The 57,671-nt window shown below is 46.6% G+C and carries 56 protein-coding genes and 1 pseudogene (2 of these 57 cut by a window edge); 11 read left to right on the forward strand and 46 right to left on the reverse strand.

Going from position 1 to position 57,671, the window contains the following annotated elements; genetic code table 11:
* The 13 genes from cyoA to JNUCC31_RS10085 form a co-directional block, all read right to left on the reverse strand.
* Positions 1-440: the 5' portion of a ubiquinol oxidase subunit II gene (cyoA, locus tag JNUCC31_RS10025; RefSeq protein WP_192270858.1), read on the reverse strand. 526 nt of this gene lie to the left of the window's left edge; 440 of the gene's 966 nt are visible here — the first part of the coding sequence; its start codon is at positions 438-440; the stop codon falls past the left edge of the window.
* Between the two features lie 316 nt (positions 441-756).
* Positions 757-1,020, reverse strand: coding sequence for a hypothetical protein (locus JNUCC31_RS10030; RefSeq protein WP_024631414.1), 264 nt, complete (start codon positions 1,018-1,020; stop codon positions 757-759).
* Between the two features lie 322 nt (positions 1,021-1,342).
* Positions 1,343-2,689 carry a GH1 family beta-glucosidase gene (locus JNUCC31_RS10035; protein WP_192270861.1) on the reverse strand — a complete coding sequence of 449 codons (1,347 nt, stop codon included), beginning with the start codon at positions 2,687-2,689 and terminating at the stop codon, positions 1,343-1,345.
* Positions 2,690-2,705: 16 nt separating this feature from the next.
* Positions 2,706-5,087, reverse strand: a complete 2,382-nt coding sequence (locus JNUCC31_RS10040) for a glycoside hydrolase family 95 protein (protein WP_192270863.1) — start codon at positions 5,085-5,087, stop codon at positions 2,706-2,708.
* A gap of 261 nt (positions 5,088-5,348) precedes the next feature.
* On the reverse strand, positions 5,349-7,046 hold the full coding sequence (locus tag JNUCC31_RS10045) for an ABC transporter substrate-binding protein (RefSeq protein WP_416234391.1): 1,698 nt from the start codon (positions 7,044-7,046) through the stop codon (positions 5,349-5,351).
* A gap of 316 nt (positions 7,047-7,362) precedes the next feature.
* Positions 7,363-9,063: an ABC transporter substrate-binding protein gene (locus tag JNUCC31_RS10050; protein WP_192270865.1), complete on the reverse strand. Its 1,701-nt coding sequence runs from the start codon at positions 9,061-9,063 to the stop codon at positions 7,363-7,365.
* A gap of 367 nt (positions 9,064-9,430) precedes the next feature.
* On the reverse strand, positions 9,431-11,119 hold the full coding sequence (locus JNUCC31_RS10055; protein ID WP_192270867.1) for an ABC transporter substrate-binding protein: 1,689 nt from the start codon (positions 11,117-11,119) through the stop codon (positions 9,431-9,433).
* Positions 11,120-11,303: 184 nt separating this feature from the next.
* Positions 11,304-12,206, reverse strand: coding sequence for a carbohydrate ABC transporter permease (locus JNUCC31_RS10060; protein ID WP_192270869.1), 903 nt, complete (start codon positions 12,204-12,206; stop codon positions 11,304-11,306).
* Positions 12,207-12,221: 15 nt separating this feature from the next.
* A complete protein-coding gene (locus tag JNUCC31_RS10065) occupies positions 12,222-13,205 on the reverse strand; it encodes an ABC transporter permease (RefSeq protein WP_192270871.1) in 984 nt (327 codons plus the stop codon).
* Positions 13,206-13,483: 278 nt separating this feature from the next.
* Positions 13,484-16,399 (reverse strand): glycoside hydrolase family 2 protein, encoded by a 2,916-nt coding sequence (locus JNUCC31_RS10070; protein WP_192270872.1) that lies wholly within the window; start codon positions 16,397-16,399, stop codon positions 13,484-13,486.
* Between the two features lie 224 nt (positions 16,400-16,623).
* Positions 16,624-18,234, reverse strand: coding sequence for a response regulator transcription factor (locus tag JNUCC31_RS10075; protein ID WP_192270873.1), 1,611 nt, complete (start codon positions 18,232-18,234; stop codon positions 16,624-16,626).
* Positions 18,227-20,017, reverse strand: coding sequence for a sensor histidine kinase (locus JNUCC31_RS10080; protein WP_192270874.1), 1,791 nt, complete (start codon positions 20,015-20,017; stop codon positions 18,227-18,229). The genes JNUCC31_RS10075 and JNUCC31_RS10080 overlap by 8 nt, the downstream gene beginning before the upstream one ends.
* Before the next feature lie 204 nt (positions 20,018-20,221).
* Positions 20,222-21,346, reverse strand: a complete 1,125-nt coding sequence (locus JNUCC31_RS10085) for an MFS transporter (protein ID WP_192270876.1) — start codon at positions 21,344-21,346, stop codon at positions 20,222-20,224.
* 33 nt (positions 21,347-21,379) lie between these two features.
* Between JNUCC31_RS10085 and JNUCC31_RS10090 the strand changes: the two genes are divergently transcribed.
* Positions 21,380-21,556, forward strand: coding sequence for a hypothetical protein (locus JNUCC31_RS10090; RefSeq protein WP_192270877.1), 177 nt, complete (start codon positions 21,380-21,382; stop codon positions 21,554-21,556).
* A gap of 112 nt (positions 21,557-21,668) precedes the next feature.
* Here JNUCC31_RS10090 and JNUCC31_RS10095 read toward each other — a convergent pair whose 3' ends face one another.
* From JNUCC31_RS10095 to JNUCC31_RS10115, 5 genes are all read right to left on the reverse strand, one after another.
* Complete coding sequence (locus tag JNUCC31_RS10095) at positions 21,669-22,091, reverse strand: OsmC family protein (RefSeq protein ID WP_053780142.1); 423 nt, start codon at positions 22,089-22,091, stop codon at positions 21,669-21,671.
* A 151-nt stretch (positions 22,092-22,242) separates the two neighbouring features.
* The gene (locus tag JNUCC31_RS10100) at positions 22,243-22,989 is read right to left on the reverse strand and encodes an amino acid ABC transporter ATP-binding protein (RefSeq protein ID WP_192270880.1); all 747 of its coding nucleotides are present in this window, start codon (positions 22,987-22,989) and stop codon (positions 22,243-22,245) included.
* A 16-nt stretch (positions 22,990-23,005) separates the two neighbouring features.
* Positions 23,006-23,650, reverse strand: a complete 645-nt coding sequence (locus tag JNUCC31_RS10105; protein ID WP_192270882.1) for an amino acid ABC transporter permease — start codon at positions 23,648-23,650, stop codon at positions 23,006-23,008.
* A gap of 31 nt (positions 23,651-23,681) precedes the next feature.
* Complete coding sequence (locus JNUCC31_RS10110) at positions 23,682-24,515, reverse strand: substrate-binding periplasmic protein (RefSeq protein WP_192272915.1); 834 nt, start codon at positions 24,513-24,515, stop codon at positions 23,682-23,684.
* A gap of 185 nt (positions 24,516-24,700) precedes the next feature.
* Entirely contained in the window at positions 24,701-25,333 is a 633-nt protein-coding gene (locus tag JNUCC31_RS10115; protein WP_192270883.1) for a TetR/AcrR family transcriptional regulator, read from the reverse strand.
* A 240-nt stretch (positions 25,334-25,573) separates the two neighbouring features.
* Here JNUCC31_RS10115 and JNUCC31_RS10120 point away from each other — a divergent pair, with 240 nt between their 5' ends.
* On the forward strand, positions 25,574-26,362 hold the full coding sequence (locus JNUCC31_RS10120) for an undecaprenyl-diphosphate phosphatase (RefSeq protein WP_267132519.1): 789 nt from the start codon (positions 25,574-25,576) through the stop codon (positions 26,360-26,362).
* 159 nt (positions 26,363-26,521) lie between these two features.
* Here JNUCC31_RS10120 and JNUCC31_RS33245 read toward each other — a convergent pair whose 3' ends face one another.
* The 6 genes from JNUCC31_RS33245 to JNUCC31_RS10145 all read right to left on the reverse strand — a co-directional run bounded on the left by JNUCC31_RS33245 (position 26,522) and on the right by JNUCC31_RS10145 (position 30,167).
* Positions 26,522-26,716, reverse strand: coding sequence for a hypothetical protein (locus tag JNUCC31_RS33245; protein WP_228469606.1), 195 nt, complete (start codon positions 26,714-26,716; stop codon positions 26,522-26,524).
* Positions 26,717-26,889: 173 nt separating this feature from the next.
* Positions 26,890-27,216, reverse strand: a complete 327-nt coding sequence (locus JNUCC31_RS10125; protein ID WP_192270887.1) for a thioredoxin family protein — start codon at positions 27,214-27,216, stop codon at positions 26,890-26,892.
* An 85-nt stretch (positions 27,217-27,301) separates the two neighbouring features.
* The gene (locus tag JNUCC31_RS10130; RefSeq protein ID WP_192270889.1) at positions 27,302-28,210 is read right to left on the reverse strand and encodes an aldo/keto reductase; all 909 of its coding nucleotides are present in this window, start codon (positions 28,208-28,210) and stop codon (positions 27,302-27,304) included.
* A gap of 145 nt (positions 28,211-28,355) precedes the next feature.
* Positions 28,356-28,535 carry a hypothetical protein gene (locus JNUCC31_RS10135; RefSeq protein ID WP_192270890.1) on the reverse strand — a complete coding sequence of 60 codons (180 nt, stop codon included), beginning with the start codon at positions 28,533-28,535 and terminating at the stop codon, positions 28,356-28,358.
* Positions 28,536-28,769: 234 nt separating this feature from the next.
* Positions 28,770-29,513, reverse strand: coding sequence for a 2,3-diphosphoglycerate-dependent phosphoglycerate mutase (gpmA, locus tag JNUCC31_RS10140; RefSeq protein ID WP_192270891.1), 744 nt, complete (start codon positions 29,511-29,513; stop codon positions 28,770-28,772).
* 69 nt (positions 29,514-29,582) lie between these two features.
* Positions 29,583-30,167 (reverse strand): DUF420 domain-containing protein, encoded by a 585-nt coding sequence (locus JNUCC31_RS10145; RefSeq protein WP_192270892.1) that lies wholly within the window; start codon positions 30,165-30,167, stop codon positions 29,583-29,585.
* Between the two features lie 376 nt (positions 30,168-30,543).
* Here JNUCC31_RS10145 and JNUCC31_RS10150 point away from each other — a divergent pair, with 376 nt between their 5' ends.
* A complete protein-coding gene (locus JNUCC31_RS10150; RefSeq protein WP_192270893.1) occupies positions 30,544-31,734 on the forward strand; it encodes a cation:proton antiporter in 1,191 nt (396 codons plus the stop codon).
* 218 nt (positions 31,735-31,952) lie between these two features.
* Positions 31,953-32,601 (forward strand): annotated as a pseudogene (locus tag JNUCC31_RS10155) (transcriptional regulator).
* A 335-nt stretch (positions 32,602-32,936) separates the two neighbouring features.
* Here JNUCC31_RS10155 and JNUCC31_RS10160 read toward each other — a convergent pair.
* The 10 genes from JNUCC31_RS10160 to JNUCC31_RS10205 all read right to left on the reverse strand — a co-directional run bounded on the left by JNUCC31_RS10160 (position 32,937) and on the right by JNUCC31_RS10205 (position 41,970).
* Positions 32,937-33,422, reverse strand: coding sequence for a DedA family protein (locus JNUCC31_RS10160; RefSeq protein ID WP_053780148.1), 486 nt, complete (start codon positions 33,420-33,422; stop codon positions 32,937-32,939).
* 13 nt (positions 33,423-33,435) lie between these two features.
* Positions 33,436-33,981, reverse strand: coding sequence for a CDP-diacylglycerol--serine O-phosphatidyltransferase (gene pssA / locus JNUCC31_RS10165; protein WP_192270894.1), 546 nt, complete (start codon positions 33,979-33,981; stop codon positions 33,436-33,438).
* A gap of 20 nt (positions 33,982-34,001) precedes the next feature.
* Positions 34,002-35,759: a sensor histidine kinase gene (locus tag JNUCC31_RS10170; protein WP_192270895.1), complete on the reverse strand. Its 1,758-nt coding sequence runs from the start codon at positions 35,757-35,759 to the stop codon at positions 34,002-34,004.
* Complete coding sequence (locus JNUCC31_RS10175; protein WP_192270896.1) at positions 35,756-36,436, reverse strand: response regulator transcription factor; 681 nt, start codon at positions 36,434-36,436, stop codon at positions 35,756-35,758. Before JNUCC31_RS10175 ends, JNUCC31_RS10170 begins: the two co-directional genes overlap by 4 nt.
* Before the next feature lie 245 nt (positions 36,437-36,681).
* Entirely contained in the window at positions 36,682-37,494 is an 813-nt protein-coding gene (gene thiD, locus JNUCC31_RS10180) for a bifunctional hydroxymethylpyrimidine kinase/phosphomethylpyrimidine kinase (RefSeq protein ID WP_192270897.1), read from the reverse strand.
* A gap of 105 nt (positions 37,495-37,599) precedes the next feature.
* Positions 37,600-38,298 carry an ABC transporter permease gene (locus JNUCC31_RS10185; protein ID WP_192270898.1) on the reverse strand — a complete coding sequence of 233 codons (699 nt, stop codon included), beginning with the start codon at positions 38,296-38,298 and terminating at the stop codon, positions 37,600-37,602.
* Entirely contained in the window at positions 38,291-39,214 is a 924-nt protein-coding gene (locus JNUCC31_RS10190; protein WP_192270899.1) for an ABC transporter ATP-binding protein, read from the reverse strand. The genes JNUCC31_RS10185 and JNUCC31_RS10190 overlap by 8 nt, the downstream gene beginning before the upstream one ends.
* Positions 39,215-39,343: 129 nt before the next feature.
* On the reverse strand, positions 39,344-40,276 hold the full coding sequence (locus JNUCC31_RS10195; protein ID WP_192270905.1) for a sensor histidine kinase: 933 nt from the start codon (positions 40,274-40,276) through the stop codon (positions 39,344-39,346).
* Positions 40,273-40,992 (reverse strand): response regulator transcription factor, encoded by a 720-nt coding sequence (locus JNUCC31_RS10200; protein WP_323374371.1) that lies wholly within the window; start codon positions 40,990-40,992, stop codon positions 40,273-40,275. Before JNUCC31_RS10200 ends, JNUCC31_RS10195 begins: the two co-directional genes overlap by 4 nt.
* Before the next feature lie 135 nt (positions 40,993-41,127).
* Positions 41,128-41,970, reverse strand: coding sequence for a DegV family protein (locus JNUCC31_RS10205; protein WP_192270907.1), 843 nt, complete (start codon positions 41,968-41,970; stop codon positions 41,128-41,130).
* A gap of 304 nt (positions 41,971-42,274) precedes the next feature.
* On the opposite strand from JNUCC31_RS10205, the gene JNUCC31_RS10210 reads away from it, so the two are divergent.
* The 3 genes from JNUCC31_RS10210 to JNUCC31_RS10220 are packed head-to-tail and all read left to right on the forward strand — an operon-like array spanning position 42,275 to position 44,839.
* A complete protein-coding gene (locus JNUCC31_RS10210; protein ID WP_192270912.1) occupies positions 42,275-43,051 on the forward strand; it encodes an ABC transporter permease in 777 nt (258 codons plus the stop codon).
* Positions 43,048-43,848: an ABC transporter permease gene (locus tag JNUCC31_RS10215; RefSeq protein WP_192270914.1), complete on the forward strand. Its 801-nt coding sequence runs from the start codon at positions 43,048-43,050 to the stop codon at positions 43,846-43,848. The genes JNUCC31_RS10210 and JNUCC31_RS10215 overlap by 4 nt, the downstream gene beginning before the upstream one ends.
* 22 nt (positions 43,849-43,870) lie before the next feature.
* Complete coding sequence (locus tag JNUCC31_RS10220; protein ID WP_192272918.1) at positions 43,871-44,839, forward strand: ABC transporter ATP-binding protein; 969 nt, start codon at positions 43,871-43,873, stop codon at positions 44,837-44,839.
* 231 nt (positions 44,840-45,070) lie between these two features.
* Here JNUCC31_RS10220 and JNUCC31_RS10225 read toward each other — a convergent pair whose 3' ends face one another.
* The 10 genes from JNUCC31_RS10225 to JNUCC31_RS10270 all read right to left on the reverse strand — a co-directional run bounded on the left by JNUCC31_RS10225 (position 45,071) and on the right by JNUCC31_RS10270 (position 54,460).
* Positions 45,071-45,478: a MerR family transcriptional regulator gene (locus tag JNUCC31_RS10225; RefSeq protein ID WP_192270917.1), complete on the reverse strand. Its 408-nt coding sequence runs from the start codon at positions 45,476-45,478 to the stop codon at positions 45,071-45,073.
* Positions 45,479-45,503: 25 nt separating this feature from the next.
* Entirely contained in the window at positions 45,504-47,012 is a 1,509-nt protein-coding gene (locus JNUCC31_RS10230; RefSeq protein ID WP_192270919.1) for an alpha/beta hydrolase family protein, read from the reverse strand.
* A gap of 77 nt (positions 47,013-47,089) precedes the next feature.
* Positions 47,090-48,616, reverse strand: a complete 1,527-nt coding sequence (locus JNUCC31_RS10235) for a glycoside hydrolase family 32 protein (protein ID WP_192270921.1) — start codon at positions 48,614-48,616, stop codon at positions 47,090-47,092.
* Between the two features lie 37 nt (positions 48,617-48,653).
* On the reverse strand, positions 48,654-49,481 hold the full coding sequence (locus JNUCC31_RS10240; protein WP_192272920.1) for a carbohydrate ABC transporter permease: 828 nt from the start codon (positions 49,479-49,481) through the stop codon (positions 48,654-48,656).
* Positions 49,481-50,365, reverse strand: a complete 885-nt coding sequence (locus tag JNUCC31_RS10245) for a carbohydrate ABC transporter permease (RefSeq protein ID WP_192270923.1) — start codon at positions 50,363-50,365, stop codon at positions 49,481-49,483. Before JNUCC31_RS10245 ends, JNUCC31_RS10240 begins: the two co-directional genes overlap by 1 nt.
* A gap of 189 nt (positions 50,366-50,554) precedes the next feature.
* Positions 50,555-51,877 (reverse strand): ABC transporter substrate-binding protein, encoded by a 1,323-nt coding sequence (locus JNUCC31_RS10250; protein WP_192270925.1) that lies wholly within the window; start codon positions 51,875-51,877, stop codon positions 50,555-50,557.
* A gap of 116 nt (positions 51,878-51,993) precedes the next feature.
* Positions 51,994-52,974: a LacI family DNA-binding transcriptional regulator gene (locus JNUCC31_RS10255; protein WP_192270927.1), complete on the reverse strand. Its 981-nt coding sequence runs from the start codon at positions 52,972-52,974 to the stop codon at positions 51,994-51,996.
* A gap of 96 nt (positions 52,975-53,070) precedes the next feature.
* The gene (locus tag JNUCC31_RS10260; protein WP_192270929.1) at positions 53,071-53,514 is read right to left on the reverse strand and encodes a FixH family protein; all 444 of its coding nucleotides are present in this window, start codon (positions 53,512-53,514) and stop codon (positions 53,071-53,073) included.
* A gap of 17 nt (positions 53,515-53,531) precedes the next feature.
* Positions 53,532-53,984: a disulfide oxidoreductase gene (locus JNUCC31_RS10265; protein ID WP_192270931.1), complete on the reverse strand. Its 453-nt coding sequence runs from the start codon at positions 53,982-53,984 to the stop codon at positions 53,532-53,534.
* Positions 53,985-54,109: 125 nt separating this feature from the next.
* Positions 54,110-54,460: a winged helix-turn-helix transcriptional regulator gene (locus JNUCC31_RS10270; protein ID WP_192270933.1), complete on the reverse strand. Its 351-nt coding sequence runs from the start codon at positions 54,458-54,460 to the stop codon at positions 54,110-54,112.
* Between the two features lie 125 nt (positions 54,461-54,585).
* Between JNUCC31_RS10270 and JNUCC31_RS10275 the strand changes: the two genes are divergently transcribed.
* The gene (locus JNUCC31_RS10275) at positions 54,586-54,882 is read left to right on the forward strand and encodes a nitroreductase family protein (protein WP_192270935.1); all 297 of its coding nucleotides are present in this window, start codon (positions 54,586-54,588) and stop codon (positions 54,880-54,882) included.
* Here the strand turns inward: JNUCC31_RS10275 and JNUCC31_RS10280 are convergent.
* Positions 54,818-55,069, reverse strand: a complete 252-nt coding sequence (locus tag JNUCC31_RS10280; RefSeq protein WP_228469608.1) for a copper amine oxidase N-terminal domain-containing protein — start codon at positions 55,067-55,069, stop codon at positions 54,818-54,820. The two genes, JNUCC31_RS10275 and JNUCC31_RS10280, sit on opposite strands and share 65 nt — an antisense overlap.
* Positions 55,070-55,197: 128 nt before the next feature.
* On the opposite strand from JNUCC31_RS10280, the gene JNUCC31_RS10285 reads away from it, so the two are divergent.
* From JNUCC31_RS10285 to JNUCC31_RS10295, 3 genes are all read left to right on the forward strand, one after another.
* Positions 55,198-55,404, forward strand: a complete 207-nt coding sequence (locus tag JNUCC31_RS10285; RefSeq protein ID WP_024631462.1) for a hypothetical protein — start codon at positions 55,198-55,200, stop codon at positions 55,402-55,404.
* Between the two features lie 379 nt (positions 55,405-55,783).
* On the forward strand, positions 55,784-56,887 hold the full coding sequence (locus tag JNUCC31_RS10290) for a stalk domain-containing protein (protein ID WP_192270937.1): 1,104 nt from the start codon (positions 55,784-55,786) through the stop codon (positions 56,885-56,887).
* A gap of 224 nt (positions 56,888-57,111) precedes the next feature.
* Entirely contained in the window at positions 57,112-57,387 is a 276-nt protein-coding gene (locus tag JNUCC31_RS10295; RefSeq protein WP_192270939.1) for a WXG100 family type VII secretion target, read from the forward strand.
* A 93-nt stretch (positions 57,388-57,480) separates the two neighbouring features.
* Here the strand turns inward: JNUCC31_RS10295 and JNUCC31_RS10300 are convergent, their stop codons facing one another.
* Positions 57,481-57,671: the 3' portion of a DUF4176 domain-containing protein gene (locus tag JNUCC31_RS10300; RefSeq protein ID WP_192270941.1), read on the reverse strand. 79 nt of this gene lie beyond the right edge of the window; the window shows 191 of its 270 coding nt (coding positions 80-270); the start codon falls outside the window, past its right edge; its stop codon occupies positions 57,481-57,483.

Consider the following 57,671-nt stretch of genomic DNA (forward strand, 5'->3'; position numbering starts at 1 on the left):
CATTTCCAGTCCAGTGAAGATACTTGAATGGTCACCGGTGCTTTCTCAGAAGCCAGTGGTTTCGAAGGTTCCAGATCATAGGTGTAGCGAATGGTTACAATCGCAAGCAAACCAATAATAATAATCGGAACAGTCCACCAAATAGCCTCCGCTTTGGTGCTGTGAGCCCAGTTAGGCTCATATGCAGCTTTATTGTCCGGTTTGTCGCGGTAACGCCATACAATTACAGCAGACAAAATCAATACAGGCACAATAACAACTGCACAAAGAATTGTCGAAATGACAATCAAATCTCTCTGCGAAGAGCCAATGGGCCCCTTCGGATCCAGAACAACGTACTGTCCGCCTGCCAGCATTGGCCAGACAATCAATGCAATTGTAACCAACGTCAGGACAACCGGAATGATTATCCGAATTAGCGACCTAGGTTTCTTGTTCATCTTGATCCCCTCTCCTTAAATTCGCTCATACTGAAAAAACAGTATACTACTCTCTTCCTTCTAAAGATATCAGAAATGAGCAAGTTTTTTGTTCTTGTTAACAAATTTGTCGATTTTGCATCTCAAATGTGTGAATTTTTTCTCACAAATCGCTCGCACACTTGATATTTCCTCATTGTAATCTTTACACTTCAAGTCACAAAATAAAACCCTTTGCAGTCCCGTTGAACAGTATCAACGAATCCGCAAAGGGCTTTATTGACTGGATTCCGGGAGCTCATCCAGTCTTATTATAGACGAATTATCGCAAGATTATTTAATCGGCGCCTTCGTCTTCCCGGCGTGTATGAACAAGTCCAATCGATTTGGCAATGACATAAATAAATACACTGCCGACCAAAAATCCAATACCCACCATTAAGCCGAGGTTGCGATCATTAAAATCATTCAGATTGATCAGGCACATGACTACTCCCGTAATCAGGGCAATCCAGGCCAGAACTGTCATCGTTAACACTGCGCGCCGCATATTTTTGTCTTTGCGCTCCAATTGGCTTACCATTGCTGTCTTCGATGCCATAGTAAACACTTCCTTTTCCCTTTTTGTAAGTGCTTTCCTTATACCAATATACCACATCAGTATGATTTTTAGTCAACAAATGTTCAAATTTATTTCGCAATTTGGACACTTTATTTGTATTTTAACTGTTGACAAGAACCTGATTGTTTCTTCCTTACTTCTTATAACCCAAAAATGGCTTCTTCATAACAAGAATCAGTCGATCCTTATGAAACCCTTCATGAACATGTGTGTCGCACCTTAAATAAATAAAACAAAAAAAGACGGCGTATCGGATTTCCCGAAACAACCGTCTCCTTCAACACAACATGGAGAATATAGCCTAATTACGTGTTTCCAGCCAATTATTTCTGATGACACTCTGATACCAGTAGAAGCTTTCCTTTGGTGTTCTTACGAGCGAACGATAGTCCACATGTACCAGACCAAAGCGCATACGGTATCCTTCCGCCCACTCAAAGTTGTCCATCAGCGACCAAGCCATGTACCCTTTCAAGTTAATCCCATCATTGATAATTCGATGGATCTGGGCCAAATGCTGCTCATAATATGCAATCCGGCGATCATCATTGATTTTGCCGTTTTCCAAATCATCGTTAATGCACGCGCCGTTCTCTGTAATATAGACATCCACATTTCCATACTTTTGCAAGTAATGCATGAACTCATACAAGCCGCGTGACTCGACTGGCCAGCCGATATCCGTCTTGGTCAGCCCCATGTCCACTTCTTCTGATTGCAAAACCCCAGCTTCCGGGTTGAAACGATTGATGCCCATCGTGTAATAGTTAATGCCCAGCAGGTCAATAGGTTGCGAAATGATCTCCATATCGCCTTCCTGAATGGGCACGGTAGCCCCCGCTTCCGCAAACCAGTCCACCAGAAATTGCGGATATGAACCTTTATAGATCGGATCAAGGAACCAATCCGTATTGAGTGCAATAGAACGGTCGCAGGCAGCCTGATCCTCTGGAAATTTGCTGTAAGGCTCAGCCCAGCATACGTTTGGCGCTATTCCGATCTGTCCTGTTGTTCCCAGGCGACGGAAGGATTGTACTGCTTTTCCGTGCGCAACAAGCAGCCCATGTGCGACATTGATTGATGTTTGCAAATCTTTGTTTCCTGGGGCATGAATACCAAGCAGGTTGGACAAGAATGCAATACACCATGGTTCATTGAAAGTCAGCCAGAAATTAATTTTGCCGGAGAATTCCTTGAAGATTACCTCTGCATATTTCACAAAGGCATCCACTGTTCTGCGATTCCCCCAGCCTCCGATGTCTTCAAGTGTCTGTGGCAGATCCCAGTGATACAATGTACAAAATGGTTCAATCCCTGCTTCGAGCAGCTTATCGACGAATCGATGATAAAAATCCAATCCCTCGCGATTGATCTCTCCGTCTCCATCCGGGATAATACGCGGCCATGCAACGGAGAACCGGTAGGTATTGATCCCAAGCTTTTTCATCAGCTTGATGTCTTCCTCATAGCGGTGGTAGCTATCACAAGCCACATCACCATTGTCTCCATTAAATACTTTACCAGGCGTACGGGCAAACGTATCCCAGATGGATACCCCGCGTCCCCCTTCTTTTGCTGCGCCTTCTATTTGATAAGAAGCTGTTGCTGTTCCCCAGCGGAAATCTTGTGGAAATTGAAAAATGGTCATGGGTTTCTCCTCCGTCTCATGATGACACGCGGATTGTCTGTCCTGCGGTCATCGTTAAAATCACTACATAATCATCCTGAGGTGTTAGCTGTGCTGTGGCCTGCTCGTTTCCTTCCACTCGCAATGGATATGCACTGCGAATGATCACGGGGCCACTCAGATCAGCCTTAATCTCTGCACTTGCCAGTCTGCCTTCCGTCCATTGGATGGCCACTGTGTATGCCCCTCGCGCACGCAGCCCCTCCACACTACCGTGAGCCCATTGTTCAGGCAGCGTCGGCAGCAGATGTATCTCTCCCAAATGGCTTTGTAACAGCATCTCGGCAATGCCCGCAGTACCTCCAAAGTTGCCATCGATCTGAAATGGTGGATGGTCATCGAACAGATTGGGATGGGTGGATCGGGCCAGCAGCGTGCGTACAAACTGATGTGCCAGGTTGCTATCCAGCAATCTCGCATACAGATTGATTAGCCAGGCACAGCTCCATCCCGTATGCCCGCCGCCTTGTGAGATCCGACGTTCGAGTGACACACGTGCAGCTTCCGTCAATTCAGGCGTATGTAACCGGTTGATCTGTTCTCCCGGATAAAGACCATACAGATGGGAGACGTGGCGATGCCCGGGTTCGGACTCGGCAAAATCCTTAAACCATTCCTGCAATTGCCCCTCACTTCCGATTCGGAATGGATACAGCTTGCTCCTTGCTTCACTCCACTCATTCGCCAATTCCTGATCCACATTCAGCAGTTTGGTTGCATCAATGCATCGATCGAACAATTCACGAATCAATGTCATATCCATCGTTGAAGCCATGGAAATGCTGCGAGCCTCACCTTCTTCGGTAAGGAACTTGTTCTCTGGAGAGGTCGATGGAGCTGTAACCAGATATCCGTCCGGCCCCTCCACCAGCCAGTCCAGACAGAAGAGTGCTGCTTCCTTCATGATTGGATACGCACGTTCAGCGAGGAATTGCCGATCATGGGTAAACAGATAGTGCTCCCATAGATGTGAAGTCAGCCACACACCTCCCATCGGCCAAAACGCCCAGCTTGCGTCTCCGCCTGTAGGCGTGGATGTTCTCCAGATATCCACATTATGATGAGCTGTCCAACCGCGCGCTCCGTACAAAATGCGTGCCGTTCTTCTCCCCGTATGGCTTAAATCCTCCAACAAGCCAAACAGCGGTTCATGGCATTCACTCAGATTGCATACTTCTGCCGGCCAGTAATTCATCTCGGTATTAATGTTGATCGTGTAATCACTGTGCCATGGCGGCTCCACCTGATGGTTCCAGATTCCCTGCAGATTGGCAGGTTGGCTTCCCGGCCGTGAACTGCCCATTAACAGATATCTGCCATATTGAAAATAAAGGGCCTCCAAGCCGGGATCATTCGCTCCCGTCTGATAAGCGATTAGCCGTTCGTCGGTAGGCAATTCTGCATTGGCCGATGAGCCGAGATCAATGGTAACGCGTGAGAATAAGGCAGCATGGTCTTTCACATGTCGTTCACGAAGTACTTCCGGGCCATGAGTTATGGCTTTTGTGATCACATCGCTGCATTCTTCTTCCAACAACGCACCCTCTTTCACGGGCATCACATCATAACTTTCAAAGGAAGTCACTGCTGCCAAATAAAAAGTAACCTGATCCGCTCCCTGAACCTGGAGTTTCCCATCTATAACCGATATCTTGGCCTGCTTGCCTTTGGTAGTCGCTGCCAATCGCACAGCATAAGACGTTCCCCGATCTTCTTCATAGATGACAGACTCCGGATGATCTCTGAAATAATTCGATTCAACATGACTCGGACAGCGACTGAACAGTGTAAGTGCATCGCCCGATGTCTGAACGCGATAAGGATGTGGACTGTCCAACGTAACGCTGACGTCTACAGCACCCTCCCGATCAGCAGTAATCGTACAGACCATCAGATCATCCGGTGCGCTGGCATAAACTTCACGCACATAACGAGTCCCTTCATATGAATATTTCGTTGTTGTAATTCCCGTGTTGAGATTAAGCTCCCGCTCGAATTCATCATATGAGATCTTATCCAGTCCAGCGTGCTGCAACTTTAAGTGGCCCATTGGCTGATAAGCTTCCACATCACGGCCCAGCATTTCGCGGTTCAGTAATTCTTCCGCTTCGCTGTATTGCCCAGCCATAATTAATTCTCGAGTCTGCTTCAGGTGACGCTGGCTGCTGTACTGAATGGTGTCACGTGGAAAGCCGGACCACAATGTATCCTCATTAAGCTGGATTTGTTCATCCGCTGCTCCGCCGTACACCATGCCGCCAAGGCGACCATTCCCAATCGGCAGCGCTTCTTCCCATCGGGTTGCCGGTTGGCGATACCACAGGCGATTTTCTTTTGTTGTTTTATTGAATGGGGACATGGATAAACTCCTATTCGTAGATTTATAATTAAAAAAAATAAAACGTTTTCGGTTACTAAAAAAATAAGATATATTGCGATTTTTATAGGACTTATGCTCTTTCCCATTCATACTTAATGCATGTTCAACTGAAAGTGCTTACAGTAAGAAAATTATATTGGATTTCGAAATATGCGTCAATGTTAAACATCACATGGTCAACAAAAAAGACCCTGTCTCAGGGCCTTTTTCTGTAAATCCGCCTATTTACTTAAACTTGCGTTATTTTACGTCTTTACCTGTCCACAGGGACACACGATCCTTAACCCAAACCGTGTACTGTTTCTCCATTTCCACCGCACCCGCATTGTCCAGCTCCGTCAGGAAAGCATCATATACTTTATCGAAGTCTTCCGGTTTGGACAAAACTGCTTCAGGGATACGTTTACGTACAATATCCTGTGTTTTTCGGAACGTTACCTCATAATCGGTACCTGAAGGTACTGGCATGTTGTATGCTGCGCCCCAGTCTTTCAACTGCAAATCATCTTCAGATGGATAGAATTCTTTCCATGTTGTAATGCCATATGCTTTCAACGTCTCTTTCTCTGCAGCAGTATAGCCAGCTTGGATCTGCTCAGGGAAGTTCGTTGTGTAGTAGTTATCTGTGGAATCTTTCACGCCATCACCGTATCTCGCACTGAACACGTTGTACATTCCAATTCCTGTTTCCTTGGTGAAGTTAGAATTGTCATTGGTTTTGCGATCTTGAATATCTTGAGGGATCACCCGTTGACCATTCTCTACGTTGTAGTGTTGGCCTTCAATGCCCCAGTTTCTTAATACCTGGCCTTCGTCTGAAGCGAGCCAGTCCATGAATTTGATAATGCGAACCGGATCTTTGGCAGAAGTTGTGATTCCGATTCCATATCCGTCAAATCCGGTTGGCTGGAACGTATGGTCCACGATATCCTTGTTCAGGGATACAGAGAAGTGAGCATATGTGCTGTCATCTTTGCCAGCTGATTTGAGTGCATTTTCTGCTTCTTGATAATTCCATTCCTGGTCAATCAGACCGAGCACACGGCCACTTGCGATTTTGGACTTATATTGGTCATCCTTTTGGACAAATGTATCCTTGTCCAGCAGTCCTTCATTGTACATTTTGTTCAACCAACGGAAGTATTCCTTCTCCTCTGGACGTTTGTAGTGAAGCATCGCTTCATACGTTTCAGGATTGATATAATATTCTCCATCATCCGGAGCTCCCGTAGCTTGGAAGGCCGGGTTTGTTACCGTAATCATAATTTTCCAATCATCGGCATTCAGCGTCAATGGAATGGTCGGCTGACCGTCAATCGTCGGGTGCTTTTTCACATACTCTTTCAATACATTCTCGTAATCCTCAAGCGTTTTCACTTCAGGGTAACCGAGCTCTTTCAATACCTTTTGCTGAATTTCGAATCCACCTGTTGCGTCAAACGCTACATTATCTACACCCATATTGGTTGGGATGGTATAAATGGCCTGATCTTCCGAACTGTATTTCAGTCGGTTCATCTGGTCCCCATATATTTTTTTCAGGTTTGGAGCATGCTCCTCAATCAGATCCGTCAGGTCAAGCATCGCGCCTGCATCTACAAGTTTTGACAAGTTACCTTTAGGGAAAACGATATCAGGAAAATCACCGCTGGCAGCCATAAGCGCAATCTTTTGGTCGCCACCATTGTTAACATCGTACTCAGCCTCAATTGTAACGCCTGTTTTCTTGGTAATCTCTTTACCGACTGCATCCTGCATCTTGTTCCAGGTTGGACTTGCATCCGCACCAAAGAATGTGATGGTAACCGGTTCGGTTCCACTGGATTCCGAGGTTTCTTTACTTCCTGAATTTCCGCAGCCAGCTGTAACCAGCATTGCACTTGCGAGCATTAACATTGCAAACGTCTTAGGTGTATTGCCTTTCATTTTGCCTCTCATTGTCTAGTCCCCCTATTATTTATGAAGGTTTTATCTGTATAACAGGCTTTAAGCCTGAGGATACCGCTGCAAGACGCATTTCTGTATGCGCTTACCGAAAATAAATTTGTACACTTTTTAATCAAAACCTAACTCACAACAACTTTCTTCCAACATCCGTAAAACGTTTTCGGAAACTTGTTTAAAACGCTTACTGAAAGTGCTTACATCATAGATTATATGCCATTCGACTTCTTTCGTCAACAACAAAAAAGGCCCCTTTTGAAGGACCTTTCTTGCAATGAAAATGATCATATATTATGCGTTATTTTCACTATTATTTCACGTCTTTACCTGTCCACAGAGCTACACGTTCTTTAATCCAAATGGTATATTGTTTCTCCATGTCTACCGCACCTGCTTTGTCCAGTTCAGCCAAGAGATTATCATAAACTTTGTCGAAGTCGGCAGGTTTGGCCAGAATGGCTTCAGGAATCCGTTTACGGACAATATCCTGTGTTTTCTGGAAGGTTACGTTGTAATCCGTATCCGAAGGTACTGGCATGTTATAAGCGGCGCCCCAATCTTTCAGCTTCAAATCCTCTTCAGAAGGATAGAAATCTTTCCATGTTGTAATACCATATGCTTTCAACGTTTCCTTCTCAGCAGCAGTATACCCTGCCTGGATCTGTTCTGGGAAGTTCGTTGTATAGTAGTTACCCGTAGGATCTTTTACCCCATCCCCATATCTTGCGCTGAAAATGTTGTACATCCCGATACCTGTTTCTTTGGTGAACGCCGAGTTGTCATTGACTTTGCGGTCCTGCACATCTGCAGGAATGACACGTTTGCCATTTTCAACGTTGTAGTGTTTACCTTCGATTCCCCAGTTTCTCAACACCTGGCCTTCATCTGAAGCAAGCCAATCCATAAATTTGATAATGCGTACAGGGTCTTTCGCCGTTGTGGAAATACCGATGCCATATCCGTCAAATCCGGTTGGCTGGAACGTGTGGTCCACGATGTCTTTGTTCAGGGATACAGAGAAGTGAGCGTACGTATTCTCCCCATTGTTCACAGATTTCAAAGCGTTCTCAGCTTCGCCATAGTTCCATTCCTGGTCAATCAGACCCAGTACGCGACCACTCGCAATTTTGGATTTGTATTGATCATCCTTCTGTACAAAGGCATCTTTATCGAGAATTCCTTCATTGTACATTTTGTTCAACCAGCGGAAGTATTCCTTCTCCTCTGGACGTTTGTAGTGAAGCATCGCTTCATAGGTTTCAGGGTTAATGTAATATTCCCCGTCATCCGGTCCACCCGTTGCCTGGAAAGCTGGATTCGTTACCGTAATCATAATCTTCCAGTCATCGGCATTCAGCGTCAACGGGATCGTTGGCTGACCATCAATGGTTGGATGCTTCTTATAATATTCTTTCAGAACTTTCTCGTAATCCTCCAACGTCTTCACTTCGGGGTATCCGAGCTCCTTCAATACCTTCTGCTGGATTTCGAATCCGCCTGTTGCATCAAACGCCACATTATCTACACCCATGTTGGTCGGGATCGTGTAAATGGATTGATCTTCCAGACTATATTTCAGGCGATTCATCTGGTTCCCATAGATTTTCTTCAAATTGGGTGCATGTTTCTCAATCAGATCGGTCAGGTCAAGCATTGCGCCTGCATCCACAAGCTTAGACAAGTTACCTTTAGGATAGATGATATCAGGGTAATCACCGCTGGCAGCCATCAAAGGTATCTTCTGGTCGCCACCATTATTCACATCATACTCGGCCTCAATTGTAACACCTGTTTGTTTGGTAATCTCCTGGCCGACTGCGTCCTTCATGTTGTTCCAGTTTGGACTTGCGTCAGCACCAAAGAACGTAAAGGTAATTGGACTGGTGGTATCCCCTGTGTCCGTTGGTGTCTCTGAAGCCGTAGTTCCTCCGCCACCGCTGCACCCCGCTGTAATAGCAAGAGCGCTGGCTAACAGAAGCATGGCGAATGTTTTTGGTGTTTTGCCCTTCATGTGTAATCCCCCTTATGGATAAAATGAAGCTATCTATTGTAGAACAGGCTGACCTGCACATACCGTAGTCGAATGATTCCGATTGTAAAATGTTTGATTTTATAACATAAAAAGCGTTTTCTAAATGATGTGAAAATCACTCACTCTATTCCGCATTTCGAGTAATCAATCCTTGCTTCTTTTTGACTGAAGAGATTCGTTCACATGATTGATACACCAGTAATGAAAGTGCTTTCATAATTGAATAATAATACCTCTCCAATCCCTTGTCAATAGTGATTTTGCAAAATATAAAACGTTTTAGGTATAAAAAAGAACCCAGATGCCTGGGTTCTTCCTCTCAAAAAATTCAACTTGCTAAAACGAATTACTTGCTCGCTTCACCACTCCACAATTTCACACGGTTTTGTACCAGTTCAGTGTATTGCTGTTCCATTTTCTCCGCACCGGCTTTATTCAGTTCGGCAATCATCCCATCATAGATGGAATCGAATTGATCAGGGGAACTGAGTATCGCTTCTGGAACCCGTTTACGGATAATATCTTGTGTTTTTTGGAAAATAACATTGTAGTCCGAGTCACCAGGCGTCGGCATATTGTACGCTGCTCCCCATAGTTTAACCGGAAATTCATCTTCACTAGGGAACAGATCTTTCCATGTTGTTGCGCCGTATGCTTTGAGTGTTTCTTTCTCCACATCGGAATAGGCCGCTACAATCTGTTCAGGGAAGTTCGTTGTATAATAGTTACCCGTTGAATCCTTCACACCATCTCCGTAGTGACCAGCCATATTGGTGTAGAGACCAATACCTGTTTCCTTTTGGAATACGGCCGCATTGTTTATTTTTTGATCCAGCACATCAGCAGGGATCACACGTTTGCCATCCTTCACTTCGTACTGTTTGCCTTCAATCCCCCAGTTCATCAGCACTTGGCCTTCTTCAGAAGCCAGGTAATCAAAGAATTTGATTGTACGAACCGGGTCCGGGTTCGTTGTTGTAATGCCTACACCCCAGCCGGATACAAAGCCAGGATCCTGATAGGAATGATCTTTGATGTCTTTGGACAATGTTACAGGGAAGTGAGAATAGGTCGCTTCATCCTTGCCGGCAGATTTCAAAGCATTCTCTGCATCAGAGTATCCCCAATCCTGGTCAATGACACCAAGTACACGTCCGCTTGCGATTTTGGATTTGTATTGATCTGTTTTTTGTACGAAGCTGTCCTGATCAAGCAATCCTTCGCTGTACATATGGTTCAACCAACGGAAATACTCTTTTTCCTCTGGACGTTTGTAGTGAAGCATGGCTTCATACGTCTCTGGATTGATGTAGTATTCACCGTCATCCGGAGCGCCTGTTGCCTGGAAGGCCGGATTCGTTACGGTAATCATGATTCTCCAGTCATCTGCGTCCAGGGATAACGGAATCGTTGGCTGACCATCAATCGTTGGATGTTTCTCCTTATATGCCTTCAACACATTTTCATAATCCTGGAGCGTACGAACCTCAGGGTATCCCAGCTCTTTCAATACACGATGCTGAATACCAAATCCGCCGCCTGCATCAAAGTACTTCTGATCTACCGCATAGTACGTCGGCAGTACATAAATGGCCTGATCTTCATTGCTGTATTTCAACCGGTCCATGTAATTACCATACAGCTTCTTCAGATTGGGAGCATATTGATCGATCAGGTCTGTCAGATCCAACATGGCTCCGGCATCCACGAGCTTGCTCAGCTCTCCTTTGGGTGACACGATATCGGGATAATCTCCACTCGCTGCCATTAAAGATACTTTATCCTGACCGCCGCTGACGGCAAATTCACCATTGAGGGTTACACCTGTTTTCTCCGTTAGTACTTGGCCTACCTCATCTTTCATGCCGTTCCAGTTCGGACTGGGATCCACGCTAAAAAAGCTGAATGTGATCGGAGACGTATCACCGCTTGTGTCCTTAAACGACGTTTCGCCGCTATTTCCTCCACCGCAGCCTGCAAGTAAGGACATCGCAAGCACTGGAGCCAGTGCAATCTTCATTTTGAACCTTGCCATAATGGTAATCCTCCCTGATTCATATGTCTGTCTTATCCGGGACTTTTTGTCCCTGTCTATAGCTTCATGGATACCGCTCCGCAGCCCTATACGGTGAAGCGCAGACCAATTGGCTGCGCTTCGGGCATCCTGATGCTTTTTTTAAATGTACGGTCGCTCTATGTGGCAACCTGTACAAACTTGTTTATGCCTTTACTGCACCCAATGTCATACCACCCACAAAATATTTTTGCAGGAATGGATACACAATCAGGATTGGAACCGTAACAACGATCGTGATCGCCATTTTGATGGATTCCGGTGAAATCTGTGTCATCTGCTGAGCCATATCATTGGCGTTACGTCCGGCACCCGAGCCTTGCTGCGTACTTTGCAGTACTTTCATCAGCTCGTACTGGAGTGTTGTCAGATGAGCCTTCGATCCATTATACAGATACGTATCAAACCAAGCATTCCACTGGCCAACTGCCAGGAACAACGCGATGGTTGCAAGTACCGGTTTACAGAGTGGCAAAATAATTTTGTAATAGATTTTAAAGTCGTTCGCACCATCCAGCTTCGCGGATTCCTGCAAGGCATACGGCAGGCCATCAATGAATGAACGGATGATGAATACGTTAAATGCACTGATCATACCTGGCAATACGTATACCCAGAATGTACCAATCAGATGCAGGTCACGCATCAGGATGTACACCGGAATCAGACCACCGGAGAAATACATCGTGAGTGCAAGTGTAGTGGATACAAATTTTCTCAGCTTGAAGTCCGGACGACTCAGTGTAAATGCGATCATCGAGGAACTGATCAAACCGAGCACAGTACCAACAATGGTACGCAGAATGGAAATCTGCAAACCTTGCAGCAATCCATCATATTGGAAGATGGTTTTGTAATTTTGCAATGTGAATTCGCGAGGCCACAAGTAAATTCCGCCACGGACGGTATCTGTCGAGTTATTGAGCGAGATAGCCAGTACGTTCAGGAATGGATACAGTGTTACAATCAGCACCAGGGTCATCGCGAGGATGTTGAATATATCGAACAGCTTATCGCCCCGAGTAGCATTGAATGCTTTGTTCGCCATAATGTCGTCCCCTCCCTACATGATGCTTTCTTTGGTGAATTTTTTGAACAATCCGTTCGCCGTAAACAGAAGGATAATACTGACAACGGAGTTGAATATGCCTATGGCCGTACCGTATGAGAATCGTCCCATATTCAAACCATAATTAAGCGCATATAGGTCCAGCACTTCCGAGTAGTCTAATACCAGACTGTTTTGCAGCAAGAACTGCTTCTCGAAACCGATACTGATCAGATGCCCGATCGACATGATGAAAAGTACGGAAATCGTGGTCCGTATGCCAGGCAGCGTAATGTGCCACATTTGTCTCCAACGGTTCGCTCCATCCACACGGGATGCTTCATAAAGCTCTTGGTCAATACCCGTAATGGCTGCGAGATAGATAATGGCATTCCAGCCCGTTTCTTTCCACATATCTGAAGCGGTTACAATGTACCAGAACAGGTTCCCCTTGGCCATGAATTGGATCGGCTGGTCGATAATGTTTAGGTTTACCAAAATGTCATTGATAATCCCTCCATCAGTGGAGAGCATCTTGGTAATAATCCCTGCCACAACGACCCAGGATACAAAGTGAGGCAGATAGGATACGGTTTGCACTGCACGCTTAAAGAACATGCCTCTCATCTCATTCAAGAGAATCGCAAAGAAAATAGGCACGATAAAACCGACAACCAGTCCCATCAAGCTCATTGCAAGCGTATTCCGAAGTACCAGATAGAAACGATCATCACTGAACAATTCTACAAAGTGTTTAAAACCAACCCACTGTTGATCGCCAAACGATCTGGCTGGTTTATAATTTTGGAAAGCCATCGTCCATCCCCATAGTGGCAGATAGTTAAATACAAAAACCCAAACTACGAATGGCAATGACATGAGATAAAGATACTTTTGCTGTTTCATGCTGTCCCAAATTCTGTTCCGCCGTTTCTGTGTTGGCGGCTTGGGGTCACTGCTTCTTTTCGCGGAAGCGGATTTTTTTGTTAGCGTTTCCATCTCCGTTCCCCCTCCTCTGTTTTATAAATTAATCATACCCGATAGAGCGTTTTCAAAATACCATCTGGATTTTAGAGAAAATCATATAAAAATTAGATATCTCCCCTTATAATCCGATATTATTTCTTCCGAATCAGTGATTTTGACGCCATCTCCTATTAATAATTGAAAATAAAAGGGAAATATATTCCAAAATGGGAATTTACGAAAACGTTTTATAGAAATCGGTTACTTTGTCAACAACAGCAAAAGAAAAAGGACCTCAGCGGTCCTTTGGTTCAGAGGGCAAAACGGATGGTGTTTAACTTCACAATGCCCAGCAGTTCGCCTACAGATATGGAATAATCGGGATGAAACTGATCTCCGAGCAGATATGAGATCATCTCTTGAAACAAGTAAGCTACCTCGGGTCGTTTCATTAATGATATATTCGTAAAGGGCAATGAGGATACGAGTAATTTTCCCTTTCCCACCTTTGCCTCAAAGGCATAGGTAAGACGCTTCCCTCGGTGAAAATGATCGATCACTTCAATGAGTGGCTGTACACCATCCAATGTATCCAGACATATGGCTGGTGTACCATTCACCAGATGGTACCAGTGCCAATCCGAAGCCCGATCATGCGGGAAGGAGCCGAGCAAAGGCATCGAATCCTGTAAATGCATGCCCATCGTAGCTCCCGGCTGAGTTGCAAACATGAGATAATTCCAGAATACAGGTAGATACTTGGTCTCCACCCGGTCATACAAATCGTTCGAGTTTGTATGAAGCCAGACATTGCCGCCATTGATCAGATAGTCGATTGCGTTCGGCGTAAGCGAATGTACAACGACCAGTTCTTGCTCTCGATTCTTCAATAATGCATTGCCATCCAGATGGTCAACCTGATCATGATTAGCTCCGAGGAGATAGGGTTGCAGCTCGTCAATGCTGTTCCAGATCCGATTGGAAGTGGTGTTCGTCTGATATAAAGGAAATGACCATCCATGCCACACATTGGTGGCAATGCACTCAGTATCCCCCGCTCTCAGCTCTGCTTCTATATAAAAGGAGGCTGCCCCTACTGGCGGAGCATGAGTCTTCAGTTTGCCTGCGTCGTGTATCTCGCCACAACTCAACTCCCCACAGCGCCATTCCCCTTCGTCCAGAATCACATCTTCGCTGACAAGCCGCCAATGAATACTCGCATCGCGTATCGCTGTCTGCCCATAGTGAGATATACGTGCTTCAATACATATGGACTCTCCAGCATAGAATGTGCGCTCGCTGCAACTCAACAGCACCACCACATTTGCATTGTATTGCCTGAATGCTGCAGGTTCAATAATGCCCTTGCTGTCCCAGAATACATCCAGAATACCTGTGGTTGCATGACCCTGCCCGGGAAAATCGCGAATATCCAGCAGCTGTACACCAGCAGCACCTCCAGTACGGCGTACACGTTCCATGGCTTCTTTTAATGAACGAACCAGATGTATTCCACTGGCCTGCTGGAAGTTCTCCAGATCTGCTGTCAGTCCCTTGCGTGACAACGATTCTTCAATCGGCTGCAACCAGCTCGGACGCAGAACCCCTGTATACTTATGTCGTTCCTGGGGACGAACATACATCGTAAACTGTGCGTGCTCATGTCCTACAACCGGACGATCCGCAAGTCGGGTTACAGCATGATAGTCCAGGGTCGTATCCGGTATAGCAGACAGCTCGGACTTGAGAGGCGGATGCCAGTTCAAGGATTGGATGTAATAGTCGGCTTCCCGCCCTTGAGCCGTAAGTTGACCAAAGCCTGTATTATCGGTATACAACCGTGTCGGGTCCAAACGCCTCGCCCGCTGTACCAATTCATTCAATTCAGGATGACCATTCGGACCAATGAGTTCATTGCCCATGGAGAACATGACAAAAGACGGATGTTTGTGCAGCGCCTGCAGTAGCCCTTCCAGTTCTTGTATCAGATAGGACAACACATTGGCAGGTGCGGACTGATCACGTTGCTCGAATAATCGCGACCAATGCGGCAGTTCTGCCTGTACCAGCATGCCCTCTTCGTCAGCAGCATCCCAGAAAGGTTCTGGCGCGCTCCATCCATGCAGACGTACATGGTTAAAACCATACGATTTGGCGATTCGAAACTGTTGAATATAATGCTCCTTATTCCAGACTGGGTACCCCGTGAGCGGAAAAATACAACAATCCACATAACCGCGCAAAAACACCGGTGTGTCGTTTAATTCAAACTGTTGTCCCTTAGCAGCAAAAGAACGCACACCAAATGTCTCTTCCATCCGGTCCAGCTCTTGCTCACCATTATGCAGACTCATCACTGCCCTGTACAATGCGGGGGATTCATCCGACCACAGTGCAATGTCCTTTCCTTTGCCTATCTCTAATTGCCAATCCTGTACTTTGCGGATTACTTCACTCATATCACCAGTGGCTTCAACAGATGCAGATACATTCTGATTGTCCAGTTTCACGTCACAGCTGGAGCGGGGAAGCCACCTTCCGGAAGGATGCTGAATATCCATATGCAATTGCAGTGTTTCACCTGACTGTTCTAAGGGAGCGCTTACAACACAATGAACGGATAATGTGCCTTTTAAACCCTCCGGCTGTAGTTGTACTCGTTCAATTCGGCGTGGAGGCAGACGGTCCAGAAATACTCCACCTGTAATACCGCCCCAAGTCGTAGCTGTGTGTAACGAATGAATATGACTGCCAGCCAAAGGATACTTCATCGTATTATCCACACGCAGGTCAATTCGATTCATATCCCCTTCCTTCATAAATGGGGTTATGTCCCATACCTGATGGGTCAAAAGACTATCCTGTTGTCCAGCATAACATCCATTGATCCAGAGGTCGGTCGTCCAGCGAACTCCCTTCAGTCTGAATACATATCGGCAGCCCGGATCACCAACCGGAATATGCACATCCAGGGTATACCACGCTGCACCCTCATACTCACGAACTTTCGTCCATGTATCGATCCTTTGATATTCAGGCTCGGCACCATATCCCTGTTCCTCCCATGAACCTGGGATCTGAATCTCTTTCCAGTTCATCTGTTCATCACACTGGGAAGGATGATATTGCTTAGGTAAGTACTCCAGAGCCTTCGAATCCAGGCGAAATTGCCATGTTCCATTCAAGTTAAACGTGTGACGGAGAGCATTTTTATCGGATATATTCACCTGCTGTCCCTCCTTATACGAATATAGGTACATTCAGTTTAAAATGTCAGGCAGGTGGACACCATTGCTTATAACAGGAAGTCGATGGACTATATCTGGATTTTAGGTTGTACGAATCTCTCAATTACGAAAACGTTTTATTTTTAGTGTTCAGGTTAGCTTCGTCCAATGGGGCAAATAAATCCCTGAATGATATAGAATTAGTCCCGATCAAATCATGATCATTACTCTTCCTTAACCTCTTTGGACTGTTCCTTGGATTGCTGCAACCTGGCATGCTCCTGGGCTTGTTTATAAGCCGATGGTGATTCACCTACGTACTTCTTGAATTTGCCGTGGAAGTAGTCCACGTTGGCATAACCCACTCTCGCGGCTACTTGGTGTACCTTTAATCCTTCGTCGAGCAGTTCCTTCGCCTTCTCCATCCGAACCTTGTCCAGAAACGCGTTGAAATACTCCCCGGTATGGTTTTTAAACAACTTGCCCAGATAACTGCTATTGTAGTTGAATACCTCAGCAAGTACCTCCAGTTTCAGATTCTCCCCAGGGTTTCGTCGAATGAATTCAATCATCTGTTTCAGTACCGTATCCTTGCTGCCGCCACCCATCCGTTGAATTAGCCTGTTCAGATGTTCAGCTGCCATGACTTTGAGATCCAGCAACGTTAATTGATGATATACCTCTGTAATAAGAACTGAATGTTCCTGCATAATGGATTGCATATGCTGATTGGATGCCGCCAGCTTGTTAATAGCCAGTGAAAATACTTGCGAGAACGCCGTCTTAATCGCCTGTTCTGTCTGATGATATGGAACGAAGCGTTCTTCCATCTCGGTAAGCACCCGCATTACGGAGTCATTGCTCCGGATATCTAGCGCATAATACAGCTTGTCCGCCAATTCTGCTTCATCCGGTTCATCACGTTCTTTGTCCCCCGTGTCAACCGATGATCCCATCACATCTAAGTCCTTCTCCCTTTCGTCCCACAACATAACGCGTTTTTCCGCGAACAGAAAACGTCCGCCCAATACACGGTTTGCCTGATTATAAGATTGGGCTACGTCTGCGATGGAGCTCACTGGTTTACCTGCTGCCGCATACATGTGAATAGTCCATTCTTCCAACAGTCCTTCAAGCTCTTCATAGAAATTCTGGGCAGATTGCACGGTTAGAATCGGTTCTTTGCATAGTAGACCCAGCCCGGAGTGAAACGAAAATACGATCCCCCGATCCTTCTGGTCAAAAGCTTCCGCCAGTTTGCGTTTCACTACACTTCCACGCTGTAAATCAGGTGCAGCATGCATCTCCATCAGCACAATTTGATACTCCGCCCAGTTCAACCCAAGTGCATTGGCTTCGACGGTTCCTGCACCTTCCAGACGATCAAACAGCAAAGCCTCAATCTGATGCTCACGATAGGCGGTATCCTCACCAGCATGGCGAGCCAAAGTCTCTCGTTCCCGTGTCAACATCGCAGCGATTCGTTCCAACTCACAGATGATTTCCTCTTCGTCCACCGGTTTGAGCAGATACCCATCCACTCCAAAACTGATGGCTTTCTTCGCATAATCAAAATCGGCATATCCACTGAGAATCAAAAAGTGCGAACCCGGATGATGATGTCGGACTTCTTCAATGACATCCAATCCGGTCATGCCGGGCATGCGAATATCAATAATTGTCAGATCCGGTTCCAGCTCCTCAAAGCGGGTGATAGCCTCACGCCCGCTGGCAGCTGTACCAACCACCTGGAAGCCATATTTTTCCCATTCAATAATGGTTGTCAGTCCTTCACGTATGCTCGGTTCATCATCTACCAAAAACACTTTATACACGCTGGTCCCCTCCTGCTGGCAAGGTAAAAGAAACCTCTGTTCCTTCCCCGTACACACTCGTAATCTGTAACCCGTATGGCTCACCGTAGGTCAACGTCAAGCGTTGATGTACATTACGCATGCCAATCCGGCCCTTCTCCTGTTCTTCCGGTCCACTGATGAACTGTCTCACTTCACTCAGACGTTCCGGCTCAATGCCTGCTCCATCGTCATCGACACGCACCTGGACCAGCTCTCCCTGAAAATGAATATTTATACTCACGTTGACCGTACCTTCTTTATTTTCCAAACCGTGCACGATGGCATTCTCCACCAAAGGCTGAATGATCAACGGAGGGATGTACATCTTTTCCACCTCCGGATCGATATGGATTTGGAAAGCAAGTCGGTCGCCGTAACGGAATTTCTGAATTTCCAGATAGGAACGTACCATCTCCAGTTCGGCCCTGAAGGTCGTTTTACCGCTGCCAATCTCAAGACTCTTGCGCATCAGCTTGCCCAAAAGCCTGACAATATTGGCAATCTCCGCTTCCCCTTTGATATGGGCCTTCATACGGATCGACTCCAGTGCGTTGAACAAAAAATGAGGATTGATCTGGCTTGCCATCATTTTCAGTTTAATCTCTTTCTGCGCGATTTCCAATTGATTGTTCTGTTCGGTCGCTTCCACCACTTGAGTCATCAGTTCGTTAATACTTTTCACCATGTAATTAAACTGCCTCGACAGCTGCCCGATCTCATCATTTCCGTCAATACGGGAGGTGACATTCAGGTCACCCAGCGCAAGCTTGTTCAGATGTTTACTGAGACGCAGCAATCGGTTCGATGTGAGAAATGAAATAATGTATACCAGCAGCAATGCAATGACCAGCACAAGTGTAATGAAAAGCATGCCGATCAAACTAATGGTATTGGCATCTTTGACAATATTTTTGGTAGCAAACACCGAAATGATCTTCAGGCTGTTCATGCTTGATCCAGGACCCAACTCATCAATGACAATGTTGGAAGGCTCCCCCTGAAAATCAGCTTCAATGGTCCCTTTTGCCTGATTTTGCAAATCCACGCCAAAATTCAATTCATTCAGCGTTTTACCCACCAGATCCGTATTTTTGGCCGCAACCACATAACCCTGCTCGTCCGTAATCAACGTCTCGAATGGCTCCTGACGTAACAGTCCATTCAGCTCTTCCTGATTGATCACAATCATCAGCACGCCCTCGGACCGATATTCGGCAAAAGGTACTTTGCGGACCAGACTGAGCTTATGCACAGGATTATCCCCCTTGTCCGGGATGTAAAACCAGCCAATGCTGGTTGTGGTGAGTGCCTTCTGGTACCAATAGCTCTCTTTGGTCTGTTCGTCCACCGGAATGAATTCAAGATTGTTGATCAGCGTCGGATTGGTCGAGTAAAATCGGATACCTGCGACCTCACGGTACAGACGCTTGTATTCCTGAAAATCTTTGTAGGCGAGGTAGGCTGAGGTCAGCTCCACAACGCTTTGATATCGTTTATTCACGATTTCCTTCAGCTCATTGTTGAACATCAGAATATTGGAAATATCCGTTGGCACACGGAGCAGTGTGGCGGTCTGGCTCTTGATTCTGTCCACGTTATTGATCGTCTGGCCAATCGCGTTATCGAGCGCCTGCTTGCGAAAGTATCCAGTCACGGCAAGTCCGATAATCAGTACAGGAATCATGACGACAAGTACATAGGATATGAGCAATTTATGCTTTATTTTGAGGTTGTTGGATGTTCGTATCAGCCTTTTAAACATATCTGCACCTTCCGTCTCTTATAAGCGCTTACATATAGGGAGCAGGATATTCTGTTCCTGTGCTTCCAATTTATCATACCACATAACAGCAAAAGCCCTGCAAGAGGGCTCCAAAAAAAGGCTGTATGCTGAATGGCAGAAGGACAGAACAAACATAAAACCTGTATAGCTATTTCTAATGTAAGAAGGGAAAAAACAGTTTGCTCAGCGGCTGCGTGCTGAACGGAACCCATGTCCTTTGGCACGCCATGCTACAATCAGAGCCACAAGTGATAGGAGCAGAATGGCCCAGCTAAAGGAAGTTGTCCCCCATTGATTTAAAAGCACACCTCCCGCCAATCCACCAATAGCTATAGCGAGGTTCCACACGGTCGTATTAATCGGCATAACGATGTCCACACCCTGCTCTCCGGCAGCTTGGGCAAGTGCAGTCTGCAACAGTGTAGCCGCGCCACCAAATGTCAGACCCCACAGTGCAACCGAACCAAAGACAACGACAGCATGCTCACTCCAAAGACCCAATACAAGTGAGATCAGTGCAAAGCCCGAAAGACTTATAAGAACCAGCATACGCAACCACCGATCAATAAGGATACCTGTAATCCAAATGCCCACCAATGCCATCAGGCCAAATATAAGTAACATGAGTCCAACCTTTGATTCCAGACCGACATCAGCGAGGAAAGGAGCAATATAGGTGTACAGAATATTATGAGCTAGCATCCAAGCCAAAACGACAGCCAAAATGGAAATTACACCAGAGGTGAACAGCACCTGTATTGCAGAGACGCGCTTATCAGCTGACTGCCCTGGATAATCGGGGACTTTCCAGATCACCCAGAAAATTAGTACAAATGCCAGCAATGACATCAGCCAGAATACTGAGCGCCAGCCCATAAAGGAACCCAGCAGCGTACCTGCCGGAACACCGAAAGATAAAGCAATCGGTGTTCCAATCATAGCCACAGCCATGCCCCTGCCCTTGAGATGTTCAGGCACCATGCGCAGTGCATAACTGCCAATCAGGCCCCAGGAGACACCGGCAGCGACACCTGCGAAAAAGCGAGCGGCAAGTGTCAGTACATAGTTGGACGAGAGGGCTGTAATGGTGTTGAAAACAAGAAAGCCGATAATCGACAAAAGTAAAAGCGGACGTCTTCGCCAGTCCCCTGTCATCACTGCCACAGGTATGGCGGCAACCAGCGACCCAACAGCATAAAAGGTGACAAGTTGCCCAGCCCCTGCCACAGAGACCTGCAGCCCTTCTTTGATTTGCGGCAGCAATCCCGCAGGAAGAGTTTCGGTCATAATAGCAATGAAACCTGCCATGGCCAAAGCCAGCAGCCCTAACCACGGAAAACGATGAGAAGGCTAGGTGAGCTTGCTGCTTCCACGAATGTCGCCATGCTGACCACCGTATTCGATACCTTTATGCAAGGTATTTCTACACAAGCTCGTGACGGCGTTCCTTTTACAACAATTGATCAGGCTATCACCGAAATGATGGGCATCTGGGACCTTGCTCAACATCCAGCCTGACCTGTTTACTGACTGTTACCTACTGACTGTTACCCGTTGAGGTGTTAAAAAAGCAAAAAGGCACTCCCGCGATTGGAAGTGCCTCTTCAGTATACCCTTTACTCATGTGCCGTTATGGACGTGGTGTGTCTACCCCATTCAAAATCAACTTGGGATGTATATCTGCGCTAAGTGAAGCGGAAACTGCACAATACTTCTCTTCTGCCATCTGGATGGCTTTCCAGATCCGGTAGTCCGGGATATCGCCGTCCACCTTGAAGATCAGGTCAATGGCAGTAAAACCTTTCGGCATACCTTCACTACGTGTACCTTGTGCTTCAATCTCGATTCCTGTAATTTTGTCCAGGAAGGCGTCCAGAATCATTGTGATATCGATCCCCATGCAGCCTCCGAGACCTGCCAATAACAATTCCATGGGTGTAGCACCCTTGCTGTCACCGCCATAGGCAGCTGTGGCATCCATGCCAACTGCGTAGCCGGAGGGTCCTTCGGAAGTAAACGCGCGTTTGCCTTTCCATACGGTTGTTACATTCATGATGTTTATCCTTCTTTCTTAGAATATTTAATGCTGGGCAGATATCCGTTCCGGGTACGGCTCGTTATTCTGTTGGAGACAAAGATGAATGCTGCGCTTCTTCAGAATCGATTCCGTCCCCTTCACTCCGTCTGCTTATCTCTGAGAATTCTTAGAATTCAGTAATTTGCTGCAAAAATTTGCGTGTCCGCTCCTGCGTTGGATGTTCAAAAAAGGCCTGCGGACTTGCTTCTTCCACGATCGATCCATCCGCCATAAAGACAATTTTATTAGCCACATTCCGGGCAAACTTCAACTCATGTGTAACGACCAGCATCGTCATCCCTTCCTGTGCCAGCTCCTTCATTACGGAGAGCACTTCCCCCACCAGTTCGGGATCAAGGGCCGAGGTGGGTTCGTCAAACAGCATCACTTCAGGCTCCATGGCAAGCGCGCGGGCGATCGCTACGCGCTGCTGCTGTCCACCAGACAAACGGGATGGATATGCATCCTGCTTGTCTGACAGACCGACCCGATCCAGCAGAATCCGGCCGCGTTCGGCTGCTTCGTCCCGCTTGATTTTTTTCACTGTCACGAGACCTTCCATCACATTGCCCAGCACCGTCTTGTGCGGATACAGGTTGAACTGCTGGAATACCATGCCCGTCTGGCGACGGATCTCCAGCACCCGTGCCCGCTGAACTCGCTGTGCATCGGCACTGTCTACGACAACACCGTTCACTTCGATCTTCCCGCCGGATAGCTCTTCCAGTCCGTTCAGACAGCGCAGCAACGTACTCTTGCCTGAACCACTGGGTCCCAGTAGAACAACGATATCCTTCGCATCGACATGCAGATCTATATTTGTGAGAACTTCATTTTCCCCAAAACGTTTGGTCAGTCCTGTTGTTGTAATCATCGGTTCTCCCCTCCTATCAGTAAGCCCGGGCCAGCCGGCGCTCCACTTGTTCCAGAATGGCCGAGAAGCCGATACTCATGATCCAGTAGATCACGCCAATCGCCAGATAAAACGGCATGTTGACATAATATTGCGCTACCAGCAGCTGTGCCGAGCGCAGCAACTCCGTAACCCCGAGGGCTGCCACAAGTGATGTCTCTTTCAGCATCCCGATAAACGTGTTGCCCATCGGCGGAATCGCAATGCGCACCGCTTGAGGGAATACAATCCTTCTCATGGTCTGAGCCGGTGTCATGCCTGTAGCATAAGCAGCCTCCGTCTGCCCTTTCGGTACAGCCTGAATGGCTCCCCGGAACGTTTCAGACAGAAATGCCCCCGCATTAAGACTAAGGCCGAGACAGGCCGCCGTGAGCGAACCCAAGGTCACTCCATAATCGACCAACCCGTAATAAATAACGAATAATTGCACCAACAGCGGGGTCCCCCGCATGATGGATACATAGAATCGGGCGATCAACCTTAGCCAAATCGGTCCTTTCAGCCGCGCGATAGCGACGAGCACCCCGATGATAAAAGCAAAAAACATTGAAATTACAGTTACATACAGCGTATAATATGCCCCCTTCAGAAAGAAGGGGATATTCTCAAATACCAGTTCCATGGATCAAACTTCCCTTCGCCCTGCCGGTTCATTATTGCGCAGGCTCTTCACCAAACCATTTTTTGAAAATGGTATTGTACGTGCCGTCGTCCTTCATGCCTTTCAGTGCATCATTCAGTGCTGCTACGAGTTCCGGGTTGTCTTTGCGAACAGCGATGCCCGCTTGGTCACTCTTGATGGGTTCGCCGACTGCTTTGATGTTGAAGCCGTTCGCATCTACAATCGGTTTCAATGCATACAGGTTGTTGATCGTTGCATCGATCCGTCCTGCGTCCAAATCTTTCAATGATGTGATGACATCGTCATAGGTCTTGATAGTGAAATCGCCGACTTTGGGCAGTACTTCGTTACGAAGATATGTTTCATCATTGGTCCCAAGGCCTACGCCGATCGTTTTCCCTTTAAAATCTTCCAGCTTGGTGATATTATTATTTTCTTTTTTCACGATGATTTTTACGTCGTTCGTAATATAGGGATCGCTGAAATCCAATACTTTTTTGCGGTCATCGGTAATCGTCATCTGGCTGATAATCGCATCCAGCTTTTTGGATTGCAGACTTGGTGTGAGCCCGGAGAACTCCTGAGATACAAACTCAACCTTCACACCAAGACGCTTGGCAACCTCGCGCGCGATATCGGCATCAAAGCCGTCCATTTCTTTCTTGTCATTCAGGAAGTTGTATGGAGGATAGGTTCCCATCATGCCGACTTTCATGGTACCAGCGGATTTAATCTGTTCCAGTTCATTGTTTGCCTGTGCTCCATTACTGCTTCCATTGTCCGTCGCTTTACTGCCACAAGCGCTCAGTACCAGCACCGTCATTAGCAGCAGGGCTGTTAAAGTCCAGCCTTTGCGAGATTTCATTCCATATGTTTTGTTCATGTCGTTAACTTCCTCTCATGCATGTAGTCATGTCTTGTTGAAACTTCCGTTTCTTGTGTCTTGCGTCCTTAAGCTGCCGTTGTATCCATTATTCCCTGCAGCTGGCTTAATCATGTGAATATTTAATCCTGTTATCTGAAAATAAACCTGCGGAGCCAGCACCTCCTCTATGTACCGAGCAGTCCGTAAAACTCAAAGCTTGCCGCCTCCGCTGCGAGCGTTGTAGCAGTCATCGAGGAGAAATCACTGTGCAGCTCCTTCGAGCCGAATAGCCAGCGCGTAATCATGCCTTCAATCATGCTAACCAGCAACGCCGCCCGAAGGGGGACATCCATTTCCTGTGGCAGCATGCCCAGCTCAATAGCCCGCTGCATGTTGTGGCGAAATGCTTCTTCCACTGCACCCCGTGTCTCCTCAACCAATCGACGCACTGATTCTTCCGACACGATGCCTTTGAGCAACAATTCCATAAAGTACCGATTGTCTGCAGCAAAGGAGAACAAGTCGGTAAACAGCCGTTCCGAAGCTCTCACCATATCCTCAACCGACCCGGCATCCTTGCGGTAACCTTGTCCAATCGCTTCAAGCAGCTTCTCCCTGCCGGTTAATACAATCTCCGAGGCAATGGCCTCTTTACTCTTGAAATGCCAGTAAAAGGTGCCTTGTGCTACGCCGGCTTCGCGGACGATATCGGAAATTTTCGTCTGATGATAGCCTTGGGTCGCAAAACGCTCCATCGCTATACGTATAATTTGGTCCCGGCGTTCTTCTCCGGGTTCCAAATGGTTGATTTTGGACATCTGCTTATCCTCCCGATTGATCAGTCAGTCAGTTAATGTATATCCTATGGGATAACTAGGTTTTTGTCAATATGGTTTTAAACAATCCATTATAGGCATAAGTTGAAGTTGGACGCATTTGATATCATAATAGATGATAGCCTTGTTCCAAATGAACGAGCATTGTCACGCAGGACAGCCCTTATGCTGCCATCTGCACTTCAAGGAGGAAGAGAATTGGACTTTATATCATCAATTATTATGGGCATCATCGAAGGTTTGACTGAGTTTTTGCCCGTGTCCTCGACTGGACACATGATTCTGACCGCTCACTTGCTGGGATTATCAGAGGACAACGAGTCAGTCAAAACGTTTGAGGTGGTTGTGCAGCTCGGAGCTGTACTTGCTGTCGTGGTGCTGTACTGGAACAAATTCATTGATATGTTCCGCTTCACCGGAGGCAAAAGGAGCTACACCTCCCGTCTGAACCTCATTCATATCTTTTTGGCGATGGTTCCAGCCGTAGTCATTGGACTTGTATTCCGTGATTGGATCAAGGCGCATCTTTTTGGTGCACAGACGGTGCTGTACAGTCTTGTCATTGGTGGTATTCTGATGATTGTCGCTGAACGATGGAGCCACCGTAGTGAGCGCATCACAACCCATGATGTAGACGATATTACGTATAAACAGGCATTTGTTGTGGGTCTTTTTCAGATTCTCGCACTATGGCCAGGCTTCTCCCGTTCCGGTTCGACGATCTCTGGTGGACTGTTTGCAGGGGTAAGCCGGGTTGCTGCGGCGGAATTTACATTCCTGGTATCTGTGCCGATTATGATTGGAGCCACAGGATATGATCTGTACAAAAGTATCGATCACCTGAACACCAGTGACTTCCCCATCTTCGCCATTGGATTTATAGCTGCATTTATCGTAGCCATGCTTGCCATCAAGACGTTCCTGTCCATTTTGAAAAAACTGAGTCTGACCGTCTTTGCAATCTACCGCTTTGTGCTGGCAGCCGTGTTCTTTATCATTTTAATGATGTAGTCAGATCATTAAGACATGTAAACCAAAGCCGATGGTAATCTCAAGTTCCTTTTGGAACTGAATTGCCATCGGCTTTGGTTTTTTCTTGTGCTTTGGAATAAGCAATATGAATTATGTACGACAGACTAGCTTTTTTTACTCTATAAAAGTATACCTGACTCAGGACCACTCTTTAACTTGAATGTTTCTATACTGATTTCTATAACTCTGATAATATTTAATCTTTTCGATCAGATTGCATCTTCTCTGTTTTTGCTCCTCCAGCCGTTTTTTTACGCCTCTCATTAACAATCGGTATCTTTGGTCATCATTGTGGCTGAGTTGATGCATTTCTTCAAAAATCGTTTTACTCATAATGATCTCTTTCACTCCAATATTCAGTTTATAATATACATTATACGGAGATGGACTGAACAAATTCTAAACAAGCCTTCTAACGAGTTTTTTTCAAATTAACAGCAAAAAACACCTTCACATCCATGGATGGAAGGTGTTCAAATAGATCTAGCCTATGCAAATATTGAAGTTTATACCTTGGACTCAAGTGTCTCCAGGTACTCGGAGATTTGAGTAGGCGTTTTAGCCCACTTACTGTGCAAATGTGCGATTTTTTTGCCATGCTGGAATACCAGCAGACTTGGAATACCACGTACGCCGTTCTCTTCAGCAAATGGCAGGAATTCTTCTGCATCCAGGGCATAGAAGGTTTTATCTGCATGCTGGTCGATAACGTCCCCGATAAAACGATCTAGGTTTTTGCAATCCGTACACCAGGTTGTATCAAATTTAATGACGGTAAGACCGTCAGAATTGATTGTATCGCGATATTGTTGTTCACTTTGAATTCTTTCCATATGTCTTCTCTCCCTTAATGATTTCTTTATGATTGATCTTCATTGTACCTCGTATAGTTACAATTGAAAATAGGCTGACAAACGTTTAACGGTGCTGCTTGTAGACATTGGCGGGAATGAGCTCCCGTATTTCGTTAATTTCCTCAGCCGAAAGCACTGTTTTTTCCGAGGCCGCAATATTATGCAACAACTGTTCCTTCGAACTGGCCCCTGGCACGACAGCAGCAACAGCCGGATGTGCCAGTGCATAACGAATGGCCGTTTGAGCCATGCTGCGATGATCTGTAACCAGACGGCTCAATCCTTGGCGGATGGTGTGCAATTCCTCTGGCGTATAATCCAGATAGCCTTTATCTGCCTTGGCAGCACCCGAATCGGCGAGAACCCCACTTGCCACGGGTCCACGAGCGATAACACTAATACCCTTTTCCTCCAATAGAGGCAATACTTCTTCCTCAGCCCGGCGATCTGCTACACTGTATTGATTCATCACGCTGACAATGGAAGCCCTCCGTACATATTCCCGAATCACATTGGGACGAATGGAGGATATGCCATAATATCGGATAAGACCTTCCTGCTTCAGTTCCTCAAAAGCTTCGATCGTCTCTTCGATTGGATCATCCATTGTGCCGCCATGCAGCTGATACAGATCAATATAATCCGTCTGCAGCCGTTTCAGACTGTCACGGACAGCTTGTTTGATATAGGCTTTGGACGGGTCCCATGACCAGCCTTCTTTCCCGGGTATGCGACGATTGCCGACCTTCGTAGCCACAATCACCTGATCCCGGCGTCCCTGAATGGCCTCGCCCACGATTTCCTCATTGCGTCCTGCATCATACAGATCAGCGGTATCCAAGAGATTAACACCGTGATCCAATGCTTCATGGATCAAGGCTACAGCAGGCTTTTGTTCAGTTCCAAGCGACATACAGCCGAGTCCAATCTCGCCAACCATGAGTTCGGACGAACCCAGTCGATTTTTCTTCATAGGTTGTACATCCCCTTCCATACGTTCTGCAAGTTTCCATTGTATCATTCTTGTAGGCAAAAATCGCATGTCATATGAGCGCACACAAAAACCCGGGACCTTTCCAGTTCCGGGCTTCTATGCATAGTAACTCCTAAGCCAAAATCTATTTTATATCCACTCGTGAACCTTTTTGGCTTCCATAAGACGGGCTTGAAGATGAGCTTGAGCTTTTCATGAGTCCTGACACCGTAGTGAACAGCTTATCCCTTGCTTGTTTGTTCCTCATCAAATAGGTCACGCCTGCTCCAATGGCTGTTACAATGATTCCACTTTTTTTAGACATATGTTGTTCCTCCTTCAGGATTAGTATACATTTTGTCTTGCTTGAGATTACCCTGTAGGAGAAAAACGAAACCTCCAATGCGATTTCTAAAATTAGAGAATGATCTATTATAACGTAAAAAAGATGACCGCCTGGGAATTCAGGAAAGCCATCTTCTAACATGTTGTATACGTTGAACCCATTGTTACTACTGTCGACCCATGCTCAACCCTGTTCGGTCAGAAAAATGTTCGATTAATCGGACGGTGGTGCGACATGAGTCATTTCCTCATGTTTATACGTGGAGCCATTCGCAGTCAGATAAAAGTGACCGATCGGATGCAAATCTTCATCCAGTTCATAGACCAGCGGAATGCCTGTCGGGATGTTAAGCGCTATTACGTCCGCTTCGGACATCTGGTCCAAATGCATGACGAGTGAACGGAGCGTATTGCCGTGCGCGGAGATCAGTACCCTTTTGCCTGCCGATACCATCGGTTTGATCTCTGTGTTCCAATATTCCAGCACCCGCTTGGATGTATCCATCAAATTCTCCGTACGCGGAATGGTACAGCCTAGCCGTTGATACTTGTCCTGGTCCTGAACATAACGATCATCTGTTTCGTCCAGCGCCGGGGGAGATACGCTAATGGAGCGTCTCCACTCCATCACTTGCTCCTCGCCATACTTCAGGGCAGTCTGCTGTTTGTTCAGTCCTTGCAAGGCACCATAGTGGCGCTCGTTCAGCTTCCACGTCTTCGTAATAGGAATCCACATCCGGTCCATCTCATCGAGTGCAATATCCAGTGTTCGAATCGAGCGTTTGAGTACCGAAGCATAAGCATAATCAAAATCAAAACCCTGTTCCTTCAGGATTTTCCCCGCTTTACGCGCCTCTCCGTATCCATCGGTCGTCAGATCCACATCCGTCCAACCGGTAAAACGGTTCTCTACATTCCACAAACTCTGTCCATGGCGAATTAATACGACTCTGTACATAAACGTGAACCCTCCTTCCATGAAACCATTACCCGCAAGGCGAGCCGGATATGCCCATGATATGTGAAATTAATAGTATGGTGCCATCATCAGATATACAACTACACCCGTGGAGCTAACATACAGCCAAATCGGCATCGTCCAACGGGCAATTTTACGGTGTTTCTTCAATTGATTTGTCCAGCCCCATACCAGAGTGAACAGAGCGAGTGGCACAATGATGGCTGCCAAAACGCTGTGCGTAATCAGAATGAAGAAATAGATGGAACGAATGATGCCTTCTCCACCGTATTTGGACGTTTCCGGAGACAGATAGTGAAACGATAAATACGTAACAAGGAATAACAGGGTCGTCGTAAATGCAGCAAGGATGAAACGTTTGTGCAGTTTCACATTCCGCTTGATAATGGCAATCAAGGCCGCAAGCAGGAAAATGAAAGTGAAGCTGTTGAACACGGCATTAAACCGCGGCAACACTGTAATGTCAAAGGCCACATCGCCTTTGTATCCGATCGACGGTGCAAAGAACAACAATAAAATAATGACATTGGCGAGAATGGAAATGGTAATAATGATACCTGCAAAATTTTTATTACTGGTCGGGGCAATCTGATTGGATTGAATGTTTGGGTCCCCTTTGTCATGTTTGCCCAATGAAAAATCCTCCTCATATCCTAACTTCTATGTTCTATCTCATTATATCTTGCCATTTCTCGACTGTTAAGTGACAACACTCTGAACAAAAAGCCTCGCCAAGTACCCTTAAAATGCCCCTTTGAGGCCATTTTCATTAAAAGCTCACCCCACCTGGTTTACCCCATCCTGTAGATGTGGTATAATTAATGCAATTAATCACATACGCGTTGAACTGGAGGAGCCTGTCACCAAGGGCCCTCCTTGTCTTTTTTTAAGGCATAAAGCGGCACAATTACAAGCGCCGCTTTATGCCTTTTTCTGTTTTTTAGGTTTGGAATGATCCCCCCTTGGACTGGTAATCCTATAAACGCTACTGCTGGAGAGGAGCACACTTATGGAATTTATTTTGGTTCTTGCCCTTATTTTGATTTTCACCAAGTTGGCCGGTGATTTATCCGTGAGACTCGGTCAGCCATCGGTTTTGGGAAAGTTAATCGTTGGTGTCATACTCGGTCCTGCCCTGCTCGGTTGGGTTCAACAAAGTGATTTCGTTCATTACATGGCTGAAATCGGAGTACTGTTGCTCATGTTCATAGCCGGGCTTGAAACAGATCTGGATCAATTGAAAAAAAATTGGAAGGCAGCTTTTGCTGTTGCCGTGGGTGGTATCATTTTACCATTCATCGGAGGTTATGGAGCTGCTACCGCTTTCGGCATGTCGCAGACGCACGCTTTGTTCTTTGGACTATTATTCTGCGCCACTTCGGTCAGCATCTCGGTCCAGACGCTAAAAGACATGAATCAGCTCAGTTCTCGTGAGGGTACAACCATTCTAGGGGCAGCTGTTGTCGATGATGTGCTGGTTGTGGTCATCCTTGCTGTCATGATGAGTTTGCTCGGAACAGGTGCTACGGATACTTCAATCTCGCTGCTCATCGGCAAGAAACTGCTATTCTTTGTTATTATTATCGCTGCAAGCTGGTTCCTTGTTCCACGCATCATGAAGTGGATGGCTCCGCTGAAGGTGACAGAAACCGTTATTACAGCCGGATTAATCATTTGTTTTGGCTTTTCGTACTTTGCGGAATGGATGGGTGTTGCAGGTATTATCGGCGCCTTTGCAGCAGGTATCGCCATCTCCCAAACGAACTTCAAACATGAGGTCGAAACCAAGCTTGAGCCGATCGCGTACGGGATTTTTGTCCCGGTATTCTTTGTAAGTATCGGTTTGAATGTTACTTTTGATGGCGTGGGTTCACAAATCTGGTTCATTATCGTTATCAGTCTCATTGCCATTGTAACCAAACTTCTGGGCGGCGGAGCAGGTGCACGACTGACCGGATTTGATCGGGCATCCTCTCTGGCTATTGGCTCGGGGATGATCTCCAGAGGAGAAGTCGCTCTGATTATTGCCTCCACCGGGCTTGCTTCCGGATTACTCGATCCCGAGTATTTCACCAGTGTGGTTATCATGGTTATTGTTACAACATTGGTTACGCCACCTTTGCTCAAAATCACCTTTGCACGCAAAAAAGGGGAAAGACGTGTTGAAAAAGGCATTGAGGACTCCCATCTAAGCGGGTAACTTCATAAAGAATATCAATGATAAGGAGAGGTTAGGAAATGTATTGAAATGATCCTGCCTCTAACGTTATACTTGTCCTAATAAAAGAACTCAGGTCGTGAAGCACACGCCGCTTTGATACATTTTCCACCTTCGATTCTAAATGGTAGGAATTGTTCAGAGCGGCTTTTTGCTTTTTATAATAATCGTTCGACCTGTATAAGGAGGAGATGATTACGATGAGCATTGCATTTGAACAGGCATATGAGGAATGGATACACTCACTTCTGGAGAAGGAAACTAATCTTAGAGTGCGTTCAAGAATAGAGAATGGACTTGAATATGGTACTTTGGAATTTCTTCGTTTGGTTTGGTTCCCGGTTGTAAGAAACTTTAATCATTTGCATCCAGAATGGGAGGTTCGGGATTTTCATAATGGATATGGATATCTTGATCTGGCTGCCAGGTAACGGCGTTAAGGGAGGAATTGAGATACAAGGATATGGGCCCCATGCTCGGGATCTAGATGTACGTCGCTTTAAAGATCTATGCTGGCGGCATTGTTTGCTGACACTTGATGATTGGACATTTTTGCCGATAGCTTATCTTTCCATAAAGGAAGAACCTAAACGCTGTCAACAGCTTGTGCTTTCTTTTATCGGGAAATTCGTTGCCACAGATACACCGTCATCCTTCAATTGGCTCGAAGCGGAGTGTATCCGTTATGCCAGACGCATCATTCGTCCCTTTACCCCTTCCGAACTGGCAGTCCATCTGAAAATTACAATTCAGCATGCCCGCAGAATTCTACACAGCCTGGTTGAACAGCATATGCTTCATGTTGTTGGTGGTAGACAACGATACCGGACGTATGCCTTACGAACCTGAGACACTCTATTTCACTAGAAATCATCTGGTCCAACATCTAACGAATCCAAGCCACCTTATTTCTGCGAAACTGATTCAATTACCGCTATATATCAATCTTTTCATGAAATAAGGATGATGGGATTCGTTAGAATTTAGACAGTACCCGTATCTCCTGAATAAGAACATTCCAGTCCGTTAGAATTGATCCAATCTGAAAGGTTACTCGTTAAAGACACTAGGCTCGTAAACATACGTTAAACTCGTTCCATACAATCCAGCACAAACAAAAAAAGACCCCTTTACATGCAAAAGGTCTCTATCACTTCGCCTGTTCATAACAGGCTAGTCCCATTTTAAGTTAACACACCGACGTAAAAACCGATCGATATAAAAACAACACACCATATAAACGCTCCAATGCTGGAGACAAGAACGTATCGCCCTATAGCCATGCGGCTGATCCCGGAGAAGCAGCACATTAGATGACGAATGCCTGGAATGAAATATCCCAGTATGATGGACCAATACCCATATTTCAAAAACCAGGACTCCACCCTGCCGAGCCGTTTGGCATTGACCCCGACCCATTTACCGTACTTCTCCACCAGTGGCCGGCCGGCCTTCTTGCCAATCGTGTAACTCAGAAGTCCTCCAGTAAACGCTCCGCCAAAACTGACAACGATAGAAACCGAATAGTTAAGGACCGAGATGGAGGCGAGATAACCGACAAAGGTCATCATCACCTCATCCGGAATAGGCATGCCAATCACGCCAAGAGCCAGCAGTCCGTATATTGCGAAATAACCATATTGACCAATAAATTCTCTAGCAAATTCCATACTGACTCGCTCCTTATTTCGGTTCCACAATATCCTTCTCATGGGGGGCTAGCACTTGTTTTAGAGATGGGAATCGGATTTGGCTAACCATTAGACCGGATAATACAACAATGACAAGATAAGCTACACCATGAGTGAAATAAGGGCTCCAGAGCGCGAAAAAGGACATCAGACCACCTGCAAACGTAATCGGCATGCCAACAAACCCATGGCTTGCTGTCTTCTGGCAATTGTATCGTGCAAGACGCAATGCACCACATACCGGGAATAATGCGGTCAGCGCCATACCCAGCGCATTCACTTCGATCATGGAGTTCAGATACAGGATAAGCACAGGTGCGGTTCCGAACGAAACGACATCAGCCAGCGAATCCAGCGCTTTGCCGAATTCACCCTCACAATGCAATTTACGGGCCGCAAACCCGTCAAATAAATCAAAGAACATGGCTACCCAGATCATCGTAACAGCCAGAGCAAACTCGCCATGAATAGCCATTATGACAGCCAACATGCCTGAAGTTAGATTGCCCAACGTTAATATGGACGGTAAAGATTTCATAGACTTGACTCCCCTTCGTACTATTCATTAGGAAAAATAATATAAAAACGGACTCCGTCCGGCGTGTTCTCCACACCATAACTGCATCCATGCAAATCGAGAATCTGCTTCGCGATGGCCAGGCCGAGTCCGGTCCCTCCCATTTTGCGATTGCGTGAGCGTTCCACACGGTAAAATCTTTCCCAGATGTACTGGCGCTCCGCTTCCGAAATTTGCTCACCCTGATTCTCAATGGAGATTCGAACCTGCCCTTCGGGCCTGCTGATCTCAATCATAATATCGGTCTTAGGAATGGCATGACGTATAGCATTCATCATCATATTATAGATGACTTGCTCTAACTTGCTACGGTCTCCCTCAACGGTCTGTTCCGTAGTCGAAACCAATACGACATCCAGTTCCTTTTCCTTCAGTTGTGGACCAAGACGTCCCGCAATATCTTCAATCATATCTCCAAGAGCCACTGCATCCGTGTTCAGCTTAATCGCTTGGGATTCCAGCCGTACCAGATCCAGCATCTCTTCAACCATCGTTTCCATTTTGACCGCTTCATCGGCAATAATCTCGATGTAGCGCTCACGTTTGCCCTCACTAACCCCATCTTTCAATCCCTCGGAGTACCCTTTGATGATACTGATTGGCGTTTTGAGTTCATGGGATGCATCGGCAAAGAACTCCCGCTGCCGCTGTTCAATCCGCTGCTTCATTTCCATATCGGTGCGCATCTGACTGTTCGCCTGTCTAAGCTCTTCCAGTGTCTGACCCAATGTTGTAGACAGCGCATTGAGGCTATTGGACAGACTGCCTATCTCGTCATTGCGGCGTATGGGCGATTTCACCGTGAAATCGAGGGTAGACATCTTTTTGGCAACATGATTCAGTGCAAGCAACGGTTTGGTGACAATTCGAGATAAAAGCAGTGAAAGAAATACAATTAATACACATGCAGCAATACCGAAATAGGCATAGAATAATTGTGTGGCTTCACTTGCCTCCCTCATTTCCTGTAAGGACGTCAGTGAAAAAATAAGTTGCTGCTGGGGTCCGGTGCTGTGCACCGGGGCAATGGTGAGCACATTTCGTACACCACTCCAGCTATCGGTCCATTCTTCATTGATCATTTTCCCATTGGCGAGACTCAGCTGGTCTTCCGTAGACAAGGGAAAACGGCTGTCCAGTGCCTGCACAAGCAGTCCCTGTCTTTGGCTCCATGTTGCCAAATTGGGGAGGACAACTTCAGTCAAAACACCAGACCATTCCTGAGACGGTTCAGCCCATTCCAGGAAACCCTCTGTTCCCCAAACAGAGGATTGGGCATCTTTGATTTTGAATGGATATACCATGGGTTCCTTCAAGCCACTGGCTGGACCTGTCACAGTCAACTCCTTCCCATACTTCAGATGGGAAGCGATCCAGCCAGCGTTCTCACTGTTAATGAACAGTGACAGGGATACTTTCACCTGTGTGCCATCCTCCCGGAGCAATGTAATGTGAAACGGGTCGTTGACCAGCTTGCCCGTGTTCGTCAGGATGACCAGATGCGACTGATTTTGTCGCATGAACTTCCCAGTCTCCTTGGCCAGCTGCACATCATTCCAATGTCCATTCGAATATTGTTGTTCAAATTTCGTCAATTTTTTCTTAATACTGCTAATCTTCTGATGCTGATAGAAGTCCGGGAACCATATCAGTTGGGCAATCACCGTTGTTCCATATAGAAGAAGCAGGAATCCGGCCATGACCAGAAACAGTTTCATCGTTACACCGTTACGTCTCATGCCTCAGCCTCGAATCGGTAACCGGTACCGATAACGGTCCGGATGCACTTGGCTTCTTCCCCAAGCTTGCTGCGAAGCTTTTTGATATGGGTATCCACCACACGCGAATCTCCCTCAAAATCATATCCCCATACCCGATTCAGAATCGCATCGCGGGACAATACAATTCCCTGATTGCGAGTTAGATACAGCAGCAGATCATATTCTTTGGGAGCAAGCTCCACTTCGACTCCATCTTTCTCAAGCCGTCGCGCCCAGGGATCAAGTGCTGCTCCTCCAAACCGAATCACGGTCTGATCCTTGCTAACAGCACCCTCTACCCGCTTCATTAATGTCTCTGCACGTGCCACCAGTACACGAGGACTGAATGGCTTCGTCACATAATCATCCACACCGAGCTGAAAGCCATGAATCTTGTCATCATCTTCCGATCGGGCAGTCAGCATTATAATAGGTACGGTCGACTGGGAACGAATATGCCCACATAACGTCCATCCATCCATTTCCGGCATCAACACATCCAGAATGACCAGATCCACTTCATGCAGGGCCAACAGTTCCAGTGCCTCTATCCCATGTTCTGCTTCAATTACGTTCCATTGTTCTTTTATGAAATAATCGGCCACAATCTCACGAATGCGGCTTTCGTCTTCCACCAAAAGCACTGTTCTGACCATGGCCGACTCTCCTTTTAGCATCCTGATGTTAACATACCGATTCCGTGTGTCGTCCATGTGTCCATCCATGTTCTGGAATGAACTCCATCTTATATACGATTAATATATACCAAAAGTTACTAAATCCCATACATTTTCGCACAAAAAAGAAGTCGTCAATGAGCAATCCCCTGCTCATTGACGACTTCTTCCGGTTGAAACCACGTTTTTCTCCGCGATTACACGCTGCAATTACGCACCACCGCTTAGCGTAATTGCTCCAGGCGGTGTGCCACATGCAACGTTGGGCCTACAAAGCGGTTTAGCGGAAATCCGCCGGCAATCGCTTTGGTCACGAAGGCCTTGCCTTCACGAACAGCCTCTTTCACGGTAAGACCACGTGCCAAACCTGCAGTAATTGCTGCAGATGTGGTGCAGCCCGCACCATGTGTATATCCGGAGCCAACAACATCGGCTTCAAACCATTCGTAGTTTGTTCCGTCATAGAGAAGATCCATCGCTTTGCCAGGGTTAATAACACCTCTGTCCTTGATCAGGACATGCTTCGCCCCGTGATCATGAATGGCAGCTGCCGCCGATTCCATCTGCTCCTTGGAGCGAATCGGTCCGCTTTTCGCGAGCTGTGATGCCTCAAACAAATTTGGTGTAACAAGATCGGCACCTGGCAACAGGAATTCGATCATTGCTTCCGTATTTTCAGGTTGCAGCACTTCGTCCGTACCTTTGCAGACCATAACCGGATCAATAACGATCTGTGGCAGTCCGCTGCGACGAATATGCTTCGCAACCAATTCGATGATGTCTACAGAACCCAACATGCCCGTCTTCATTGCATCAAAACCGATACCATCCAGAACAGTACGCAGCTGTGCCTCGACTACATTTAATTCCACAGGAAAGACCTGATGATCCCACGTATCGGGCTCCATGGCTACCACAGTAGTCAGTACAGTCATGCCATACACACCAAGCTCCTGAAAAGTTTTCAAATCTGCTTGAATCCCTGCACCGCCGCTCGTGTCCGAACCAGCGATTGTTAATGTTTTTGGAATCGTCATGGTAGTTGCATTCTCCTTCGTCCTTCAATTGACATTATCCTATCCCTTGTACGTGCGGATGTCAATGGCATCTGAAGCCATACGGAGTATGGTTTGGAAGAGAATTCAGTTCACATCTTTCGTCTCCAGACCGATCATGGACATTGAAGCAATCCACAGCCCGATTGCCCCCAATGTCAGGGGAATCACAATGATGGAATTAATGGATACGCTGGGTCCATTGATACCTGAACATACCACGAACACAAGAAAGATGGACGATACCAGTGTGGCCGTGGCAGAGTGCTTACGCATTCCGAACAATAGAGGAATGAGGGCCATGGCAGCAGCCGAGAGAGAACTAATCGTGTATTTTACCAACAGCGTGAGTGCTTCATTCACCGTTAATGCGTCAGGAATAAACGAATAGAAGTGATTTGTCGTCAGCAGGATCGTCCCCATCAACAAATCGGTAAACAGAATATTGAAAAAGGTAAACAAAAAAATAATGATCAATTTGGCCGCGATAATTTTGTGACGTTTGATGGGATAGGTAAACATGACATTCATCGTTTTGTTTCGATACTCGCTAATGATCAGCTTCGATATCAGAGCGCCTCCAAAGATAATAAAGGTAGCCCGAGCAATCGTATCAATCAGAATGAAGGACACCGGATAATTCAAGAAAGAGTAGTCCTCTGCTCCGTAATCCACCAATCCGATCATGATCAGAAACAGCAGGATGACAATATTGGCGATAGCCGCGCCTCCTATATAACCTGCAAACCGATGTTTGCGCAACTCCAGTTGGATCAGTTTAAGCAACGTCTCCATCCCCTTTCATTAAGGTCATGAAGTGTTCTTCCAGTGAATGAGCCCGCTTGAAAATGGATTCGATCTCAACGCCATGCCCAATCAGTTTACCAGTCAATTCGGATGGAGCGATGCCCGAATCATAGATACGTACGGTATGGTCATCGACCAATTTATAATTTTTCAACCCCAGCTGATGTTCCATGACGTACGTGGCTTTACGTGTATCCTGTGTTTGCAACTCAATATACTCGCTGTTGCTTCCACGGATACTATCCATCGATACTTCCTCAACCAGACGTCCATCCCGAATTACTCCAACAGTGTCCGCAACCTGTTCAATTTCCCCGAGAATGTGGCTGGAGATTAACAAGGTAATTCGATAGTCGGAACTGAGACGTTTGAACAAGTCGCGCATCTCCTTGATTCCTACGGGATCGAGCCCATTAATCGGTTCATCCAGAATGAGCAGTTCAGGCGTTGTGATCAGCGCGCGAGCGATGCCCAAACGCTGTTTCATCCCCAGAGAAAAATCACGAACCGGCTTCTTGCCGGTGTCCTTCAAACCCACATTTTCCATCATATTATCAATGATCTTTTTGTTATAAAATCCCATGTATTCACAATGGAGCTCCAGATTTTCCCTGGCGGACAGTTTATCGTAGAAAAAAGGATATTCAATGATGCTGCCCATTCGTTTCAGCAATTCATAAGAGGTAGGGGTAAGCTTTTCTCCGAATAATTCAATCTCGCCTACGGTCGGTTTGACCAGGTTGGTCAGCATTTTCATCATGGTCGTTTTCCCCGCTCCATTCGGACCAAGAAACCCGTAAATCTCCCCTTGCTTGATACTCATATTGACGTTCGATACAACCTCTGTCCCTGCATATGTTTTGGTCACATCTATCGTCCGCGCAATATAGGTCATGTTCTTGTTCTCCTTTACGTTCGTCCCTGACGGGTTCTTATATCTGTATTGTAAAGAGAAAAGTCTTCTTTTTTATTAATCAAATCTTACAAAAACCTTAAGCTTAGCGGGAGAGTTCCTAAAATTCATCTAACCAGGATTTAGAGACACTGAGAATACAGTTCGTTGATACGGTACACTATGCAAATCAATGTCTCCGCCCATCCGCTCCACCAATCGCTTCGTAATGGTCAGCCCCAGACCGCTCCCCTGATAGAGACGGTTACGGGAATCCTCCAGCGTATACATGCGTTCGAATACACGGCTATGCTCCTGTTCAGGAATTCCTTTGCCCCGGTCCCAGATACTTAGCGTTACCTGCTCCCCCCTTGAATACTGGAGTGAAAGTCCAAGTACCTTGCCATCCGCTCCATACTTCATGGCATTGGTTATCAGATTATCCAGCACACGGTCCAGCGCTTCCGCATTGCCTTTTACAAAGATATCGCTTTCCGGAATCGACAGTTCCACGTGCAGACCCTGATTCGTTAGCATTTCATAGAAAGAGAGCATTTTCACACGGCATAATTCGCTCACATTGACCCTGGTCAGTGCAAGCTCGGTATCTCCGGACTCCAGCTTCGCCAGGTCAAAAAAAGAATGAACCAGACGCAGCACCTCCTGCGCCTTATCCTGGATTTTGCCAGTCATGATCTCCCGTTCCTGATCGGTTAATGAAGCACTGTGCAGCAGGGTTTCACTATAACCGAGTACGACCGTAAGGGGCGTCTTCAAGTCATGTGAGATGTTGGAGAGCATATTGCGCATCTCCTTCTCCTGATTCGCATAACCTGCCTCAGCCCGATGTGCATGGTCCAGCAGGCGGTTCATGTCCTTGAGGAGCAGGCTGATTTGGGGATCACTGTCAAAGACGAGCAGTCGTCCATAGGTGCCTTTATCCAAAATAGAGGTCAACTTATCATGTAAGTAGATTAGATGATTGCTGCGCTTACGAAGCCTTATGCCAAGTAGAACGACGACAAGAATCAAGATTACGGTAGAAGTGGCGAAGATCAACGTCACGTCTGGTCCACCTCCAGTTTGTAACCGATCCCCCACAATGTCTTGATATATTGGGGATTGGACGGATCCACTTCCAATTTTTCCCGCAGACGGCGCATATGAACGTTAATGATATTTTCGTCTCCGTAATAATGGTCATTCCAGACGGAAGCGTAGATTTGAGCCTTCGTAAATACTTTACCGGGATGGGTGACAAACATTTTGAGAATGCCGAATTCTTTGGAAGTCAGCCTCACAGATATACCATCACGCTCTACCTCATACGTCTCCATATCGACTACAAGTCCGCCAATATAAATGCGCTGCGAACTGGAAACAGGGGGAGTCTCAGGCTTTGAAGTATAGTTGGCACGGCGGATGGCTGCTTTTATGCGAGCCGTCAACTCGATCAACGAGAATGGTTTGCTCAAGTAATCATCTGCGCCGAATCCAAGACCAAGGGCTTTGTCGACCTCCCCATCCTTCGCAGACAAGATGAGTACTGGGACCAGACTGACGGCACGGATCGACTGAAGCACCTCCATGCCGCTCTTGTGCGGCAGCATTAGATCGAGAATGACCAAGTCATAGTCTGACTGTGATTGGCTGAACTTACGTTCCGCCTCCAATCCGTCATATGCATAAGAGACGTCATAGCCCTCTTTTTCCAAATAAGGACCGACCATCTCACTAATAGAACGATCATCTTCAACAAACAGCAAACGATAACCTGACACGAGATTCCCTCCAAGATTGCTTTTTTCTTTATTACCTCACAGTTTGCTGAAATTGGCAATGAAATACGAAAAACCCGGCTGGAAGGCCACTTTATGTCGCAAAGTGAACCCTCTTGCCAGGTCTCCAAAATAAGCTTATACCGTCTCGCTTCGTATCCAGCACAGTCCGATCGTCCCCGCACCTGCATGAATACCTACCACAGGGATAAAAGGCATAATTTCCGTCTTCAGGCGGGGAAGCAGGTCTGCAATCTGCTGTTTGATGGTAACGGCTTCTTCCTGATTGTTGGCATGCATGATGCATACTTGCTTTACTTTCCCCATATCCACCTTGAGCACATCCAGCATGCGCTGTTTAGCCCGTTTGAACGTACGGATTTTCTCATTCACAACCACTTTGCCCTCTTCGAATCGAAGCAGCAGATGAATTTTCAACAATTGGCTAAGAATAAGCTGGGTTCCCGACACACGCCCACTGCGGTGCAAATGCTGGAGACTGGCCGGAATGAGGTAAAAGGACATGTTGTCAATCATCCGTTCGATGTGAAGTTTGATTTCGGATGCTGTATAGCCTTGCTTCTGCCATTCCAGTCCTTGCAAAATCATCTCCCGCAGCGGATAAGCGCCTGCTCTGGAATCAATGGCAGTAACGGTCACACCTGCAATCTCTGCCGCCTGCATCGATGTGTGCAGCGTTCCGCTAAGTGCAGTGGAGCAATGAATGGCAATGATCTCATCGTACTGGCCTTTCAACGACTCATACAATTCAATAAACTCACCAATCGGCGGCTGTGAACTGCTTGCGCGTGAAGCCTCACTCAGTTTCTCATAGAACAATTCCGACGAGATGTCTTCTGTCTCCCGATAACATTCCTCTCCAAAAACGATGCGCAGAGGTACAATGTACACATGATTCTGCTCAGCAAATAGCGGATCGAGTGTGCTTGTACTGTCCGTGACCCATGCAATTTTCCTCATTCCAACCTTCTCTCTTGCCGGATTGTTGAAGCTGTATCCTCAATCGTCAGGCACATGCCCGGCGGATTATTTAAAATTTGAATAGTTCATATTGTAAACGTTTGCGTTATTGCTCCCCAATTATAAAGGAACGGACAAACCGCTGTCTTGTGGCGCATTGTTGAACAGCCTCATTTCTTCCGGTATATGCCAAAAAAATGTCTTGCCTGTGAAGGAATTTATTGGTATGCTGTTGTCCTTCTCTCTTTTCGCCTTGACTGAAGTGAACGGGACCGCCGTTCAACCAACTTATCGGAGGTGTCACATGCTTTATTTCACTCTGGCTTCCAAAGCCTACTCCCGGAACCTGCAATACCGCGGGGCCCACATGGTACATAACCTGGCAAGCGCCATGTTCGGTTACATGTACGCCTGTCTCTGGATCGGCATCGGGGCCGACCACTCTCTCGGAGAATACGGGACACAGGGGATGGTCAGTTACATTGCGTTTACGCAATCCTCTCTCTGGATCTCGGGTTTTCTCACCAATGGACTTGGCATTCCACTCACGGTCAGGACAGGACAGATCGCACTTGATCTCATGAGGCCGGTTCATCTGTTCACCCACCTGATGGCACGTGAATGGGGCCAGATCGCCTACCAGTTCGTGTACAAAAGCATTCCGATTTACCTGCTATTCTCCATCGTATTCTCTCTGCAATGGCCCTCGGAGGCTTCAACCCTGCTATTTGCCGCACTTGGTCTTGCCGGCGCATCCTATTTATCCATCTGTATGAATTACATTATTGGCGCCACCGCGATGTGGACCACGGAGTCCTCCTGGCTGCATTGGGGCAATCACGCCATGATGAATCTGCTCGCTGGTTTCTTCATCCCGCTGGAATGGCTGCCGGACTGGCTTGAACGAATCGCCTGGTTATCTCCCTATCCCTTCCTGCTCTATGTCCCGACCCGCATATATCTGGGTTACGAAAACGGCTCCTTGTTATGGGGAACCTTGCTTTGGTGCGTTCTCATGACTTTAATCTGTCTGGCAATCACACAGGTACTGCGCCGTAAAGTGGAGGTGCAGGGCGGATGAAAACCACTTCCTGGTTTACTTTATATAAAATGCTCATTCAAACAAGCATCCGCAGCCGGATGCAATACAAGTTCAATTTCATCATAGCCTCTGTTCTGGCCGCACTGATTCAAATCTCCGAATTTCTGATGGTTGCCCTTGTGCTGCACAAATTCGGAGCGATTAAAGGCTGGTCCCTTCATGAGATTGGTTATCTATTCGCCATCATGACCTTATCCAAGACACTGTATCGAACGTTTGGCAACGAAGTGCATCATCTGGAAAAATATCTGGTCGGCGGCGAACTCGATCAATTGTTAACCCGACCCATGCCCGTACTGCTGGCGTTACTGCCACAAAACTTCCGCATCATGGTTGGTGAAGTGTTACAAGGCGGCTTTATTCTCTGTTGGTCTCTGGCTGGCATGATGCATAGCGGACAGATCGGCTGGACCGCCATTCCCTTCTCTCTGCTGGTCATCCTGACCGGAGCCATTATTCTCTTTTCGATTGGGCTTGCCACGGCAACGCTTGGATTCTGGACCACACGCATCGAGGAGTTGCAAACCATCACTGAGGATGCAGCGCGGACGGCTGCCCAGTATCCACTGACGTTATATCCCAAATGGATGTCTGGCATTCTGCTAACCGTAATCCCGGTGGGTTTCGTCAACTATGTTCCGTCACTCTATCTGCTTCGGGGCGAATTAGGTGCATGGGTTCTTATTGCGGTTGCCGCTGTAGCCATCTTGAGTCTGGCTGCAAGTCTGCGTTTCTGGAAATTCGGTATAACCAAATATCAAAGTACAGGTAGCTAAGGAGGCGAATATCATCATGACTATGATTACAGCACGGAATTTGCAAAAGGAATTCAAAACCCCTGTGGTACGCGAGGGTCGGTTCTCCGGGCTTCGCACCTTGTTTTCACGAGAGTATCTATCCAAGAAAGCGGTTCAAGACATCAGCTTTGATATTGGCAAAGGAGAGTTTGTTGGTTACATCGGTCCGAATGGGGCTGGCAAATCCACCACAATTAAAATGCTGACGGGTATTCTTCATCCAACCTCGGGTGAGGTATTGCTCGGTGGCATGAACCCACATCAGGAAAGGAGACGTACAGTTGGGCGCCTGGGGGTAGTGTTCGGACAGCGCAGCCAGCTCTGGTGGGATCTGCCCGTGAAGGATTCATATGATATTTTAGCCGAGATGTACGGCGTTCGTGCCGAGGATAAAAAGAAACGACTAGACCAGTTCGCCGAGCTGCTGGATCTGGAATCATTCTGGGCTACGCCTGTCCGTAAGCTCTCGCTTGGACAGCGGATGCGTGCCGATCTTGCAGCTTCCATGCTGCATGACCCGGAACTGCTTTTTCTCGATGAGCCGACGATTGGACTGGATGTGAATGCAAAGCGGAACATTCGTCAATTTCTTCGTACATTAAATGAAGAGTTTGGCAAAACGATTTTGCTGACCACCCATGACATGGACGATATTGAGCAGCTATGCAGTCGGGTGATGGTGATCAATCACGGTCAACTTACATATGACGGATCGATCCCTTCCCTGCGGGATACCATCGGTCTGCCAACACTTATCCGGGTGACATATCGCGGTTCGTTTCATATACCGGATGCCATATCATCTGCCATTCAAATTACAGGTACCGAAGGCCAAGTCGTCACCGTCGAAGTGAACCGAAAAGAGTGGAGCACGATGGACATTCTGAAGCAGCTCGAGCAATGGGGCGAGATTGAAGATGTTGAGATGAAAGAACCGGATTTCGAGGATATTATTCATCGGGTATATTGACTGGCCTATTTTATTCAGATCTGGATGAGGGCCTGTTCGAATGCCGTTACATGGTGGAAGGACAGGACGTAACGGAAATTGTGCACCATTTCCTCCGGGAAGCAGGCATGTTTTGAAATGGTTTAGAAATTATAAGACACCTTCAAGGACAACTCCCACTCACGCACGTTTGGGGGTCAACATTGAAGGTGTTTATTTGATGCAGGAATACATCATACATTTCCATCTACATTATATATGTCCATCTTCCTTGTTGATCCGAAAAGATTGAATGTAATTGTGAATATCGTGCTCTGGTGTCTGGAGCAAGCCGGCAAGAAGCGTCTGCATCTGCTGCAGGTTATCGATATGCAACTGAATCTCAGCGATTCGGTCACGTACGAGTGTCTTTAGTGCTTCACTCTCCATGTCCTCCTGACTGAGCAGCTGCAATGTATCCTGTATTTCCTTTAAGGAGTAACCCAGGGATTGGGCATCCTTAATAAATTTGATTTTGACCAGGTAATCCTCAGTATACAAACGGTATCCGTTGGACGAACGACGGGGAGCAGGCAAAATCCCGCTGTCCTCATAATAACGAAGGGTTGCCATACTTACACCCGTACATTTGGCCAACTCTCCTCTTGTCATGGTTTTCATGCCTACTCCTCCATCCTTCTACACATTATTTCGCCTGATTGCCTCGCAGCTTCGTATACTTGGTATCATAGGTGGCCTCGGGGAAACGGGCTGACGGCCCTTCCAGTAAAGGCTGCTCCTCTTCTCCCTTCAAGTACCGGTCAAAGAATGCCAATGTATACGATCTTGTAATGTCCACATTATGCTCCGGCGTCATGCCCTTTGCAAACAATTGAGGTGAAATTAATGAAATATCCGTGAAACTCTGATGGAAGAAACCATCCACGGTCAAGTAATAGGTATCATTGAGACTGCTTGTCATCACCCGATCCAGATCCGGTTCAAACTCGGGATAAAACACTTTATCCTTGGAAGTGGCGTTTGGGTCCAGACTTTTGGCTGTTCCACCCGACATGATATACATAAACGGCTGTTTCATGGCTGTCGTGGATACGGTCCCCCAGAATCCGCCTTCCAAACTGAGTCCTGCTTTGAAACGGTCATCCTGCGCCAGCGCTTCCGTTGTTGTCGCACCGCCGTAGGAGTGACCAAAGATACCTACACGATCCAAATCCAGCTTACCTTCCAGCAGCCCTTTCGGATCATGACTGTTCCACTGTGTGAGTGTATCCAGCACAAAGCTTGCATCCTCGGCGCGAACACCTACACCTTTTATATTGTACTCGTACAGCTCCGCTGACGTTGCGAATTCAGGGTCTGCTTCATAAGACACGGCATGTCCATCTGGAAATGTAACCAGTGCTGATGTGTATGGATGGTCGATCCCAACGACAATGTAGCCGTGGCTCACGAGCTCCTCGATCGCAGTCATACTTTGAAAGCGGGCAGAACGTACCCCCGGAGAAAACAGCAATACAGGATATTTACTCTGTGCGGCAGATACCTCAGCACCTTGAACCACATGCGTCGGAATCGTGTCAAGGTAACTGAACACCATCGGTGGAATTCCAAATACCAGGCTAATGGCCTCTCCCAATTCGGCAGGATAATGATCTACTGGCATTCCTTTGGCTGTGTCCTGATCTACAGGATACCAGACGTTGATCATGAGTTCCCGCTTATCTCCTACTTCAGCCGATTTGGTCTCTTCCCGGGAGTCATCCGTTAGCTGCTGCGAAAAAGTTCCTATGGCGTATGAACCTGTCGGTTCAGGCATTGTGAATGCAGGAAAATACGATGTCAGCACGATTGTGCCTGCACTGAGAGCGAGCACCGGAATGGATGCCAAAGCCGCTTTCTTCCATGAGCGATACCGGGGAATCTGCTTGTTCATATTCAGATGCGTATCCCGAACATAACCTCCTCTGCGGCTCAGCTTCACGTATCGAACAATCCCGACAATGAAAAGCAAAGAGGCGACGATATAGGTCGTTAACATCTGTACCCGAAAATGATCAATGAGACCATGTAACAGAACCGCCAACACCAGTGCCATCAACGAACCGATTGTAGACGTCCGGTTTCTGGGGGCTACCCACATGAATAACGCAATTGCCAAACTTACAAGTACCAACATCCATTCCAAAATTCTCATGAGTCAACCTCCACTATCTCTGTGATAAACACAGAATAAACCTTGAAGTATACTTCAAGGTCAAGGTTATTTTTAGTTTAATTTTGGACTCGCAAATCCCATTTGCAAAGTTCAACCAGTGTACAGACTCCTGATGAGAACGCCTTGATGCCCGTTGAATTCGGCCCAGGGTATATGCGAGCAGTCATGACCTGCTCTCCCTGCTGGATGAACACTTCGATCGAGCTGATGTCAACAAAGATATGAAGTTCCAGCTTCCCATCACGAAGTTCCACTGCCGCAGCCCGTTCGCCCCCAGGTCCTTGCCCGGCATGCTCCCGATCCAGGCACAGTCGGCGCTGCTCCACATCATAGGAGATAACCGTTTCTTCCCCTTCACCGATTCGAAGCTTCAACCCGAATTGCCTAGCTTCTTCGGCTTTAAATACAGCATGCAACTCATAACGATCCCCACTCATCCCAAGATCGTATTCACCGCCGACCATACGAATATGGTTACGCTGAATGCCTTCCATTCTATACTGCTTGATCTCGGGAAGAGGCAGGAATATCAAACGTTCTCCTCGCCGGAACAGTTGGCGCGGCAATGTCATGGCACCGGCCCACTTATGAGAGGATTGTGTCGGAATATCGGTCTCCCATGTCTCCATCCAGGCGACCATAATCCGTCGCCCCTGTGCATCCTCCATAGTCTGAGGGGCATAGAAATCAAAACCATAATCGAGCGGATAATACTGTTCGTATTCCAATACTCCCTGGTCTTCATCCAGCGTTCCCATCATGTAGACCGTGGAATGCAGATTACGGTAGTTATCCCCCTGAGCAGGCATGCGCTGTGGAGACATGATAAGCACATCCCGATCATCCAGTATAAACAGATCCGGGCATTCCCAGTTGTCGCCAAGGGTTCCATCACTTTGGGCCAATACGTTTACGTAGCTCCATTGCTGCAGATCCGCTGAACGGTACAACAATACGGCTCCTTTTCCTGCTGAATCATTCGATCCGAGGACCGTGTAGTACATCCCGTTTCGTTCGAAAACCTTGGGATCACGGAAATCCTTCGCACTGGTATGCGCTGGAATCTGATCCAAGTCAATGACAGGGTTCTGAATGCTCTTGACAAAATCGACGCCGTTGCTCGATTCAGCTATATTTTGTGTCTGCTGATAATCATGATCTTTGTCTGGTCCAGTTACAACATGCCCGGTATACATCAGCACGAGCTTTCCATCCTTGTTGATTGCACTCCCCGAGAAACAGCCCCCGCTGTCATAAGTCTGATCCGGAGCAAGAGCTACCGGCATATGGTCCCATTTTACCAGATCATGGCTCACCGCATGTCCCCAATGCATCGGTCCCCAGACCGGGGCATAAGGATAGTACTGGTAAAAGAGATGGTACGCTCCATGGTAATAGATGAACCCATTGGGATCATTCATCCAGCCCACCTCGGGCATTAGGTGATATTCCAGCCTGTATGCCGGATTGACCTCATGCCGATGTTGCTTAATGTAGGTGTTTGCCCGCTCCCGCGTAAGCTTCTCTTCTGGTTTTGCATGTACATTATCTTGCACGTTTTCTCCTGTCTGCCCATGATCCATCTTATTTCACTCCTGTCTCTCTATCTATGAACTTCGTCTATTTAATGGAGCCTTGCATTACACCCTGAATAATATATTTTTGTGCGAACAGATATACGATCAATACAGGCAAGAGTGTCAGTACAAGCCCCGCCATTAGCGGGCCGTAATCGACCGTATACGTACCATAGAAATAAAATGTGGATAATGGCAGCGTGCGCTGCTCGGATGAAGTCAGTACCAGGGAGGGCAGCAAGAAGTCATTCCAGATCCATAGAACATTCAGTACGGTAATCGTAACGCTTGTTGGCAGCAGCACTGGCAATACGATGCGAAAGAAGGTCTGCACTCGACCGCAGCCGTCCATCAGTGCTGCTTCTTCCAATTCCAGCGGGATACTCTTGATAAAACCATGATAGATAAATACCGCAAGCGGACTGCCAAAGCCGATATACATATAAATGAGTGACCATTTGTTGTCCAGCATCCCAAGTGAGCCGTATATTTTCACGAGCGGAATCATGATGGCCTGAAAAGGAATAATCATCGCTGCAACCATCAGGAAAAAAAGATACTGGTTAAGTTTGCTTTTATGCCGTACAAAATAATGAGCCGTCATCGCTGCAAGCAGCGCGATCAGCAACACACCTGCCACTGTAATTAGCAATGAATTGCCGAAGGCAGACATATACCCCATTTTATCGAAAGCGCTAACGTAATTATCCCATTGAAAGGACGCTGGCAGGCCGAGCGGATCGGAAGTGATGGCCTGATTGGCCTTAAATGAATTCGTGATGAGCAGCAGAAATGGAAAAATGAACAACATCATCGCTACGATTAAAGAGACCAGCTTCGCCCAGCCCAGCATGCGAGATTGTCCCGCCATCATGCTTCCACCTCCAATTTCTTGCTGAAATAGACCTGGAGCAAGGTAATGGTAGCGACCAGGATAAACAGAACAAACGCCTCCGCTTGACCAAGCCCGTAATCACGTGCAAGGAAGGCCTGTTCATACACATGCATCGATACCATTTCTGTGCTTTTGAACGGCCCTCCGCTAGTGAGGGAGACATTGAGATCGTAAACCATAAAGCCCCGTTGGAGGGACAGAAAAATGCATACGATAAACGACGGTACCATGAGTGGTAACACGATCCGTGCCAGCATCCTGCGGTTGCTTGCTCCATCAATACTGGCCGCTTCCATCACATCCTTAGGCACATTCATCAGTCCTGCAATATAGATCACCATCATATACCCTGCGTATTGCCAGACAGTAACCACGACAAGTGCCCAGAAAGCCTTGTCCGGGTCGGCTAGCCACGAAGCTCCGAACAATGGAAGGTTCATTTTCTGACCAGCAAAGACCAGCACTTGATTGAAAATAAATTGCCATATGAAGCCAAGCACAATGCCGCCGACCAGATTGGGCAGAAAAAAGCCAGCCCGGAACCAGCCTTGCGCCTTCATACCGCGTGTTACCGCATAGGCAAGCAGAAATGCAACCGCATTGGTCAGAACCACGGTAATAAATACGTATTCCAGTGTCATCCCGAATGATTTCCAGAACACGGTATCCTTGAAAACGCCAATATAATTGTCCCAGCCCACGAGATTTTGTGTCACGGCAATGCCATCCCAGTCCGTAAACGTCAGATAGATCCCGTACAAGAACGGAATAATCATGACCGTCGCAAACGCCAAAAGCGTCGGACCAGTGAAGATGAGCCGGGTGCGCAAACGCGTCCATAATCCTTTTTCGGTCAGCATCGTCATCCTCCACTCTATCCAAAGGTTTCTATTTAGTTTGCCCGAAGACGACGCAGGCGCGGAGGTACGCCTCCAGCCCATTCATCTTATCGGGCATATCACTATTTCTACTGTTGTATTTCATTCATAAGGGCCCCGATTGGAACAGGGAGGAATAGTCCTTCCCCTGTTCCACGTTGCTACTCCCTTTTATTTTACGTTAGTCCAGTACGCCTGGATTTCCTGGGCAAGTCCGTGGCGATCAATGACATCAGCCAAATATTTTTGCATAGAAGCGCCTAATTTGGACCAATGATCTGCTGGAAGTGTGCTCATCGATTCCTCAATTTTGCCGGCCTTGATGTATTCACCAATCGACTTGCCAAGCGGATCAGCCGGTTCAAGGGTAATGTTGCTGAATGCTGGAATAACACTGGCCTGATTCACCAGGAAATCCTGACCTTTGTCCTGATAGACCATCCAGTCCAGGAATTTTTTCGCAGCTTCCTGCTGTGCTGGTGTACTTTTCTCCTTGTCTATTAATATGCGCTTGGACACGGCTGCGGAGATTTGTGTGTTGCCGAAATCTTCCGCATTGTTACTTACCGGAACAGGCAAGAACCCGTACTTCCCATTGGCCGTATCAAAGCTGTGGATCTGTGGCCATGCCCAGTTGCCCTGAAACCAGATGCCAACCTCGCCTTTGCCAAGCACTTCTGGTCCGCGCTCATACGTTCCAGACAGTGGTGAGGCTTTATCGATGTTATAGGACTTCATCAGATCGAACGTATCCATCAGCCCGTTAAAAACAGCATTGGAGGCCAAATCCACCTTGCCTGCCTTCAGGTCGGTAATAAATTGATCTACTTTGGCACGATCTGGTGATTGTCCGCCATATGCAAGTCCAAGATAGTGAGCTCCAAGCGACCAATCCATTGGCGATACGATTAAGGGCGATTTGCCGATAGCTGTAATCTTTTTGAACAAATCTTCAAGCTGATCTGTCGTTTGAACCGAGTTCGGATCAAACGTACCACCCACAGCCTGATCCAGCACCTGTTGGTTGTAGATGAATCCATATCCTTCAATGGAAAACGGGAAGGCATAATTTTTCCCATCAAATGTTGTAGCTGTGGTGCTATTCTCGACGGCGTCCTTCATCCATTTCTCGGAGGTGAGATCCAGGACACGATCCTTGAATTTCTCCACATCTCCCGTATCCAGCATCATCATGGTGGTCGGATTGCCTGATGCATACAACGCTGATGCCTTCTCGAATGGCGATTGTCCGCTGCCTACGGGTATAATTTCCAGCGAAATATCAGGATTTTCCGTTTGAAAATCCTTCGCAGCCTGCTCCAACTGACTGTTTATTTCTGATTTGGAATTAAGAAGTGTAATTTTGACGTTATCACCGGATGTGGTGGAAGCCTCTGTTCCCGTCCCTGACTTTGCACCTCCACATGCCGTAAGAATAACAACCATAGCCAAGGATAAAAGCGATAATTTCATCCATTTCTGTTCTGTTCTCATCTGTCATTGCCCCCGTTCATTAATATAAAAGGAACCGCTTACAAAATCGATTATAGTGTCAAAGGTTTGACATGTCAATCGTTTGACATAAATAAAAATAAAAGAACGACCCTCGTTCAGGTCGTCTCTCTCTCCACCAGTGTAACAGGTAAAATATTCTCCATATCAATCTTTTCTTCAACAATCTGACGACGGATGAGGTCCACCGCCAGTTCAGCCAATTCCTGAACGGGTTGTCTTATCGTAGTAATGCCTGGCAACACGTAGCCTGCTGCCCGGATATCATCATAACCAACAATCGCAATATCCTCTGGAACTTTACGCCCATGGGCTACAATTTGCTTCAAAGCATGAATCGCGATGAGATCACTGGTGACGAACAGACCATCCACATCGGGGTGCTCCGCAAGAAGTCGTTCAACCAACTTCGTGTACTGTTGCTGACTGAACACATTCAGATCGGTTTCATGCATCGTTACCGGCTTAACACCATGTGCCTCCAGTCTGTCCATAAAGCCTGTCGTTCTCCGATTGGACAGCATCTGCAGTTCAAGATTGCCGCATATATGTGCGAGTTTCCTTCTTCCCTTGGCAAGCAACAACTCGGCTGCCATCACACCACCCTGATAATTATCGGAGGAAATATACGGAATGTCTGCGCCAATCTGCCGATCAATGGTCACAATCGGTGAATTCAGATTCATATACTCATCCACTTCAAGGGTATGGCTGCCCATAATAATTCCATCAACCCGATTACCTTTAAGCATTTCCACATACTCTCGCTCTTTGGAGGGCTCCATATGCGAGTTGCATAGCATGATTTTGAATCCATTCTGGTACGCATAGTACTCGATATAGTTCGCCAGCTCGCCAAAAAAAGGATGCGATACATCCGGAATAATCAAACCGATGACGTTTGACTGTTTGCGCAGTAGGGAACGGGCAATCTCATTGGGGCGATAATTCAATTCGTTCATCGTCTGGTACACTTTATCCCGGGTTTTCTGGCTGATGTAACCCCGGTTATTCAATACCCGAGAAACGGTAGTTACGGAAACCCCTGCTTTGAGTGCAACATCATGAATTGTTGCCATAACAACCTCTTTTCCTACAACATTCTTAATGATTAATCCCATTATATATTATACAACCTGCTTGCTTTCTCCAACCAATGGCACGCCCGCTGCTCTCTATTTCGCTTCGACTGTCGCTCTAGGCATACTGTGCATCGCTCCATGTGTTACATGAGCCTGAACCACATAGGTACCTGGATCTTCAAATGTGTACTTTACCTCGTAGATCCCCTCATCGGCTTCGCTCGCTTTCAAGGCTCCCTGTTCCTCCAGCTTCTCTGCTGTCATCATGCCCAGTTCCGGGGAAACAGCCGGGGGTTCGTCAAGCTTGTTCCAGATCTGGAATTGAACCTGATCCGCATGAATTAACGGCTTCCCCCCTTGCGTAAGCTTCACTTCCAATGACACAGGCTTATGGAGGGACACCTTCTCCGGCACCATGAGCTCGACTTTAATCATCTCTGGCATCTCACCTGTCTGGGACTGCTCCTGATTGGAGCAGCCTACAGTCAGTAGTACCAGAATGATTAAGGACATGAACCAACGGACTTGTCCGCTCATCAATCATCTGTCCTTTCTTATGAAGAAGATTTTGGTGTTCTGCCAATTCCCCACAGCATAACAATAATGATGATAAACGCGATCAGTGCAAGCAAAGGAATGGTAATAAAACCAAACCAGTTCAAATAATCGGTATAACACGGAATCTGTCCACATGCCACTGAATTACCCGTAGCCGAATAAATACGCTGAATTGTTACATGGTACAACGAGATCCCGCCTCCAATGAAGCTAAGCGGCAGGACGTATTTGGTGATGCCCACATCATCCTTGAAATAGGCAATTCCCAGTAAAATCGTTAGAGGGTACATAAAAATACGTTGAAACCAGCACAGATCACAAGGAATATATCCCTTAATCTCACTAAAATAAAGGCTGCCTCCAGTCGCAATGACCGATACGGCCCAGGCAATAAATAACCGGGTGTCCACATTTCTCGCCGGACGCTCGGGCTCTACAGGTGTACTCATTCATCTGTCCTCCTCTGCCATTATGCATACCGAATGATCATACATGATTCATGATACCAAGGGATATTCAAGCCGTTATGTAGGGCATTACACGATGATTATACCAAATATTTGATATTTTAGGTTCATTTATGATCGCATTGAATGTGTTCATCCTGTTCCATTCCTTTTGACCTTGCGTATGTATTCCCCCAGTCACACATCGTGTTCAATACCGGAACAAAAGATCGTCCAAGATCAGTCAAACTATATTCCACTTTGGGCGGAACCTCCTTGAATATTTCCCTACGGACAAGTCCATCGTTCTCCAGCTGTTTCAATTGATCAGTTAAGACCTTTTGCGTGATTCCAGGTATCCATTCGTAGAATTCTTTGGTTCTTACCGATTGTTGACTCAGAAAAAAAAGGATAAGACACTTCCATTTCCCGCCGGCGATATCCATAAAAATATTTATTCCAGTATTGAATTTAACCAAAGTGCCATTCCTCCCCAATAGATACTTTAAAGTGGCTATACCACCTTTTTGTGCGTTATTTTCTCATTTGTTATAGCCTACTATAATTCAAAAGAGCAATAAATAACAACGATGGAGATGATCATATGAGTGTACAAACCATTTTGGAAAAAAGACGTTCTGTTCGGCACTTTGATTCAAGTTATACGATACGACCTGAGGTGCTAACTTCTTTAATTGAATCTGCAAGCAAGTCACCGAATGGGAATAATATTCAAGCGACCCGGTACCTCATTATTGATGAACCCGACTTGCAAAGGGCATTGCTGCCCATAGCTTTTAATCAACAACAAGTCATAGATGCTTCAGCTTTGGTGGTCATGTTGGGAGATTATCGGGCATTTGAGCCCATTTTACATCCCAGCCAAGAAGCTCAGCGATAAAACGCAGCGGTACTTGCGTACGTCCATCTTTGTTAACAAAGACCGTTGCTCCAACGTTTTTCTTCATGCCGTTCACTTCCATAACGTTGTTGTTTACCCAAAATTTCAGTGTATCCTTACCAGCCATGACGGTTACTTGTTGTGCTTTTTTATCCCATTTCACGGTTGCACCAATTCTCCGCTCCATTCAGCACTGCATACATACTGTAAGTGAAGAACTTTATTTTCCTATATTTATCAATTAAAGCTTACATCCAAGGTAAACCTGAAGTACAATGAACAGAACGATTGATTTCAATGAAGGAGGGTCAACTCATGACATTGCTTCCCTATATTTTAATTATTGGCATTGCCCTGTTCGGTGGAATCGCTACGATGATTATCGGGAACTCCAAAGCCAATCAGACCAGCAATCCTGAATATGATCGCAGGACCAAGCAAAATCTGAGCAAACTTACCTATGTATACGTTGGTGCCATCGTTCTCGGCATAGGAGGTTTCGTCCTTTATTTATTCAACTGAATAGCCTTACGCTCAGCAAATTACATGTCTGAACTTTTCCAGTAATTCAAAGTTTCGTTGTACATATGGAATGGTTTGGCGAACCATTCCCCTCTCTCTTATGATGGCCAAGAGTCCACGTATCACCCACAAATGTGTATATCCCTGCTCAAAGTCAGCTGCAATCTCTTCTAATTCTCTCTCCTTGCTTCTCGAACATTTATAATGTGAATGCTCTCCTCTGTGAATAACAACTTCCAAATGCAAGGTCCTTACACATGTTTACAAGTTGGAGATAATTCGGAATTATTCTGGATATGTTCAGCGGGTAATATAAAGCCATAAGGACAGCAAGCCATTTTAAATAACAATTAACACAATTTAAAGGAGAGATACACAGATGAAAAAAAACCTAAAGAAATCTGCAGCAACGATGATGGTACTGGGCATGACTTTAACAGGAGCAACGGGAGTATTCGCAGGAACACAACTGGAGAAAATCTCGGCATACCTCAACCATGGGATCAGCTTCAATGTAGACGGTGCGGCGTACTCACCAACGGATGGAAACGGCAAGAAACTGGCTCCAATCACTTACAACAATTCAACTTATCTGCCTGTACGTGCCATTGCTGATGCCCTGCATGTACCTGTATCGTATGACGGTAAAAAAGGACAGGTTATCATCGGAGAAACGCCAAGCAATCCTTCCACATTGAGCAATGTAACCTATAGCGCAGCGCAAAAAGAAGCCATCCAAAAGGCATTTGCACAGTTCGATGGTTTCGAGACAGCATACGCTCCTCAACAGATGGTTGCAGGTGATACTTTTAAAAGTGTAGGCGCTGGCGGCGATGGAGTAAGCTTTACTTTTAACCATATGAAAGTGGATGTGTCTCCAAGAGATTATTCGGACGGTTACAATGGCAAAGACGTTAAACTGTCCAATGGTGTCACAGCCAAATGGTACACACCCGATCAAACGGGTATGCTCACGTTCAAACTGGATGATCGTTATGTCACAATAAGCTCACCTGACCATAAGCTATCTCAGGCTCAGTTGCAGCAAGTGGCTGTATCTGTGCAAAAGGTTCAAGGCAATAATCAGGGTGTTACAGGCTTCGCTGATGTGAAATATACCCAAGAGCAGTCAGCTGCCATCCGCAAAGCCTTTGCCAAATTCCAAGGATTCGAGACTGCTTACGCACCACAACACATGATTGCCGGGGATTCATTCAAAAGTGTGGCTGCTGGTGGGGATGGTGTAAACTTTGTCTTCAATCACATGAATGTCACTGTGTCACCTAAAGACTATTCCTTCAGCTATGATGGAAAAAATGTTAAACTGCCTAACGGTGTTACCGCCAAGTGGTATACACCGGATCAAACCGACATGCTGACATTCAAACTGGATGATCGCTATGTGACCCTCAGCTCACCAAAAAACGCATTGACTCACACACAGCTGGAGCAAATGGCGGTATCTGTGCAAAAAGTGAAATAATTGAGCAGTAAAAACAAGGAATCACACTGAAAATCATACAACATAACAAACACACATCATTCTGTGCTTCCTGAGATGAGGGACAGATTTGATGTGTGTTTTGTCCTATACAATGATCTCTATGATTCTGAAAACACTTCTTTTGTCCGGATTCATTTCATAATGAATAGCGTTATAATGAAGTATACTGCATCTAACAGAAGAAAAGATAAGGAGTGTACTTCATGAACCAGCGGATCGACCTATCCCCAGAGGAACTGCAGCAGCTTGCAGGTGAATTTAACAAGGCCTCGCAGAACGGGCATGATATCCTTACGCAACTCAAAACGATGATTGACCAGTCTGAGGGTCAGTGGGAAGGTGAGCGTCAGCGTGAGTTTCTACAACGAATGAATGATAGCCTGACGTCTGTTAGCCATTATTTGCGTGGTTTGCAAGAGACAAGCAATAGTCTTCAGCAAACGGCGACCCGTTTTCGTGAAGCGGATCAGTCCCGATAACGCAAAAGCACATGTCACATCACATTGCTTAAAAAAAACCATGTACCCGAAGATGAGTTATCATTCCTTCAAGGCCATGGCTTTTTGCATTTTCTATGATTCACTCAAACTTACAGCAAACGCCTCTTCTTCCTCATCTGCATAACCCCTGAAAATGATCTCTTCGATATCTTCATGATTAAATACATACGTATAATCCGCATTGATATACCCTTCAGGGTACAAACAGCCAATATAATCGAACTGACGTGGTGGTTCCGTCATCAACATTTGCTTGCGTCCAT

Origin of the sequence: Paenibacillus sp. JNUCC-31 (assembly GCF_014844075.1) — a bacterium.
Lineage (GTDB): Bacteria > Bacillota > Bacilli > Paenibacillales > Paenibacillaceae > Paenibacillus.

Bases quoted from the DNA above. Each gene is read 5' to 3' on its own strand.
- JNUCC31_RS10030 (WP_024631414.1), bottom strand. From the start codon at position 1,020: ATGGCATCGAAGACAGCAATGGTAAGCCAATTGGAGCGCAAAGACAAA.
- JNUCC31_RS10035 (WP_192270861.1), bottom strand. From the start codon at position 2,689: ATGACCATTTTTCAATTTCCACAAGATTTCCGCTGGGGAACAGCAACA.
- JNUCC31_RS10040 (WP_192270863.1), bottom strand. From the start codon at position 5,087: ATGTCCCCATTCAATAAAACAACAAAAGAAAATCGCCTGTGGTATCGC.
- JNUCC31_RS10045 (WP_416234391.1), bottom strand. From the start codon at position 7,046: ATGAGAGGCAAAATGAAAGGCAATACACCTAAGACGTTTGCAATGTTA.
- JNUCC31_RS10050 (WP_192270865.1), bottom strand. From the start codon at position 9,063: ATGAAGGGCAAAACACCAAAAACATTCGCCATGCTTCTGTTAGCCAGC.
- JNUCC31_RS10055 (WP_192270867.1), bottom strand. From the start codon at position 11,119: ATGGCAAGGTTCAAAATGAAGATTGCACTGGCTCCAGTGCTTGCGATG.
- JNUCC31_RS10060 (WP_192270869.1), bottom strand. From the start codon at position 12,206: ATGGCGAACAAAGCATTCAATGCTACTCGGGGCGATAAGCTGTTCGAT.
- JNUCC31_RS10065 (WP_192270871.1), bottom strand. From the start codon at position 13,205: ATGGAAACGCTAACAAAAAAATCCGCTTCCGCGAAAAGAAGCAGTGAC.
- JNUCC31_RS10080 (WP_192270874.1), bottom strand. From the start codon at position 20,017: ATGTTTAAAAGGCTGATACGAACATCCAACAACCTCAAAATAAAGCAT.
- JNUCC31_RS10085 (WP_192270876.1), bottom strand. From the start codon at position 21,346: ATGGCAGGTTTCATTGCTATTATGACCGAAACTCTTCCTGCGGGATTG.
- JNUCC31_RS10090 (WP_192270877.1), top strand. From the start codon at position 21,380: ATGAGAAGGCTAGGTGAGCTTGCTGCTTCCACGAATGTCGCCATGCTG.
- JNUCC31_RS10095 (WP_053780142.1), bottom strand. From the start codon at position 22,091: ATGAATGTAACAACCGTATGGAAAGGCAAACGCGCGTTTACTTCCGAA.
- JNUCC31_RS10100 (WP_192270880.1), bottom strand. From the start codon at position 22,989: ATGATTACAACAACAGGACTGACCAAACGTTTTGGGGAAAATGAAGTT.
- JNUCC31_RS10105 (WP_192270882.1), bottom strand. From the start codon at position 23,650: ATGGAACTGGTATTTGAGAATATCCCCTTCTTTCTGAAGGGGGCATAT.
- JNUCC31_RS10110 (WP_192272915.1), bottom strand. From the start codon at position 24,515: ATGAAATCTCGCAAAGGCTGGACTTTAACAGCCCTGCTGCTAATGACG.
- JNUCC31_RS10115 (WP_192270883.1), bottom strand. From the start codon at position 25,333: ATGTCCAAAATCAACCATTTGGAACCCGGAGAAGAACGCCGGGACCAA.
- JNUCC31_RS10120 (WP_267132519.1), top strand. From the start codon at position 25,574: ATGGGCATCATCGAAGGTTTGACTGAGTTTTTGCCCGTGTCCTCGACT.
- JNUCC31_RS33245 (WP_228469606.1), bottom strand. From the start codon at position 26,716: ATGAGTAAAACGATTTTTGAAGAAATGCATCAACTCAGCCACAATGAT.
- JNUCC31_RS10125 (WP_192270887.1), bottom strand. From the start codon at position 27,216: ATGGAAAGAATTCAAAGTGAACAACAATATCGCGATACAATCAATTCT.
- JNUCC31_RS10130 (WP_192270889.1), bottom strand. From the start codon at position 28,210: ATGAAGAAAAATCGACTGGGTTCGTCCGAACTCATGGTTGGCGAGATT.
- JNUCC31_RS10135 (WP_192270890.1), bottom strand. From the start codon at position 28,535: ATGTCTAAAAAAAGTGGAATCATTGTAACAGCCATTGGAGCAGGCGTG.
- gpmA (WP_192270891.1), bottom strand. From the start codon at position 29,513: ATGTACAGAGTCGTATTAATTCGCCATGGACAGAGTTTGTGGAATGTA.
- JNUCC31_RS10150 (WP_192270893.1), top strand. From the start codon at position 30,544: ATGGAATTTATTTTGGTTCTTGCCCTTATTTTGATTTTCACCAAGTTG.
- JNUCC31_RS10160 (WP_053780148.1), bottom strand. From the start codon at position 33,422: ATGGAATTTGCTAGAGAATTTATTGGTCAATATGGTTATTTCGCAATA.
- pssA (WP_192270894.1), bottom strand. From the start codon at position 33,981: ATGAAATCTTTACCGTCCATATTAACGTTGGGCAATCTAACTTCAGGC.
- JNUCC31_RS10170 (WP_192270895.1), bottom strand. From the start codon at position 35,759: ATGAGACGTAACGGTGTAACGATGAAACTGTTTCTGGTCATGGCCGGA.
- JNUCC31_RS10175 (WP_192270896.1), bottom strand. From the start codon at position 36,436: ATGGTCAGAACAGTGCTTTTGGTGGAAGACGAAAGCCGCATTCGTGAG.
- thiD (WP_192270897.1), bottom strand. From the start codon at position 37,494: ATGACGATTCCAAAAACATTAACAATCGCTGGTTCGGACACGAGCGGC.
- JNUCC31_RS10190 (WP_192270899.1), bottom strand. From the start codon at position 39,214: ATGACCTATATTGCGCGGACGATAGATGTGACCAAAACATATGCAGGG.
- JNUCC31_RS10205 (WP_192270907.1), bottom strand. From the start codon at position 41,970: ATGAGGAAAATTGCATGGGTCACGGACAGTACAAGCACACTCGATCCG.
- JNUCC31_RS10210 (WP_192270912.1), top strand. From the start codon at position 42,275: ATGCTTTATTTCACTCTGGCTTCCAAAGCCTACTCCCGGAACCTGCAA.
- JNUCC31_RS10215 (WP_192270914.1), top strand. From the start codon at position 43,048: ATGAAAACCACTTCCTGGTTTACTTTATATAAAATGCTCATTCAAACA.
- JNUCC31_RS10220 (WP_192272918.1), top strand. From the start codon at position 43,871: ATGATTACAGCACGGAATTTGCAAAAGGAATTCAAAACCCCTGTGGTA.
- JNUCC31_RS10225 (WP_192270917.1), bottom strand. From the start codon at position 45,478: ATGAAAACCATGACAAGAGGAGAGTTGGCCAAATGTACGGGTGTAAGT.
- JNUCC31_RS10230 (WP_192270919.1), bottom strand. From the start codon at position 47,012: ATGAGAATTTTGGAATGGATGTTGGTACTTGTAAGTTTGGCAATTGCG.
- JNUCC31_RS10235 (WP_192270921.1), bottom strand. From the start codon at position 48,616: ATGGATCATGGGCAGACAGGAGAAAACGTGCAAGATAATGTACATGCA.
- JNUCC31_RS10240 (WP_192272920.1), bottom strand. From the start codon at position 49,481: ATGGCGGGACAATCTCGCATGCTGGGCTGGGCGAAGCTGGTCTCTTTA.
- JNUCC31_RS10245 (WP_192270923.1), bottom strand. From the start codon at position 50,365: ATGCTGACCGAAAAAGGATTATGGACGCGTTTGCGCACCCGGCTCATC.
- JNUCC31_RS10250 (WP_192270925.1), bottom strand. From the start codon at position 51,877: ATGAGAACAGAACAGAAATGGATGAAATTATCGCTTTTATCCTTGGCT.
- JNUCC31_RS10255 (WP_192270927.1), bottom strand. From the start codon at position 52,974: ATGGCAACAATTCATGATGTTGCACTCAAAGCAGGGGTTTCCGTAACT.
- JNUCC31_RS10260 (WP_192270929.1), bottom strand. From the start codon at position 53,514: ATGAGCGGACAAGTCCGTTGGTTCATGTCCTTAATCATTCTGGTACTA.
- JNUCC31_RS10265 (WP_192270931.1), bottom strand. From the start codon at position 53,984: ATGAGTACACCTGTAGAGCCCGAGCGTCCGGCGAGAAATGTGGACACC.
- JNUCC31_RS10275 (WP_192270935.1), top strand. From the start codon at position 54,586: ATGAGTGTACAAACCATTTTGGAAAAAAGACGTTCTGTTCGGCACTTT.
- JNUCC31_RS10280 (WP_228469608.1), bottom strand. From the start codon at position 55,069: ATGGAGCGGAGAATTGGTGCAACCGTGAAATGGGATAAAAAAGCACAA.
- JNUCC31_RS10285 (WP_024631462.1), top strand. From the start codon at position 55,198: ATGACATTGCTTCCCTATATTTTAATTATTGGCATTGCCCTGTTCGGT.
- JNUCC31_RS10290 (WP_192270937.1), top strand. From the start codon at position 55,784: ATGAAAAAAAACCTAAAGAAATCTGCAGCAACGATGATGGTACTGGGC.
- JNUCC31_RS10295 (WP_192270939.1), top strand. From the start codon at position 57,112: ATGAACCAGCGGATCGACCTATCCCCAGAGGAACTGCAGCAGCTTGCA.